The 56,629-nt window shown below is 55.4% G+C and carries 54 protein-coding genes and 5 pseudogenes (1 of these 59 only partly in view); 33 read left to right on the forward strand and 26 right to left on the reverse strand.

The genetic code is table 11. The features are described 5' to 3' along the window. Positions 1-51: 51 nt before the first annotated feature. The gene (locus tag ACR3FC_RS21525) at positions 52-456 is read right to left on the reverse strand and encodes a DUF3768 domain-containing protein (protein ID WP_480478562.1); all 405 of its coding nucleotides are present in this window, start codon (positions 454-456) and stop codon (positions 52-54) included. A gap of 526 nt (positions 457-982) precedes the next feature. Beyond that, the gene (locus ACR3FC_RS21530) at positions 983-1,234 is read right to left on the reverse strand and encodes a WGR domain-containing protein (protein WP_171722480.1); all 252 of its coding nucleotides are present in this window, start codon (positions 1,232-1,234) and stop codon (positions 983-985) included. A gap of 305 nt (positions 1,235-1,539) precedes the next feature. Here ACR3FC_RS21530 and ACR3FC_RS21535 point away from each other — a divergent pair, with 305 nt between their 5' ends. From ACR3FC_RS21535 to ACR3FC_RS21550, 4 genes are all read left to right on the forward strand, one after another. Continuing rightward, positions 1,540-1,932, forward strand: coding sequence for a GFA family protein (locus ACR3FC_RS21535; RefSeq protein WP_480478564.1), 393 nt, complete (start codon positions 1,540-1,542; stop codon positions 1,930-1,932). Between the two features lie 102 nt (positions 1,933-2,034). Then, a complete protein-coding gene (locus tag ACR3FC_RS21540) occupies positions 2,035-2,337 on the forward strand; it encodes an SH3 domain-containing protein (protein ID WP_480478566.1) in 303 nt (100 codons plus the stop codon). A gap of 492 nt (positions 2,338-2,829) precedes the next feature. Next, the gene (locus ACR3FC_RS21545) at positions 2,830-4,698 is read left to right on the forward strand and encodes an adenylate/guanylate cyclase domain-containing protein (RefSeq protein WP_480478568.1); all 1,869 of its coding nucleotides are present in this window, start codon (positions 2,830-2,832) and stop codon (positions 4,696-4,698) included. A 454-nt stretch (positions 4,699-5,152) separates the two neighbouring features. Continuing rightward, positions 5,153-6,502, forward strand: coding sequence for an IS1182 family transposase (locus tag ACR3FC_RS21550; RefSeq protein WP_480478661.1), 1,350 nt, complete (start codon positions 5,153-5,155; stop codon positions 6,500-6,502). Positions 6,503-6,712: 210 nt separating this feature from the next. On the opposite strand, the gene trpS is transcribed toward ACR3FC_RS21550, so the two are convergent. Further along, positions 6,713-7,714, reverse strand: a complete 1,002-nt coding sequence (gene trpS / locus ACR3FC_RS21555; protein WP_480478570.1) for a tryptophan--tRNA ligase — start codon at positions 7,712-7,714, stop codon at positions 6,713-6,715. A 1,045-nt stretch (positions 7,715-8,759) separates the two neighbouring features. On the opposite strand from trpS, the gene ACR3FC_RS21560 reads away from it, so the two are divergent. The 3 genes from ACR3FC_RS21560 to ACR3FC_RS21570 all read left to right on the forward strand — a co-directional run bounded on the left by ACR3FC_RS21560 (position 8,760) and on the right by ACR3FC_RS21570 (position 13,105). Further along, on the forward strand, positions 8,760-10,958 hold the full coding sequence (locus tag ACR3FC_RS21560; RefSeq protein ID WP_480478572.1) for an adenylate/guanylate cyclase domain-containing protein: 2,199 nt from the start codon (positions 8,760-8,762) through the stop codon (positions 10,956-10,958). A gap of 406 nt (positions 10,959-11,364) precedes the next feature. Then, a complete protein-coding gene (locus ACR3FC_RS21565) occupies positions 11,365-12,186 on the forward strand; it encodes a type IV toxin-antitoxin system AbiEi family antitoxin (RefSeq protein WP_171238900.1) in 822 nt (273 codons plus the stop codon). Further along, positions 12,176-13,105, forward strand: coding sequence for a nucleotidyl transferase AbiEii/AbiGii toxin family protein (locus tag ACR3FC_RS21570; RefSeq protein WP_171238899.1), 930 nt, complete (start codon positions 12,176-12,178; stop codon positions 13,103-13,105). Before ACR3FC_RS21565 ends, ACR3FC_RS21570 begins: the two co-directional genes overlap by 11 nt. 182 nt (positions 13,106-13,287) lie before the next feature. On the opposite strand, the gene ACR3FC_RS21575 is transcribed toward ACR3FC_RS21570, so the two are convergent. Then, a complete protein-coding gene (locus tag ACR3FC_RS21575) occupies positions 13,288-14,238 on the reverse strand; it encodes a RepB family plasmid replication initiator protein (protein ID WP_480478574.1) in 951 nt (316 codons plus the stop codon). A 687-nt stretch (positions 14,239-14,925) separates the two neighbouring features. Here ACR3FC_RS21575 and ACR3FC_RS21580 point away from each other — a divergent pair. After that, positions 14,926-16,128, forward strand: a complete 1,203-nt coding sequence (locus ACR3FC_RS21580) for an AAA family ATPase (RefSeq protein WP_171238898.1) — start codon at positions 14,926-14,928, stop codon at positions 16,126-16,128. Next, positions 16,125-17,099 (forward strand): ParB/RepB/Spo0J family partition protein, encoded by a 975-nt coding sequence (locus ACR3FC_RS21585; RefSeq protein ID WP_171238897.1) that lies wholly within the window; start codon positions 16,125-16,127, stop codon positions 17,097-17,099. Before ACR3FC_RS21580 ends, ACR3FC_RS21585 begins: the two co-directional genes overlap by 4 nt. Before the next feature lie 375 nt (positions 17,100-17,474). On the opposite strand, the gene ACR3FC_RS21590 is transcribed toward ACR3FC_RS21585, so the two are convergent. Beyond that, positions 17,475-18,530 carry a tyrosine-type recombinase/integrase gene (locus ACR3FC_RS21590; RefSeq protein WP_480478576.1) on the reverse strand — a complete coding sequence of 352 codons (1,056 nt, stop codon included), beginning with the start codon at positions 18,528-18,530 and terminating at the stop codon, positions 17,475-17,477. A 326-nt stretch (positions 18,531-18,856) separates the two neighbouring features. Continuing rightward, positions 18,857-19,564 carry an IS6 family transposase gene (locus ACR3FC_RS21595; protein WP_480478578.1) on the reverse strand — a complete coding sequence of 236 codons (708 nt, stop codon included), beginning with the start codon at positions 19,562-19,564 and terminating at the stop codon, positions 18,857-18,859. 194 nt (positions 19,565-19,758) lie between these two features. Here ACR3FC_RS21595 and ACR3FC_RS21600 point away from each other — a divergent pair, with 194 nt between their 5' ends. The 8 genes from ACR3FC_RS21600 (at position 19,759) to ACR3FC_RS21635 (ending at position 26,030) form a co-directional block, all read left to right on the forward strand. Further along, on the forward strand, positions 19,759-20,601 hold the full coding sequence (locus tag ACR3FC_RS21600; protein WP_480478580.1) for a MurR/RpiR family transcriptional regulator: 843 nt from the start codon (positions 19,759-19,761) through the stop codon (positions 20,599-20,601). Between the two features lie 31 nt (positions 20,602-20,632). Beyond that, a complete protein-coding gene (locus ACR3FC_RS21605; protein ID WP_480478582.1) occupies positions 20,633-21,409 on the forward strand; it encodes an ABC transporter substrate-binding protein in 777 nt (258 codons plus the stop codon). A gap of 33 nt (positions 21,410-21,442) precedes the next feature. Continuing rightward, positions 21,443-22,150, forward strand: a complete 708-nt coding sequence (locus ACR3FC_RS21610) for an ABC transporter permease (RefSeq protein WP_480478584.1) — start codon at positions 21,443-21,445, stop codon at positions 22,148-22,150. A gap of 1 nt (position 22,151) precedes the next feature. Continuing rightward, positions 22,152-22,886: an ABC transporter permease gene (locus ACR3FC_RS21615; RefSeq protein ID WP_480478586.1), complete on the forward strand. Its 735-nt coding sequence runs from the start codon at positions 22,152-22,154 to the stop codon at positions 22,884-22,886. Beyond that, positions 22,883-23,641 carry an ABC transporter ATP-binding protein gene (locus tag ACR3FC_RS21620; protein ID WP_480478588.1) on the forward strand — a complete coding sequence of 253 codons (759 nt, stop codon included), beginning with the start codon at positions 22,883-22,885 and terminating at the stop codon, positions 23,639-23,641. Before ACR3FC_RS21615 ends, ACR3FC_RS21620 begins: the two co-directional genes overlap by 4 nt. Before the next feature lie 24 nt (positions 23,642-23,665). Continuing rightward, positions 23,666-24,817, forward strand: a complete 1,152-nt coding sequence (gene menC, locus ACR3FC_RS21625) for an o-succinylbenzoate synthase (protein ID WP_480478591.1) — start codon at positions 23,666-23,668, stop codon at positions 24,815-24,817. After that, positions 24,814-25,536: a GNAT family N-acetyltransferase gene (locus ACR3FC_RS21630; protein WP_480478593.1), complete on the forward strand. Its 723-nt coding sequence runs from the start codon at positions 24,814-24,816 to the stop codon at positions 25,534-25,536. Before menC ends, ACR3FC_RS21630 begins: the two co-directional genes overlap by 4 nt. 83 nt (positions 25,537-25,619) lie before the next feature. After that, positions 25,620-26,030 (forward strand): transposase, encoded by a 411-nt coding sequence (locus ACR3FC_RS21635; RefSeq protein WP_480478595.1) that lies wholly within the window; start codon positions 25,620-25,622, stop codon positions 26,028-26,030. 207 nt (positions 26,031-26,237) lie between these two features. On the opposite strand, the pseudogene ACR3FC_RS21640 reads toward ACR3FC_RS21635, so the two are convergent. Further along, positions 26,238-26,945 (reverse strand): annotated as a pseudogene (locus ACR3FC_RS21640) (IS6 family transposase); the annotation flags it as partial. A 58-nt stretch (positions 26,946-27,003) separates the two neighbouring features. Next, positions 27,004-28,026: a helix-turn-helix transcriptional regulator gene (locus ACR3FC_RS21645; RefSeq protein WP_480478597.1), complete on the reverse strand. Its 1,023-nt coding sequence runs from the start codon at positions 28,024-28,026 to the stop codon at positions 27,004-27,006. Positions 28,027-28,216: 190 nt separating this feature from the next. Here ACR3FC_RS21645 and ACR3FC_RS21650 point away from each other — a divergent pair, with 190 nt between their 5' ends. The 5 genes from ACR3FC_RS21650 to ACR3FC_RS21670 all read left to right on the forward strand — a co-directional run bounded on the left by ACR3FC_RS21650 (position 28,217) and on the right by ACR3FC_RS21670 (position 33,587). After that, on the forward strand, positions 28,217-29,554 hold the full coding sequence (locus ACR3FC_RS21650) for a DUF1254 domain-containing protein (RefSeq protein WP_480478599.1): 1,338 nt from the start codon (positions 28,217-28,219) through the stop codon (positions 29,552-29,554). 98 nt (positions 29,555-29,652) lie between these two features. Beyond that, positions 29,653-31,161 (forward strand): DUF1254 domain-containing protein, encoded by a 1,509-nt coding sequence (locus ACR3FC_RS21655; RefSeq protein ID WP_480478601.1) that lies wholly within the window; start codon positions 29,653-29,655, stop codon positions 31,159-31,161. 70 nt (positions 31,162-31,231) lie between these two features. Next, complete coding sequence (locus ACR3FC_RS21660; RefSeq protein WP_480478603.1) at positions 31,232-31,969, forward strand: outer membrane protein; 738 nt, start codon at positions 31,232-31,234, stop codon at positions 31,967-31,969. A 36-nt stretch (positions 31,970-32,005) separates the two neighbouring features. Beyond that, the gene (locus ACR3FC_RS21665) at positions 32,006-32,362 is read left to right on the forward strand and encodes a hypothetical protein (protein WP_282153365.1); all 357 of its coding nucleotides are present in this window, start codon (positions 32,006-32,008) and stop codon (positions 32,360-32,362) included. Further along, on the forward strand, positions 32,355-33,587 hold the full coding sequence (locus ACR3FC_RS21670; RefSeq protein ID WP_480478605.1) for an HlyD family secretion protein: 1,233 nt from the start codon (positions 32,355-32,357) through the stop codon (positions 33,585-33,587). The genes ACR3FC_RS21665 and ACR3FC_RS21670 overlap by 8 nt, the downstream gene beginning before the upstream one ends. 152 nt (positions 33,588-33,739) lie before the next feature. Here the strand turns inward: ACR3FC_RS21670 and ACR3FC_RS21675 are convergent, their stop codons facing one another. Further along, positions 33,740-34,021 (reverse strand): hypothetical protein, encoded by a 282-nt coding sequence (locus tag ACR3FC_RS21675; protein WP_480478370.1) that lies wholly within the window; start codon positions 34,019-34,021, stop codon positions 33,740-33,742. A 249-nt stretch (positions 34,022-34,270) separates the two neighbouring features. On the opposite strand from ACR3FC_RS21675, the gene ACR3FC_RS21680 reads away from it, so the two are divergent. From ACR3FC_RS21680 to ACR3FC_RS21690, 3 genes are read left to right on the forward strand one after another with little or no spacing between them, the layout of a single operon-like run. Continuing rightward, positions 34,271-35,449, forward strand: a complete 1,179-nt coding sequence (locus ACR3FC_RS21680) for an efflux transporter outer membrane subunit (protein WP_480478607.1) — start codon at positions 34,271-34,273, stop codon at positions 35,447-35,449. Positions 35,450-35,466: 17 nt separating this feature from the next. After that, positions 35,467-35,676: a TolC family protein gene (locus ACR3FC_RS21685; RefSeq protein ID WP_480478609.1), complete on the forward strand. Its 210-nt coding sequence runs from the start codon at positions 35,467-35,469 to the stop codon at positions 35,674-35,676. A gap of 31 nt (positions 35,677-35,707) precedes the next feature. Then, positions 35,708-36,703 carry a helix-turn-helix domain-containing protein gene (locus ACR3FC_RS21690; RefSeq protein ID WP_480478611.1) on the forward strand — a complete coding sequence of 332 codons (996 nt, stop codon included), beginning with the start codon at positions 35,708-35,710 and terminating at the stop codon, positions 36,701-36,703. Between the two features lie 117 nt (positions 36,704-36,820). Here ACR3FC_RS21690 and ACR3FC_RS21695 read toward each other — a convergent pair whose 3' ends face one another. After that, a complete protein-coding gene (locus tag ACR3FC_RS21695) occupies positions 36,821-37,057 on the reverse strand; it encodes a glycine zipper domain-containing protein (RefSeq protein WP_480478382.1) in 237 nt (78 codons plus the stop codon). Between the two features lie 583 nt (positions 37,058-37,640). Between ACR3FC_RS21695 and ACR3FC_RS21700 the strand changes: the two genes are divergently transcribed. The 3 genes from ACR3FC_RS21700 to ACR3FC_RS21710 are packed head-to-tail and all read left to right on the forward strand — an operon-like array spanning position 37,641 to position 41,018. Continuing rightward, complete coding sequence (locus ACR3FC_RS21700; RefSeq protein ID WP_480478613.1) at positions 37,641-39,269, forward strand: Mu transposase C-terminal domain-containing protein; 1,629 nt, start codon at positions 37,641-37,643, stop codon at positions 39,267-39,269. Then, positions 39,247-40,104, forward strand: coding sequence for a TniB family NTP-binding protein (locus ACR3FC_RS21705; RefSeq protein WP_480478388.1), 858 nt, complete (start codon positions 39,247-39,249; stop codon positions 40,102-40,104). The genes ACR3FC_RS21700 and ACR3FC_RS21705 overlap by 23 nt, the downstream gene beginning before the upstream one ends. Then, complete coding sequence (locus ACR3FC_RS21710) at positions 40,101-41,018, forward strand: TniQ family protein (protein WP_480478390.1); 918 nt, start codon at positions 40,101-40,103, stop codon at positions 41,016-41,018. The genes ACR3FC_RS21705 and ACR3FC_RS21710 overlap by 4 nt, the downstream gene beginning before the upstream one ends. A 209-nt stretch (positions 41,019-41,227) precedes the next feature. Here ACR3FC_RS21710 and ACR3FC_RS21715 read toward each other — a convergent pair whose 3' ends face one another. The 4 genes from ACR3FC_RS21715 to ACR3FC_RS21730 form a co-directional block, all read right to left on the reverse strand. Beyond that, positions 41,228-41,572, reverse strand: coding sequence for a type II toxin-antitoxin system RelE/ParE family toxin (locus ACR3FC_RS21715; protein WP_480478392.1), 345 nt, complete (start codon positions 41,570-41,572; stop codon positions 41,228-41,230). Next, the gene (locus ACR3FC_RS21720) at positions 41,562-41,819 is read right to left on the reverse strand and encodes a ribbon-helix-helix domain-containing protein (protein ID WP_480478395.1); all 258 of its coding nucleotides are present in this window, start codon (positions 41,817-41,819) and stop codon (positions 41,562-41,564) included. Before ACR3FC_RS21720 ends, ACR3FC_RS21715 begins: the two co-directional genes overlap by 11 nt. Before the next feature lie 217 nt (positions 41,820-42,036). Further along, positions 42,037-42,513: a LuxR C-terminal-related transcriptional regulator gene (locus ACR3FC_RS21725; protein WP_480478615.1), complete on the reverse strand. Its 477-nt coding sequence runs from the start codon at positions 42,511-42,513 to the stop codon at positions 42,037-42,039. A 299-nt stretch (positions 42,514-42,812) separates the two neighbouring features. Next, entirely contained in the window at positions 42,813-43,166 is a 354-nt protein-coding gene (locus ACR3FC_RS21730; protein ID WP_480478399.1) for a hypothetical protein, read from the reverse strand. A gap of 182 nt (positions 43,167-43,348) precedes the next feature. On the opposite strand from ACR3FC_RS21730, the gene ACR3FC_RS21735 reads away from it, so the two are divergent. Continuing rightward, complete coding sequence (locus ACR3FC_RS21735) at positions 43,349-44,059, forward strand: IS6 family transposase (protein WP_480478401.1); 711 nt, start codon at positions 43,349-43,351, stop codon at positions 44,057-44,059. A gap of 51 nt (positions 44,060-44,110) precedes the next feature. Here the strand turns inward: ACR3FC_RS21735 and ACR3FC_RS21740 are convergent. Next, positions 44,111-44,662: pseudogene (locus tag ACR3FC_RS21740) on the reverse strand (IS6 family transposase); the annotation flags it as partial. A gap of 160 nt (positions 44,663-44,822) precedes the next feature. Here ACR3FC_RS21740 and ACR3FC_RS21745 point away from each other — a divergent pair. After that, a complete protein-coding gene (locus tag ACR3FC_RS21745) occupies positions 44,823-45,056 on the forward strand; it encodes a type II toxin-antitoxin system CcdA family antitoxin (RefSeq protein ID WP_480478403.1) in 234 nt (77 codons plus the stop codon). Then, positions 45,056-45,355 (forward strand): CcdB family protein, encoded by a 300-nt coding sequence (locus ACR3FC_RS21750; RefSeq protein ID WP_480478405.1) that lies wholly within the window; start codon positions 45,056-45,058, stop codon positions 45,353-45,355. The genes ACR3FC_RS21745 and ACR3FC_RS21750 overlap by 1 nt, the downstream gene beginning before the upstream one ends. Before the next feature lie 9 nt (positions 45,356-45,364). Here the strand turns inward: ACR3FC_RS21750 and ACR3FC_RS21755 are convergent, their stop codons facing one another. After that, positions 45,365-46,414, reverse strand: a complete 1,050-nt coding sequence (locus ACR3FC_RS21755) for a Fic family protein (RefSeq protein WP_480478407.1) — start codon at positions 46,412-46,414, stop codon at positions 45,365-45,367. A 238-nt stretch (positions 46,415-46,652) separates the two neighbouring features. On the opposite strand from ACR3FC_RS21755, the pseudogene ACR3FC_RS21760 reads away from it, so the two are divergent. Both ACR3FC_RS21760 and ACR3FC_RS21765 read left to right on the forward strand, forming a co-directional pair. Further along, positions 46,653-46,960, forward strand: a pseudogene (locus tag ACR3FC_RS21760) (ATP-binding protein); the annotation flags it as partial. Positions 46,961-47,304: 344 nt separating this feature from the next. Then, positions 47,305-49,113 carry a TPR end-of-group domain-containing protein gene (locus tag ACR3FC_RS21765; RefSeq protein WP_480478617.1) on the forward strand — a complete coding sequence of 603 codons (1,809 nt, stop codon included), beginning with the start codon at positions 47,305-47,307 and terminating at the stop codon, positions 49,111-49,113. A gap of 146 nt (positions 49,114-49,259) precedes the next feature. On the opposite strand, the pseudogene ACR3FC_RS21770 reads toward ACR3FC_RS21765, so the two are convergent. The 10 genes and pseudogenes from ACR3FC_RS21770 to ACR3FC_RS21815 all read right to left on the reverse strand — a co-directional run. Continuing rightward, positions 49,260-49,633: pseudogene (locus ACR3FC_RS21770) on the reverse strand (IS6 family transposase); the annotation flags it as partial. After that, positions 49,627-50,304 (reverse strand): pyridoxal phosphate-dependent decarboxylase family protein, encoded by a 678-nt coding sequence (locus ACR3FC_RS21775; protein WP_480478619.1) that lies wholly within the window; start codon positions 50,302-50,304, stop codon positions 49,627-49,629. The gene ACR3FC_RS21775 and the pseudogene ACR3FC_RS21770, both read right to left, overlap by 7 nt. Before the next feature lie 9 nt (positions 50,305-50,313). Next, complete coding sequence (locus ACR3FC_RS21780; protein ID WP_480478621.1) at positions 50,314-50,532, reverse strand: hypothetical protein; 219 nt, start codon at positions 50,530-50,532, stop codon at positions 50,314-50,316. A gap of 420 nt (positions 50,533-50,952) precedes the next feature. Further along, complete coding sequence (locus ACR3FC_RS21785) at positions 50,953-51,600, reverse strand: tyrosine-type recombinase/integrase (RefSeq protein WP_480478649.1); 648 nt, start codon at positions 51,598-51,600, stop codon at positions 50,953-50,955. A gap of 110 nt (positions 51,601-51,710) precedes the next feature. Continuing rightward, positions 51,711-53,315 (reverse strand): amidohydrolase, encoded by a 1,605-nt coding sequence (locus ACR3FC_RS21790; RefSeq protein WP_480478623.1) that lies wholly within the window; start codon positions 53,313-53,315, stop codon positions 51,711-51,713. A gap of 10 nt (positions 53,316-53,325) precedes the next feature. Continuing rightward, positions 53,326-54,249, reverse strand: a complete 924-nt coding sequence (locus tag ACR3FC_RS21795) for an ABC transporter ATP-binding protein (protein ID WP_480478625.1) — start codon at positions 54,247-54,249, stop codon at positions 53,326-53,328. After that, positions 54,246-55,226 (reverse strand): ABC transporter ATP-binding protein, encoded by a 981-nt coding sequence (locus tag ACR3FC_RS21800; RefSeq protein ID WP_480478419.1) that lies wholly within the window; start codon positions 55,224-55,226, stop codon positions 54,246-54,248. The genes ACR3FC_RS21795 and ACR3FC_RS21800 overlap by 4 nt, the downstream gene beginning before the upstream one ends. Next, positions 55,223-55,459: a hypothetical protein gene (locus ACR3FC_RS21805; RefSeq protein WP_480478627.1), complete on the reverse strand. Its 237-nt coding sequence runs from the start codon at positions 55,457-55,459 to the stop codon at positions 55,223-55,225. The genes ACR3FC_RS21800 and ACR3FC_RS21805 overlap by 4 nt, the downstream gene beginning before the upstream one ends. Beyond that, positions 55,441-56,094 (reverse strand): ABC transporter permease, encoded by a 654-nt coding sequence (locus ACR3FC_RS21810; RefSeq protein ID WP_480478629.1) that lies wholly within the window; start codon positions 56,092-56,094, stop codon positions 55,441-55,443. Before ACR3FC_RS21810 ends, ACR3FC_RS21805 begins: the two co-directional genes overlap by 19 nt. Then, positions 56,091-56,629 (reverse strand): annotated as a pseudogene (locus ACR3FC_RS21815) (ABC transporter permease) (it continues 398 nt past the right edge of the window). Before ACR3FC_RS21815 ends, ACR3FC_RS21810 begins: the two are co-directional and overlap by 4 nt.

The raw sequence follows: 56,629 nt of genomic DNA on the forward strand, positions 1-56,629 counted from the left end.
TCTTGCGCTGGTTGCGCATGCAGACCCTGCCCCGTTGGGACAGGGCTGGTCTCAGTATTCGCTGAAGCACATGATGGTCAGGACCCCGCGCGTCACTGCGGGATCAAACGGGCGGTCGGACCCGTATGTGTAGTCCGCGTCATAGAGGTCGATTTTCCAGAACAGCTTTTGGTCGCAGATTGTCACCGCTCCGAATGTGTGATCGCCATAAGGGTCATTGCCTTCGTCAAACTGATCATCCGACGCCACTGCAGCCAAAGCCGCAGCCTGAAACTCCACCCCTTCGCCGGACACGCCGGGCGTGACAAACACCTGACCCTGAATGCCCTTGGAGTGCATCTCAATCGTTGCGGAGGGATCGATCAGGGCTTTCCGAAACAGGTCATTCTGTGCTGCGATCTCTGCCGCCTGAAGGCTGGTGTCATTTTCGATGTCATTTGTTGCTTCACTGTTCAAAACCGTCTCTCCTATGTCATGCGATCTTCGGGGCTGATCCCCTTTTGGTGCTGGTTTTGAGCCAAGCCCTGAAAGGGCGTCGTCTCTAAAACCTGCCCCGTGGCGAACGCGGAGGGGGGCGAGACAGGACAAATCGACAAGAGTGGTGCGGCCCGCAGCGCCGCGCGCGAGGACACGGTCTTGTCTATTTGTCTTGTCCGAGGGGGGAGGCTGCGCCTTCCCCCTGACGTCGGGGGGCGTTTGGCTTGTCCAAATCCCGCCTGACCCACCAAAAAAAGCCAAAGGATCTTCGATCCTGCGGAGGCGCAAAAGGGATCGTCACCCGAATGGGCAGATCACCACGGCATGGAGCGACCATGACCCAAAGCCCCTGCCCCGGCTCACACGAGACGGGTCAGGGACTATTGCGTCAGGGAGATCATGCCGGGGTGTTCTGGGTGGAAGCCGGCATGCCGGCTGAAACCTAGAGCCCGCTCACGAGCCGACAGGCTCGGGATTTGCTACGAAAACAGATTGCAACCCGAAGTTACTCACCGACCGGAACATAGCCTCGGCGGCGCTTTTGCTTTTCGATTTTTTGGAGTGCATCAGTGGCCTGGGCTTCGCCTTCGTAAGTCACCATCATGGCTTGCCCATTTGTGCCTATACGTCCCCAGGTGCGAAGGACGGACACTTCGCCAAACAGCGTCGGCTGCAATTCTATTCCGTAAAACCGCGCCATGTTGACGTCTGGATCCACATGGATCAGGTGGACAGGTGTGGTTGCCGTCAGCTCCATGATCCGATTGTCGGTCAATTCAGACCGTCTGTCCAATGACTTTGCAAGATCCATTCGTCGGAATGGATTCTGATCCTCAATGGAACGGACCTACATTTACTGAGCGGACAGCCGCACAGTTTTCTCTCTTTAATGACCGTTCTCACGCAGAAGAGAATTTTTCACGGCCGGAAACTGCCGCATTTAGTCAGATGATGAAATTCCGCGTGAGATAGCCAGAAGCAATGTGGAAATGTTGCCGCCTCAGATTAGGGCGCATACGATGTTCACTACTCTTCCCAGTGGACATAGAGGGATGAACGAACATGGCGCAATCATTGGAAGGTGGGTGCTTCTGTGGTGAAGTGCGCTACCGGATCACCGGTGGAGCGGTACTGCAACTCATGTGTTTTTGCAGAGATTGCCTATCGATGACCGGTACAGATGGCTACGCCGGGTACATGATAAAGTCAGAAAATCTACAGCTACTGAAGGGCAAACCACGGACCTTTGAGAAGACCTCAAAGGAAGGCCGACCTGTTATCAAGCATTTCTGCGGTACCTGCGGGTCAGGCTTGTGGGGTGTGACAGCCTTCGGATTGACGAGCATTGCAGCTGGGACACTGGATGAACCAAACAACTTCAGCCCATCGAAAAAGGTTTTTGCGAAAGATGCCCCCAACTGGGCCAGAGTTCCCCACCACTTGGAAGATATGTAGGGGTTTAGGCTTTGGTATCACGTACATTTCTTTCTGGGAGTTGTTCCTTCTGGTGACCCGAATTGCTACGATTGTAGTTGAGGCAACAAGCAGGACATCAAGATGCGCAATGCAATCTTCTCACCCTTAGCGGCTTTGTTCCTAGGGGTCGTCATGGGCGTTGAGCCGGCTGCGGCGGCGTCACTGGGATCATATGAGGTTTTTGGAGTCGAAGACGGTGACATGCTAAAAATGCGCAGCGGACCTGGAACAGGGTTCAATGTGATCGTTGGTCTTCCAAATGGAACCGCACTACGAGTTCACAGCTGCGAGCAGACCGGTGGCACACGTTGGTGCCGCGTTTCATTGGAGCGTGCTCGTAGACTAAAGGGGTATGTCTCTTGGGCATACTTGCGGAAAATCTAATACGACGATGATCAGCGATGCCATCTTACTGTAATAATAGAATGCTGGCAGAAAAGGCCGCAGTGAAGCTTTCTTGTTGCCGGTGATGGGATCAAGCGGGAAACCACGATCGTGTTTCCGGCCCTGAGCCGACCTCGAACCAGGGATCGCGATGCTGCACTGCGGCCCGCCAGAGCCGCCGTTCGCTGCGAGCGCAGAATCTGAAAATGTGCGAACTCACACGTCGCGGGACGAAGCTGCCGTTTGCGAGTTCCCAAGCTATGGCGGTTATCAGCCCGTTCCGGAATTGGGGCTGCTGGCTTTTCCGCATAAGGCGACCTCCGGCGCACGGTCTGCGAACAGGAAAATAGCGTAAGAAGACAAAGTCTGCGACCCGCGCCTTACGTCAAACTCGCAACGTTTCCTTGTCGGAAACTTTGTGCTGATAGGCGACTTTAGAGAGTGTGGAGTTCAAAATCCCTACCTGTTATCATCTTCGTAGGAGGGATCGGCATGGAGCGACGTTTGAGCGCTATTTTTGCCGCCGACATGGTTGGATACAGTCGGCTGATGGAGGCTGATGAAGTCGGGACACTTCGACGCCAAAAGATTCATCGTGCTGAACTCATTGATCCTGGCTTCGACGAGTTTCATGGGCGCATCGTCAAGGAGATGGGCGACGGGGTTCTTGTCGAGTTCCCAAGTGTTGTTCAAGCCGTGCAATGCGCAGTCAATATCCAAAGGGAAATGTCCGACAGGGAAGCCGGTATTTCTCACGACAGACGCATCCAGTACCGGATAGGAATTAATCTTGGCGACATCATCATAGAAGGTGACGATATCTTCGGCGACGGGGTGAACATCGCCGCGCGCCTGGAACAAATGGCTGAACCGGGAGGCATCTGCATCTCGGGCAGCGCCTATGACCAGCTTAAATCCAACCTGGATGTCGGATATGAATCGCTGGGCGACGTTCAGGTCAAGAACATCCACCGTTCAGTACGGACATATCGAGTTCTGACCGATCCTGAACGTGCAGGCCAGGTTCTCGAGAGAAAGCTGTTTGGCAAGACCAACCTTAGAAAGCACGTTGTCATTGCTGCCGGGTTCATCTGTGCGCTGCTGGTCGGCGCGGGATTGTGGTGGTCGCAGAGGTCTGGCGTCGAACCTGTCGATCCGAGCCGAATGGCGTACACGCTTCCGGACAAACCATCAATCGCGATATTGCCGTTCAAGAATCTTTCCAACGACCCTGAGCAGGAGTATTTTGCGGACGGTTTCGTCGAAGATCTGATTACCAATCTCGCACAGTCCAAGGACCTCTTTGTCATCGACGGAAATTCTTCGTTCAGTTACAAGGAGCGCGTGGTCCCCATTGGGCAGGTCGCAGAAGAACTCGGCGTTCGCTATGTTCTCGAAGGATCCGTGCGGCGTATCAATGAGAAAATCCGGATCTCTGCACAGTTGATCGACGCTTCAGCCGGCGCTCACGCCTGGGCCAAACGTTACGACAGGGCAGCCGCCAACCTGTTCGATGTTCAGGACGAGCTGAGCCGGGAAATAGCCGGCACCCTGTTGGTGAACATAAAGATTTCGGATCTTGCGAAAGCGGTGCAGAAACGCCCCGCAGACCTGTCGGCGTATGATTATGTGTTGCGCGCACGCGCCGCGTATGATGCCGGAGGCAGAGAGATGTGGCTGAAAGCTCGTGAACTGGCCGAAAAGGCCATCGCCATCGATGCCAACTACGCGCCCGCTTATTCGATCCTCGGAAACACCTACAATGACGCCTACATTACGCAGAACGAAGGGCCGGCGGCACTCGACCGTGCCGAAGCTGCGGCCACCAAGGCGATAGAATTGGATCCATTGTTGTCGACAGGCCACAAGTTGCTTGGACGCGTCTTGTTGCGCAGAGGTCGGCACAGCGATGCAATTGCCGCTATCCAGAGGTCAATTGAACTCAACCCGAACCATTCACAGCTTTATGCAAGTCTTGCGGATGCGCTGACATTTGCCAATCGCCCGAAAGATGCTGTCCAATTGATGAAAAAGGCCATGCGCCTGAATCCACTCTACCCATCCCGATACAACATGTACCTTGGCAGGGCATATTACTTTGACAGGAACTTTGCTGAAGCCTTGCCCGAGCTTGAAGCCTGTGCTGTCCGGGCACCAAAACGTCGATCCTGCCGCATATATCTGGCTCCAACATACGCGGAGCTCGGGAGACTATCCGACGCAACACAAGCAGTAGCTGATCTGCTCGAGATTGCACCAAATTTTTCCATCAGCAGCTCGGTGGAAAACCAGTTGCCATTCGTGCCGACAGCAATGGATTTTTTGGTTAGAGGCCTTCGCAAGGCAGGTGTTCCTGAATGACCGATCTGGTCCGAAGTTGCTTGCTCCGATGTCTATTTACCCCTTTGCGCTGACATCTTACTTGTCAAGTATCTATGTCACGCCAAGAGCTCTACTCGTTCACTTTATGTTCGGACAGCAATTCATCTTATTGCAGAGCGGTCGGGTAGGTCGAAGTTAGCCGGGTCGCACCGGTCAAGTATAGGCCGAGACCTGCCGCTAGCCGCACTCCGCTTGAAAGACCGCTGTCGCGAAACGCTCCATGCTTTGCAGAGGCCTTTCTGAATGTCTCTGCCATTCGTGGCCGACGCCGCGTTGGTCAAGAAGGGCTCAATGTCGTCGTTCTCGGCTTCGCAGCATTAAATTGGCCATAGTCAAATCCGGCCTTCGCTCCGGCCTATTTTGTTGAAAAACTCTTCCTTGATCGATGGCTGAACTGCTGATTCAATTCTTCCAATGGGCGGGAGGATTGGCGATGATGGGACCGAGGCAGGAAGCGCAATCGTCGCTGTTCTATGAGTTCTCAATGGAGAACCACGTTCCCCAAGATCACTTGCTTCGGTCGATTGATCGCTTTGTTGATCTGAGCAGCATTCGAACGCATCTCGCGGATTTCTACAGCCACACCGGTCGGCCATCCGTCGATCCGGAACTGCTGATCCGGATGCTGCTGGTCGGCTATTGCTTTGGCATCCGCTCCGAGCGACGGCTGTGCGAAGAGGTGCATCTGAACCTGACATATCGATGGTTCTGCCGCCTCGATCTGAATGAGCGTATCCCGGATCACTCGACGTTCTCCAAGAACCGGCATGGATGCTTCCGCGAGAGCGAACTGCTGCGTCATCTGTTTGAAACGACTGTGGCGCGCTGCATCGCGGAAGGACTGGTCAGCGGCCAGCGCATGGCAATCGATGCCAGCTTGATCGAAGCCGATGCAAACAAACAGAACTCAACGCCAAAAGAAGAATGGGACGCATCAACCATCGATCCAGAAGATGCGCCTCGCGCGGTCCGCGAGTATCTCAACACTCTGGATGAGGCGGCTTTTGGAGCTGCTGGCGAGGTGCAGCCCAAGTTCACCTCGCATTCTGACCCTGCGAGCGAATGGACGGCAGCGCGCAAGGGGCCTGCTTTCTTCAGCTATTCTGACAATTACCTGATCGACACCGACCATGGCGTCATCGTTGATGTCGAGGCCACGAGGTCTATCCGACAAGCTGAGGTCGGATCAACGAAGGCGATGTTGAACCGCGTGAAGGCAAATTTCGATCTTAATCCTGAACGGCTGATCGCCGACACGGCTTATGGCACCGGGCCGCTCTTGGGTTGGCTTGTCGGCCGCAAGATCGCACCACATATCCCAGTCTTCAATAAGTCCGGCCGCAACGATGGCACCTGGACCCGCGCCGACTTTGAGTGGGACGCAGAAAACGATCAATATGTCTGTCCCGAAGGTCACGCCCTGAAGCAGTTCCGCCGTAACTACTCAGACCCGAACAGGGGGCCGACTGGCAAGGGCACTGCACGTTATCGCGCCTTGAAAGAGGTCTGTCAGATCTGTCCATCCAAAGCCAAATGCTGTCCAAACACCGAAGCTCGCAAGATCACCCGTGAGGAGAACGAAGACGCCCGTCAGGTCGCACGCGACATCGCCAAGACCAAGCAATACGACATCTCGATGAAACTCAGAAAGAAGGTCGAGATGCTTTTCGCCCACCTCAAACGCATCCTCGGGATGGGACGGCTCCGATTACGTGGCCCATGCGGTGCAAATGACGAATTTCTCCTCGCCGCCACCGCCCAAAACCTCCGCAAACTGGCCTAGATATTCCCTGCACCGCAGCAAATGCGCAAAGCCTGAATGGAAAGGCACTCGCGCTCTGTTCAAAGCACCACTTTCTGCGTCAGCAACACGTTGTTTTTCAACAGAATCAGCCCGTTCCTGCCGTTCGCTGCAAACGCAAAAACGAAGGCCCGTCGTACGCATGGTCGCGGGCGAAACAGACCTTCACCCGGCTCGCCCGCCACTGGTCACCTACAACTGGAACAGACCCAGGGCACTCACAACATCGCGCCTTGTCGCCTCGGTGCGCTCTCGCGCCCGTTCCGTGCCCTCTTTGATTACCTCAAGGACGTATCCCCGGTCCTGGGAGAGCTGTGCCCTACGCTCGCGAATTGGGGCGATGAGCTCCTGAAGGATAGCTTCCAGACGCGCCTTGATCTTGCTATCGCCAAGCCCGCCTCTCTGATACTTGGCCTTGAGCTCGGCAAGCCCGTCCTGGTCCGGATCGAAGGCGTCGAGATAGGTAAAGACGACATTGCCCTCGATGCAGCCGGGGTCTTCGACCCGCAAATGGTTCGGATCGGTAAACATCGCCCTGACAGCATTTCGGATCTCCTCGGACGACGCGGACAGCGCAATGGCGTTGCCACCGGATTTCGACATCTTGGTCTTGCCGTCGATACCGGGCAACCGGCCCGCCCTGGGGATGATCGCCCGCGCCTCGGGCAACACGGCGTGGCCTGAGGTTGCGTTGATGCGCCGCACGATCTCGTTCGTTTGCTCGATCAACGGGGCCTGATCCTCGCCGACCGGCACGACCGTCGCCTTGAAGGCTGTGATGTCCGCCGCCTGTGCCGCCGGATAACACAGAAATCCGGCGGGAATATCCCGTCCGAACCCGCGCACGCGAATTTCGTCCTTGATCGTCGGGTTCCGTTCGAGCCGCGCGACCGTGACGAAGTTCAGGTAGAACATCGACAGCTCCGCCAACGCCGGAAGATGCGATTGCAGGCAGATGGTGGTGCGACAGGGATCAATGCCCACGGCCAAATAGTCCAGCGCGACCTCCATCACGCTGCGCCGCACCTTCTCCGGGTCATGGGCGTTGTCGGTCAGGGCTTGGGTATCCGCCAGCAGCAGGAATTGTTCATGGCTGTCCTGATAGCGCAGTCGGTTTGCAAGCGAGCCTGCATAGTGTCCGATATGAAGCGGCCCCGTGGTGCGGTCGCCTGTCAGAATGGTTGGTCTGTTCATTTGCATCTTCCCAAGAAACGAGAGGCAGCGCATCGGGAAGCTCGGAAAACAAAAGGCCGCCCATGCGGCGGCCTCGGAATACGATTGGTCATCCAAGCCACCCTGTCAGGAGGCCAGCCACCAAGTCGTTGCGATCATCAAAGTGTTTTCCATGGAACACTGACTATCGGCTGCAAGATTACTGGTCAATCAAATGGTAGAATGAGCTCGAGACTGAAGTCGGATGCGGTGCAGAACGTTCGTGATAGGGGTCGCTATGCGACGCAAGGACGACCCATTGCTGACCTTGGCCGGTTTCACTGACGCTGCAGTGTGGATTCCCTAAAGCCGACACTTGCAAAATTCAATGTCACGCGACATTTGTTCATATCTGATTTTTTGAGGCAGACAGCGTTGTCGAGTGAACCAAAGATAACTGAGACAGCAGACATTGTGCTGAAGATCGCTGCACTGGTTGGCCTTTCCGCAGCTGTGCTGTCTTTTGGATATAATCACTACATTTGCACTAAAGAGTCTTGGCAGGTTGTCTTTTCGGTTCCAGTGTTCCTGCTCGCCTTGCTCATATTCGGTTTGGCGTTGGGACTGTCCGACAAAGCTTTTGGAAGCTTCCGAGAGTTGGAAATCTGGTCAGGACCAATTTCCACACGACTGCTTCGATTTTTCCTCTATTTGATTGGATACTTTTCTGAGGTGTCTTTTGGTGCTGTCGCAATATACACATTCTTAGCCGCTGGAAACGTACCAAATTGCGTTGGTCAGTAACCAGCTTCTCACCGTGCAACTGGTTCGGCCCGATCCGGACCTTCACCGACCAAGCAAGATGCTGCACTCGAAGCCCACCTAGCGGATTTTGGCCGCTCCTGCGCGGTTTTCACGCTGTCAGATGACAGAAGGGCGGGAAAAGCCAGCAGTTCGGCCTTCGCTTACCCATGACTTGTGTTTGCAGCTCGCGACCGGGATGTTTGCGAATATTCGAAAGGGATTGAACGACGCGAACAGCTAGGGCAACCTGAAAGGCATAGCTTGTATCACAGCGGAATTCTGGATGGAGCGGCGCCTAGCAGCCATTCTTGTTGCCGACCTGGTCGATTTTTCGCGCCTCATGCACGAGGACGAGGCTGGCATTCTTGCCCGGCTCGAGGCACTCGACACAGGCATCATCACGCCATTGGTCGAACGCCACGGGGGACGGATCGTTAAGCGGATGGGCGACGGCTATCTGATTGAGTTTGCCAGCGTCGTAGATACGGTGAACTGCGCTTTGGACTGGCAGGACCGGATCAGGCCTCGCGCGGACGAGCCGGACGCCCTGCAATTTCGGATCGGGATAAACCTGGGTGATATCGTTGTCAGGGACAATGATATTTTCGGAGACGGCATCAACGTAGCCGCGCGGCTGGAATCCATCGCTGAGCCGGGTTCGGTGCTGGTATCGCGCACGGTCGTCGATCATGCCAGCGGCAAGCTTGAGGCGGCGTTCGGCGATCTGGGCGACAAGACGCTGAAAAACATCCCCGAGCCTGTCCGTGTTTATCGTGCCACAAGACGCACCGAACCAACCGTCGTTCGGCCATCCCGCGGGCGCTACGGTAAAGCAAGCGCGGTCATAGCCGCGCTTTTTGGCCTTCTGGCCATCAGTGCTGGAGTGGCGTACTGGCTTCAACCCCGTCCGGTGAAGGTCGAACCGGCCTCCATCGAAGCGATGGCATTGCCGTTGCCCGACAAGGCCTCGGTTGCGGTTCTGCCGTTTGACAATCTCAGCGGCGAGTCCGAACAGGAACCTCTGGCCGACGGGATAACTGAGGATCTGATCACCGACCTGTCGAAAGTTTCGGGCTTGTTCGTCATCGCGCGCAATTCGACCTTCATTTACAAGCGCAAGTCAGTGAGCATCAAAGACGTCGCCGAAACCCTGGGCGTGCAATACGTGCTCGAAGGCAGCGTGCGGCGCTCGGGCACCACATTGCGCGTCAACGCTCAGTTGATTGACGCCACCACCGGCAACCACGTCTGGGCTGACCGCTTCGACGGCGACGCCTCGGATGTTTTTGCGGCACAGGACGCGTTTGTACTGAAGATCATCAACGCGCTGAAGGTTGAACTGACCGACGACGAACTCGAGGAGGTGAACCGGGCCGATACTAAAATCGTCGCCGCCCGCGAGGCATTTCAACGTGGCTGGGAGTTGATGTCGAACTTCAACGAACGCGACAATGCCCGAGCTGTGGATCATTTCGAAAGGGCGATTGAAATTGATCCCGACTATGGCCGTGCCCATGCCGCACTGGCGCTGGCCTTTCAACGAGATGGCGTGTTCCGGTGGAACCAGAAAATTCGCGGTAACTCCCGCGCCCACCTCTATACCGTTCTGATCCCCGATCATCTTGAAAAAGCCGGCGACAGAGGCGGGTCGATGGTGCACATTATTCGCGCCATGCGGCAGCTTAACTTCCGTGACCAGAACACTGGCGAAACTGGCGCCGCGCGCTCGGCAAAGGCCATCGAAGAAGCGGCCAGGGCGATCGAGCTTGGCCCAAATGACCCCGAGGCGCATGTCACTATGGCCTGGGCGCTAATCGCTTCGGGCAATCCCGAGCAGGGTCTAGACGAGATTGCGATTGCCAAGCGGCTTGACCCCAGTGTGCCCGCCAATGTCGTTATTGTCGAGGCAGCTGCGTATTATGCGTTAGGGCAGTTGTACAGGGCAGCCGAAATTCTGGACGAGGCGACTGCCAGAACGAAAAAGTCGCTGAACCTGATCATCACCGCGGCGTCGATTCACGCGCAGTTGGGCGACCGCCGGAAAGCCGACGACCTGATGTATGCCTGGGCGCGCGACAAGGATCGGCTGGCGCTTGCCGAAAACTATCTGCTGCCGATGCAATGGGACGGCGATCACGAGGAACTGAACCGAAAGATGGCCGACGGGTTGAAACTCGCAGCGCTCAGGCCGACCACTACCGTGACATCCCTACTGGAAGATCTCAAGACGCAGGAAGGACCAGCTCAGATCGAAACGCTGCGGATGTTGGGCTGGTTCGGTCCCCAGGCGGCCAACGCGGTCTCCGATCTGCTCGGTGTTCTAGAAACTGGCGGTAAGCGCGCACGCCGCGAGGTCGTAATCACGCTCGGAAAGATCGGCGCGCCAGCCAGTGCAGCTTTGCCAGCGCTGGAGGCCGTCACTGAGGAGCCCATAATAGGGCTTCGTGCCAAGAGGGCGATCACGCGCATCTCAGGCGAGTAGAAAGCTGACTCCTAGCCCTGCTGGGAAAGGCATGAACGGTCTGGCTCAGGCCGTCTATCCGCCCGCGATTGTCCGCTTGCCGCACTATTGATCAGTTCGAGCATGCCCCAGAAAATGTCAATGGGGCTCGGAGCCGACTTGCGTTGATGCAGAACTATGCCTGCATGCAGTCCAAATTGAGTGTCAGCTTTTGCTAATGCAGTCCGGTTGGTTCGCGCGTGCGGAGAATGACCGGAATCCGCCCTTGGCACCGGAATCTTCCATTTATCCCGGGTATTCCGATGGGTTTCCGCGTGGCGCTGTGTTTTTAATAATGTGCTATTTTCAGCGCTATAGACGCTTTAAAGATGTACTTTTCAAAGAGATCCTCTTGCCTTTTCTTTGAAATTATACGATTTAGGGCGTCATGAACGCTGGAAGATCGCAAAATCTGAAGAAAGTTCTCGACTCGGTGCCCGCTGGGTATCTCGTCGATGCCAACTGGCTCACCGCCCATGGCATAGCCTACGAAACCTTTCGCGACTATGTAAAACGGGGCTGGCTCGAACGCGTTCACCGCGGCGTTTTCCGCCGACCTGTTCCCAATCCGCCCGCATCAAACACCATTGACTGGAAGGCCTGCCTGATCTCGATGCACCATATCATGGGCTATGATATTCATGTCGGCGGCAAAACTGCTCTCTCTCAACAGGGCTACGACCACTACCTGCATTTGGGAGACAACGCCCCTATCTGGATCTATGGCTACAAAATACCCAACTGGCTCACGAAGCTGCCACTCAATGCACCTATAGAAACGCGCAATACGTCGTTGTTCACTGACCAGGCACTTGGCGTTACAAATGACGACCTAAAATCTGAAAACTCCCTCCCGTGGGACTGGCAACTGCGCATGTCGGCCCCCGAACGGGCGGTCATGGAAGCTATGGACGAATTGCCGGACCATGAGAGTTTTCACAACCTCGACATGGTGTTCGAGGGCTTGACGACGCTACGACCTAAGTTGCTCTCGGCGCTCTTGTTGAGCTGCAAGAAAATAAAAATCAGGCGCCTCTTCTTCGTTTTTGCGGATCGCCACAATCACCCCTGGCGCAAACGACTTGATGCTGACGCCTTCAACCTCGGGACGGGGGATCGAGCATTGGTCAAAGGTGGCCGGATACATCCGCGATATCGTATCATGGTACCGGAAGAGTTCGCCACGACAGAGGCAGAAAATGGCGCGTAGGAACTATGAATCCCAGGTCGCCCTTCTCGTGCGTGTATTGCCTTACGTAGCGAAGGAAGAGATATTCGCGCTCAAGGGCGGGACAGCAATCAACCTCTTCTATCGCGATCTACCGCGGCTCTCGGTTGATATCGACCTGACATATCTGCCGATAAAAGAGCGCGAACAGAGCCTCGCCGAGATCAACGAAGCCATGGATCGTATCGCTAAGTCGATCGAAAGGGGCATCAACGGGGCCAAGGCTCAAAGAATAAAAGGAGGTGGGGGCGGCGCCACCCGCGTGCTTGCGCGTCTGGAAGGTGCAGAAGTCAAAATCGAAACCTCGCCAGTCACGCGCGGCGTTGTTCACGACCCCGAAACCCGGGCGGTCTCCGACGCTGTAGCAGACGCGTTTGGCTATGCAGAAATTCAGATCGTCTCATTCGAAGATTTGTTCGGCGGTAAGCTCCACGCAGCCGTGGATCGCCAGCATCCACGCGATCTCTATGATGTAAAGCTTCTCTATGAACACGAAGGACTGACGGATGATCTGTTCCGGACTTTCCTGATCTACATCGCCTGTTCGGCACGTCCGGCACACGAATTGCTGAATCCCAACCTGATTGCCCTAGATCAACCTTATGTGCGTGAGTTCGAGGGCATGACTAAGTCAGTCGTCGGCCTGGATGACCTACTGACGACGCGCAACCAACTGATTGCGGATATCCAATCTCGCTTCGACAAACCCACCAGACAATTCTTGCTCAGTCTGCAGGATGGCGCGCCGGATTTCGCCGTAATAGATCGACCGCAGGCCGCCAATCTTCCCGCCGTGCGTTGGAAGCTTCTCAATCTGGAGCGCCTAATCCGGGACAACCCGAAAAAGCACGCCGAGCAGAGGGAAGAACTCGAAAAACTCCTAGGTCACCTCTTCGACTGATTGAAATTCAGGGTCCGACCTATTGAAAGTGCAGGCACATTTCCGCGCCGCTTATTGTCACTGCGTACAGTGCCGAGAAAATCGTACATCCGCTTACGATTCAGGGGCGCATTTTTCTCCGTCATGGGAGCCACCTGCCATCATGTCAAGAATCGTCAATCGTTAAGTAAGCCGTAAGGAAGTCAGATTGGGTTGGCTTCAGCGAATTTCCGAATGTACGCAAGAAATGCACGGTCAGGGTCTTTGGGTGGTTCCATTCCTGCTGACCAATCACGCCATTGGCCCTCAATGTAGTAGATGTCATACCCTGGATGCCGCAGACGAGCAGTTTCGTAGGTTTCGGTCTTTAAGGCGTCACCTCTTTTTTCTAGCCAGGCCGGACGCGGTTTGATGCTTGGAGCAACGGGCATTTGAACGTTTTCTTCCTGTTCTTGAGCTTTTGCCTTACGTCCAACGGACGAAAACTTAAGCGCGCGCTCCGCAGCCCCCTGCCCTTCTCCGTCCTTTTTCCACCAGCGCAATTCGACGTGAGTCACACGGCGCCCGGTCTTTATTGGATCGATCGCCACCATGTAATCCGACAGCGCATTGACTTCAGCAATTGCAGGTTCGATCGCGCGTAGTTTCAAGTTGCTCCAGTTGGTTAGCTTCCCCTTTGGTACACCTAGAATGCCGCGCAGATCATCGACGGAAAACTTCTCGGATGAGCGCCAGCGCAGATTGCCGCGCTTCTGTACGATCTCATACAACGTCAGCGCATATTTCGAACTCAGTGCGAACATGATCTCGCGCTGCAATCGGGCAAAAACTGTCGAATTGGAAATAATTTTGCGCAACCGCGCCGGGATCTCGTATTCAATTAGCCCATCGCTTCGCACTGTTTCCACGTTACCACCCAACAACTGGACCCGTTCGACCGCAGGTTCGCCATCCCATACAACTTCCACTTTCACAATGGCGGACATCAATCGCTCAATAGACTCCCCTACCCTGTCGTTCGAGTTATGCGACCCACGCAGCATGGATTTTTGGATAACATGGCTGACAGGCTTGTCGATGGCATCCCAAGCGTTTTCCAAAAGCTGATTGTAGATCCGCCGATCATTAAGCGTCAGCGGTGTGACCTCAATCACGTCTACAAGCTCACCAGGCTTGACCAAGCTTTCAGAATTTGGCCGTGCGTCCAAAGTGCGGTATGGTTTTTTTGACATGTACTGCCCAACACCTAATTATTACTTTTGTATGGCGTATGATGTAAGCATAGCCATCACCGTTGTCTCGGTCCAGCACCCAATCTGTAATTTTTCGAATCAACATCGAGGCTCGTGTGATTCGAAGGAAGGCTCACAAAACCCAATAAAACAAGGGTTTTTCGAATCACCTGATCCGTCCCCAAAAGTAGGATTTACGCCCGTCCCGAAATGTAAGCTTTAACCATCCGAAACGTAAGGCAAAGCACCCCAATCTGTAAGGATTTGCGCCCGATATGTAAGGGAAACATACGACAAAGCATTGATTTTAAAGCAATAACACTCGTATGAACATTTGAATCCAAGAATCTTGAACAAGATTGTTTTTTATATTTTGTTTTTTGGGGATTGGTACCAGGCAACATCGTCAGACATCAACTTCACCCGTATTAGATATTCTGAGTTAGAATGTTGTTACTAATGACCTCCGGTTACCCCCAATTTCCGCTCCTGTGGCCTTTGCCTTCGAATTTCCCATTTTTTACGTGATCTGCCTCAAAAACCACACTTGAGCCGATTCACCATTCCGGGCATGATTCACGAAAGGCAGATTTCTACAGGACAAAACCTATGACCACCTCCCCCTTGCCTCCTGTTGGGCTGGATGAGATTGAGCAACTATCTGATCGTGCAAGTACCGTGATGGAGCGATTGCGCGATCGAGTATTCTCCCCCGACACTGAGAAAACGCTAAACCTAAATTTTAATGTTCGCTCCGCTGCCGAGATGGTAGGTCGATCAGAGAAGTTAATCCGTGATGCTGAAGCGGACGGCCGCTTGCCTGAGCCGGAAAAAGACCCAGTCACTGGAAGAAGGACCGGGTACTCACTGTCTGACATAAACCGGATGCGGGAAGTGTTCGGTACACTACCTCATCGTGCAACAGATGATCCAACACTGGTATTGTCAGTTCAGTCATTCAAAGGTGGCGTTGGAAAGTCGACAGTAACGACCCATCTTGCCCAGTTCCTCGCGCTTAAAGGCTATAGAGTTTGCGTTATCGATTGCGACAGCCAAGCTTCAACGACTTCGATCTTTGGCCTGAATCCTGACATTGATGTGGATGAGACTGAAGATACGCTTTACCCATTCTTTCAGCATGGTGGGCCGCAGACGCTTCATTATGCTTTACGCGCTACGTATTGGCCTGGCATTGCGCTCATCCCTGCAAACCTCGGTCTCTATGACGCTGAGTATGAATTCGCAGCTCGGATGGCCAGGGATCAAGTTTTTGTGTTGGACCGTTTGCGGGATGGGATCAGCACCATAGCCGATCAATTCGACGTAATCCTTCTAGACCCGCCGCCTGCGCTGGGAATGATTTCTCTTTCAGTGCTTCGAGCAGCAAACGCGATGGTGATCCCTGCCCCGCCGAATAATATCGACTTTGGATCTACTGCCCATTTTTTGAAGATGATGGGCGCAACGTTGAATGAACTAGCTCAACATGGCGGAGCTCGTGATTATTCATTCGTCAAGATTCTGGCCACCAAGATGAACGACAACAAATCTGCGCATGCAGCCATCAAACGAATGATGGACGCGGTTTTTCCCCAAGACATGTTGGCCAGTGTTCTGAAAGACAGCGCCGAGATTGATAACGCCACAGCGAACTTGGGCACGGTGTACGAGATTACGGGACCAGCAGCTCGTACAGAAACCCACAAACGCTGTCGGGCATATCTGGACGCGGTGGGACGCGAGGTTGAAGTTTTGATGCGCAAAACCTGGCCCAGTCACCATACTGCATTGCGCAAGGAGGGAGTGTTATGAGCAAGAAACACGACGCAATATTCGATGACGTACTAAGCGGTCTCGATAGCGGCCCTGCCCCCAAAGCCGAACGCGCTGGCGCTCGCTTTCTAAACCGCTCTAACAGAGTTGCGGAACGGATGTCGGGGGATATCGAGGAGAAGTCCCTGAGGTGGGTTGATCCCGGAGAATGCCGTATGTGGGAGCGACATAACCGGGCGTATGACCTACTATCGGAGGACAACTGTCGAGATTTGATTGACGGAATCCGCAGTCAGGGTCGGCAAGAGTTTCCAGCTATCGTGCGCAAGACAAGCGATCCAAAGCAGCCGTATGAAGTGATTTGCGGTGCACGGCGGCATTTTGCAATCAACTGGCTACGCGCAAATAACTATCCACAGTTTCGCTACTTGGTGGATGTTCGAGAGTTGACCGATGAAGAAGCTTTTCGATTGGGCGATATCGAGAACCGCGACAGAGAAGATATCTCCGACTATGAGCGTGCTCGTGACTATGCAGACGCTGTGACTCGTTACTACGGTGGTAAGCAAAAGGCGATGGCCGTACGGCTAGAGGTCAGTGAGGCTTGGCTTTCACGTTACCTGCAACTCGCCAAGTTGCCGAACGAGATCGTTGAGGCATTCCCTTCGATCCGAGAGATCAAAGAACTGCACGCCCGTACGCTAAAGCCGTTTCTGGGTCGGCCCGAGGATCGTGAGAAACTGTTAGAAACTGCGAGGCAGATGGCAACGGATGGGGTCAGCCGTGACGGCGTGCAGGTCATGAATGTCTTCAAGGCAGCGTTGAAACCTCCTGCTTCGATAAAAGCAGATCCAGTTACTCTTCAATCGTCACCCGAAAAGCCTGCGATGACATACAAGCGCAAAGGCAAAAAGATCGTGTTGGAGTTTCCGACCGACGTACGCAAAGATGAACTGCAAGAGGTCTTTTCGATCTTCTTGGACAGGCATTTCGACACAGATCGAGACTGATCTACTGAAGCGAAGCTGGAAATTGCCAATTGGCAATTTCCCTGCAATGTCGGTCTTTCGAAAAAATTGCCAATTGGCAATTTTGGTAATCCCCTCACTCAGAGGTCGTTTTAACCACCCGAACTGGCTGCATATCTGCCGGCGCAACCGAAACATTTACTTCAGCCATTGAAGAGGCTTTCATCCGCGACAAGTCCAATAGCTGAAGATTGGAATTTGATCTGCGTAACTTGAATGGAATCCAGATGAGCGATCACGCTTCAGAAACGAATCCGACTAATGCGCAATCGAATTCTTGCCAGCGAATATTCGGGTTCGGAGCTGTTGGCTGGGAGTAGGGCGTCCTTATGGTGCGAGTTGGTTTTTGGCGAACGGTTACCCCAATAAGTCCGTCGCCGGGTTTTCGGCGATATCGACGTCGTCATAGTACTTCTGCGCCTGGGCCATGGAGCGGTGCAAAGACAGGCGCATCGCAGCCTGGATCGGGGCGCCGTCCAGTGCGGCTTGGGTTAGGAACCCAGAACGCAGACCGTGCGGCGAGGCGAAGTCCTCCGGCAACCCGGCCAACTGGAGGCGATGTTTGACGATCTGATAGATAGCGTCCGGCGTAAGCCGACGTTTCAGCACACGATCCGATTTTGAGACTGGTCTGAACAGTGGCCCGTTCTTAATCTGTCCAACCTCGATCCAATGGACCAGCGCCTGAGCTGCGCGGGTTTTCAGCACCAGCCGCGGCGTTTCACCTTTGGTTGTCGTCTTGGTCTCCAGCAGTGAAATCCAAACCAGGCTTTTCTCGTCGAACTCCTTCAGCGAGACGTCTTCAAACATCAACCCGGTGATCTCCGAGCGCCGTCGACCACCAGAAGCCCAACCCAACATCAGGATCGCCCGGTCGCGACAATCCCGCCGGGACCCCCGACAGGTGGCCAGCAACTGTTCCAGCACATCGCGGGTGATGGGATGGGCGGATTTCGGGGCAGGGGGCCGGGCTGCTGCCCGGCGCGCCTTGGCTCGGGCCTGCTTCACCTGCGGCGCACCGAATGGGCTGGTCAGGTTCTTCATTCGATGAAAGACAAGCCAGGAGGCGATGCGCCGGTCCAGCGTTGACGGGGCCGGGCAGGCGAGGGACTTGCGCAGCCCCTGCGCGATCAGCGCTTCTGCCACCTGTCGCGCTCGGTCTTCAGGCGGCGCGTCGTTGAGATCCCGGGCGTGATCGAGAATGAAGGCGAGGGCGGTGGCCTCAGATTCCGGCCAGTCCAGCGTCGCCGCGAACCGCGCGAACTTCCAGGCGGTGACATAAAGCAGATCCCGTTCATAGGCGCGCAGCGTGTTTTCCGGTGTGCCGCGCACATAAAGATCAGTGAGCGCCTCCTGATCTGTGTCCGAGAGGGCAGGGGAGGGGCTGGGGAGATAAGGCGCAAGAGGCTTCATGAGGCACATTCTGCGCGCATTTTCCGGCGAAATCAATCAATCATGATAAGGGAAACTTATCAGATATGATAGCGGGTTTTTCGCACTACTTAGATAATGATCACAATGGCTATATAATGATCGTTACTCTAACAAGCGGGCAATTTCTATACCGTTCTGCGGATGTGTCGCAAACTTTTGGGACGGACAGAGTTAGCGACTTACCGGACACACCTATCCTGGGTATCGCCAAGTTATTTTTGACCGATTGCGATGGGTCGGTTGGACGACCGGGGACTGTTGCGTTAATCTGCTCAGTCCGGTTTAAGCCGCACAAGGGTAGTTTATCACGCGGCCGCGAAAAGTTGGCTGATGAACTGGATCTCGCCTATGACCCCTGCTTGTTTGTGATGGACGTGGCCGCGTTTTATGGTCCGGATCGTCTCGATCCCGCTCAGGGTTGCCTTGGCCGATCGCAAGGATCGAAAGCTCTGACGATAGCCAAGGAGGCGTTTCATGGCCGCATGATCGCTCTCGATCAGATTGTTGCGCCACTTTCTGTCGATGTGCCGGATACTGTCGAAATGCGGATCGTAGCGATGGTTGATCTCGCGAATGACCCGGGTGTAGGTCGGGGCTTTGTCTGTCACAATGACGACCGGCCGATGCAGGCGCACCCGCTCAATCGCCTTGTTCAGAAAGGCCTTTGCCGCCTTCGCATCCCGTCGTGCGGTCAGACGGAAGTCGATCATTTGCCCGTTTGCGTCGATGGCTCGCCAGAGGTAGCGCCACTTGCCGCCGACGCGGACATAGGTTTCATCGACATGCCAGTCCACGCTGACCCGGCGCAAGTGTTTCTCGGCCCGTTTGGTAATCTCCGGACCAAACTTCTGAACCCAGCGATACACGGTCGACCGATCAATGGTGATCCCGCGCTCTGCGAGCAAATCAACGACATCCTGATAGGATAGCGGGTAGCGCAGATACCACCGCACCGCGCAAAGGATGATTTCGCTTGGAAAACGGTGATGCTTGAATGGTGATTTCCGGCGCATGATCGACCTCAAAAGATCGACCTTGGCCAGATTGGGCGATTAACGCAACAGTCCCCGCGAAACTGCTCTTGAGTCGATATCTGGCTCTTTTGGTTGACAGTTTGCAAGAAAACTTTTATCGATAACATGTTGTAGTAAAACTGTCGGGAAGTGGGATCTTGCAAACCTCTGTTAAGGCGATTGTGGCAGAATCTTTGACCACCGGTTCGAAGGCTGAGAAAGCCTTGGCAACTCACATTCTGAGCGCCGTTGAAAATATCCCCTTTGAAACTGCCGCCAGCCTTGGAGAACGGGTTGGCGTGAGCGAAGCGACGGTTGGGCGATATTGCCGGTCTATGGGCTTTAAAAGTTTCAAGGACCTCAAAGAAAAACTGAAAAGGGATCTAGGGGACACGCCCTGGATGGTCAGTGATCGCCTGCAGGAATTGCAGCTCTCCTTTCGAAAAGACAAACAACACCTGAACGCGGGAATGGAACTGGAAATTTCCGCGCTGGTTAAGATCTACGAGTATGCGCAGACACCCGAGTGGCAAAACGTAGTCAAGCGGCTTTGCGCCTGCGAGACCGTCTGTGTCGCAGGCTTCCAAACCGAGCGCGGGCTGGCGCAATATTTTGCCAACCAACTCCAATACCTACGTGATCGCGTTGTCCTAATGGACCTTGCCGGGGGTAATTTCGCGGAGCTTTTGGCCACGGACTCCGACACTTGCCTGATAATCTTTGAGGCCCGCCGTTATTCACGCCTTTCCAAAGTTCTAGCGCAAGAGGCCATTGCCGCAGATGTCCCGGTTACTCTAGTGACGGACACATTTTGCGACTGGGGGTCGGACGCATCCACGGAGGTGTTTGCCATTCCCACCCAGTTCAACCAGTTTTGGGACTCAACCGCGCATATGGCGAGTTTCAGCAACCTTCTGCTGAACGGCGTGTTCGTTGAATTGGGCATGGCGGTGGAGCCGCGCCTGAAGCGAACCGCAGAGCTTTATGGAAAGTTCATTGGTCACGTGGGTGATCCGGCAAGCCTGATTGAAACTTGAAGAATCCAACATCTGACAGGGAGAAACCTCAATGAAGCTCAAAACCAATTTGGCCGCTGTACTTGCGACAACCGCTCTGACAGCGGCGGCGGCTCAGGCCGAGGGCCTGCGTCTTGGCACCGAGGGCGCCTACCCTCCGTTCAACTATATCGAAGCGGATGGAAACATCGTCGGATTTGACGTCGAGATCGGCCTGGAGCTATGCGAGCGCATCGGCGAGGAATGTACGGTCGTTGCACAGGACTGGGACGGAATCATCCCGGGTCTTTTGGCCAACAAGTATGATTTCATCATTGCGTCTATGTTCATCACGGAAGAACGCAAGAAACAAGTGGACTTCACCGACCCTTACTATCTGGCCGCAATGACCCATGTGGTACCCAAAGGTTCGGACATCACCGAGTTTTCCAACGATGCCTTGGCCGACAAGGTGATTGGTGCCCAGTCAGGTACCACGCAGGCTGACTTCATTGGGGCCGTCTATCCCGACGCCGATATCCGCTTGTACCCGACACAGGACGAGGTGAATTTGGATATGGCCTCCGGTCGGATCGATATGCAGGTGGGTGATATGCTGCCCATGCTGGATTGGGTCTCCAAAACGGAGGACGGTTTGTGTTGCGAGCTCGCCGGCGAACCGATCACCGACCCCGCATTTGTCGGCGAAGGTGTTGGCATCGCCGTACGTCAGGAAGATGACGACTTGCGTGAAAAACTGAATGCGGCGTTGGCTGAAATGCGCGCGGATGGATCATACAAGGCAATCAATGACAAGTATTTCGACATTGATGTCTACACGATGAAGTAAGAACCCCCATCCCTCTGGCAGAAAGACGGATCATTGCTTGAACTTTTTTCATACGGCGATACGGGCTGGGGGGATGAAATCCTGCGGGGTCTGGCCGTCACGGTGCAGCTGGCAATTGTCACGCTGCCCGTAGGTTTGCTCCTTGGCTTTCTGGCCGCGTTCGCCTCGATGTCACGCTTGAGCGTTTTGAAGGCGATTGGTTTTGGTTACACGACATTGATGCGGGGGCTTCCCGAAATTCTGACGCTGTTTGTCGTCTACAACGGCGTTGGTCTGATGTGGAACCAGCTTGCGATGTGGTGGACCCCCGACGCGACACCGACCGATTTCAGCCCGTTCCTTGCCGGTGTTGTCGCGTTGGGGATGGTGTTCGGTGCATTTGCCGGAGAAGTGCTGCGTGGCGCGTTTCAGTCGTTGAGCCCAGGGCAAATGGAAGCCGGGAAGGCGATCGGCATGACTCAGGGCCAGATATTCCGGCGGATCGAATTGCCGCAGATCTGGCGTTTTGCGCTGCCAGGTCTTGGCAACCTGTGGATCAATCTGCTGAAAGACACCGCACTGGTTTCGGTGATCGCTCTGAACGATCTGATGCGGATGACCAAGGTGGCAGTCGGCGTCACCAAGCAACCCTTTACATTCTACCTTCTGGCCTGCCTGATCTATTGGTCCTTGTGCGTCCTGTCCGAACTTGTGCTGGCTAGAATGGAACGCCGGGCCAATAGCGGCATCCGGAGGGCCTGAGATGAACCCCTTCGACATCCTTATGCAGTACTGGCCGCGCCTGCTGGACGGGACCGTAATGACGATAAAGCTGACGCTGCTGGGGGCATTTATTGCCGCGCTATCAGCTCCGGGGTTAGCGTTGATACGCACCCAGGCTTCGCCTTGGGCACAGGCTCCGCTGCGACTGTACATTTCATTTATGCGCGGAACGCCTCTTTTGGCCCAATTATTTCTTGTCTTTTATGGATCGGGACAGTTCCGACCCATATTGCAGGAATGGGGCCTGTGGTGGTTTTTCCGCGACCCGTTCAATTGCGCGCTGCTGGCGTTCGCGTTGAATTCGACGGCCTACCAGACCGAAATTTTGCGTGGCGGTATCTTGGGTGTGCCGCAAGGTGAGATAGAGGCCGCAAAGGCAATTGGTATGAACCAGGTCCAGACTTTGCGTCGTGTGACATTCCCACATGCCTACCGCATTGCTTGGCCCGCACTCGGAAACGAAGTCATCTTGCTGATGAAAGCCAGCGCCCTGGCCAGCGTCATCACTGTCTTCGACCTGATGGGGCGTACCCGTCAGATCTTTTCCCGCAGTTTCGACTTCTCGGTCTACCTCTGGGCTGCGGTAATTTACCTGTGTTTGACGGCCGTCTTTGTTTTCCTATGGCGGCAGGCCGAACTGGGGCTCAGCAAGCATATCAATGCGCGTACGAAACCAGTTGCGCCAACACCAATTCCTAAGGACGCCACAGAATGACACATCCGGATATCATTTTGAAAGCCGACGACATTCACAAATCCTTTGGCAATCTCGAAGTGCTGAAAGGGGTATCGCTTGAAGCCCGCAAGCACGATGTTATCTCGATTTTGGGATCTTCAGGCTCGGGCAAAAGCACGTTCCTGCGCTGTCTCAATTTTCTCGAAACACCGACCTCCGGCAAAGTGACCGTGCATGGCGAGGAAATTCACGTCAAAAATGGACGCCCCCAGAACGTGCGCCATATCGAGCGCATCAGAGCATGTCTGGGAATGGTTTTTCAGCAGTTCAACCTGTGGTCTCACAGAACGGTGCTGGAAAATGTCATGGAAGGCCCGGTCCAGGTCAAACGGGAAAGCAAAGCCGAAGCTCGCGACCGGGCCGAAGCATTATTGCGCCGGGTCGGGCTGGAAGAGCGGATGCAGATGTATCCGTCGCAATTGTCGGGTGGTCAGCAGCAACGGGTGGCGATAGCCCGTGCGCTGGCGATGGAACCCGACGCGATCTTGTTCGATGAACCAACCTCGGCCTTGGATCCGGAGCTTGTGGGAGAAGTCCTAAAAGTGATGCAATCTCTGGCCGCCGAGGGAACCACCATGATCGTGGTCACACATGAGATGGGGTTTGCCCGCGAAGTGTCCTCGGAGGTGGTTTTTCTGCACCAGGGACGCATCGCAGAACAGGGTCCGCCCGAAGAGATGTTCACCAATCCCCGAACGGACGAGTTCCGACGTTTCATCGCCAAGGTGATGTGACCTTCCTTCAATAGGTTTTTGAAAATGACTGCTGTCTTGACCAACACCAATGCGGCCCTCCGACCCGGTATCCGTATCGAAAGTGCCCAGCTGCGTATCGTCAGCCTGCCACTGCTGACTCCATTTGTGATCTCAACCGGCACCATGACGGCCAAGACCTTCCCCTTGGTTGTTCTTAAAGGAGAGGGGATAGAAGGCGTGGCCGAAGCCGTGATGGATCCCCAGCCCGACTATCTGGAGGAAACCATTGCAGGTGCACTGGATTTCCTGCGCAATGTCTTGTTGCCTCAGATTGTGGGTAAACGCTTCTCTTCTCCTTTTGAATTGGAACCGATCCTCGCTCCCTGGCGCGGCCACCGCATGGCGAAAGCCGTGGTAGAGATGGCCTTTTGGGATCTGTGGGCCAAAAGCCTCGGTATCCCGTTGCAGGTCGCATTAGGTGGTATTGGAGATAGTGTGGATGTCGGCGTCAGTCTCGGCATTGCCCCGACTGAAACGACATTAGAGCGCGTTCAGGAAGCCGTTGAAAAGGGTTACAAAAGGACAAAACTCAAAATTGCCCAGGGTCATGATGTAAATATTGTCGAGGCAGTCCGGTCCCAATATCCCGATATCAGGCTGACGGTGGATGCCAACACCGACTACAAATTGGTCCATACTCCGGTCATGCAGGCACTGGATGAGTTCGAGCTGGACTATATCGAACAACCGCTTGCATATGATGACATTCGTGATCATGCAAAATTGCAGTCGCGGGTCAAAACGTCAATCTGTCTGGACGAAAGCATCCGCTCGGCCCGGGACGCACGGATCGCACTTGAAATGGACGCCGCGCGTGTCATTAACATCAAGGTTGGTCGCGTAGGCGGCTATATTTCTGCACGCGCCATTCACGACACCTGTGCCGCCTTTGATGTTCCGGTATGGTGCGGCGGCATGCTGGAAAGCGGTATCGGTCGGGCCCACAACATTCATCTTGCCACAATGTCTAACTTCTCCAAACCCGGGGATACGTCCTCTGCCAGCCGCTATTTCAACCGCGACATCATCAACGAACCTTTAGAGGCTTCGAATGGTCGAATGCCCGTTCCTAAAAACGGCCCGGGAATTGGCGTCACATTGGATTATGGCTTTTTAGATACGGTCACCGATGCTTCCGAAGAGATTTTGCCATGACTGAACAAAATGGGCTGGTTATTCGTGAACTGGCAGGTCTTGCCGAACTGAAATCTTCCGAGGACTTTCAGCGGCTGGTCTGGGGCGAGGACGATCCGGCGGACAATGCCGATCTGATGCTGTCGATTCAACACGAAGGCGGTCTGGTTGCAGGTGCATTCCTGGGTGTTCGGATGTTGGGTTTTCTGTTTGGATTTCCCAGCAGTGAAGCAGGTATTCAGCACTCGCACCGTCTGGCAGTTCACACCGACAGCCGAGGGATGGGTCTGGGTCAACGGTTGAAGTGGTTTCAACGCGAATGGTGCTTGGAGCGCGGCATAACAATGGTGCGCTGGACTTATGATCCGCTCAGACGGATTAATGCTGCTTTGAACATTGAGCGCCTGGGAGCAACGGCAGGCACTTATCGCGAGGACTACTACGGCAAGATGCAAGGTATCAACGCGGGCATCCCATCAGACCGACTTGTCGCGGAGTGGGATTTGGTATCACCTCACGTGTCTGCGTTGGCTACGACGGGTCAAAAACCTCTACAAACTGATCCCGAGGAAACGATTGCAATTCCGCGTGATCTGGATCGACTGCTGTCCGAGAACCCTCAAGCGGCGCTGGATGCGCGCCTGCGCGTGCGCAACTCGCTGAAATCGGCCTTCGAGCGTGGTTTATGGGTCACCGGATTTGACTCAGCGCACTGTTGCTACCGTTTGACCCGGCGTTGAATGGATAATTGGCAGCTGAAATTCGACGTCGGACAGAACGTACAGGTACGTATAGCTAAAGAATGTCATTTGGGCGCGAAATCATGCTTTTTTGGACGCAGGAAAAACACGGCACCCGGAAAGCCCGCAAAACTTGGCGCAAGCTCCACGTCGCCCTTAATCCGGAAACGGGCGATATCGCCGCAGCGGAGCAGACCACTGAACATGTGGGCGATGAAACGGCGCTGCCAGAATTGGTCACTGATGTTGATGCCGATGTGAGCCAGTTTCTGGCGGATGGAGCGTATGACGGTCAGGGTGTTGTTGATTTCTTGGAGGACAAATTCGGGACTGAGATAGAGATCGTTATCCCTCCGCCGAAGAACGCGGTTCGCGGTGAGAATGTACGGCGCAATCACCACATCAATGCCATCACTGAACATGGCAGATTGAATTGGCAAACTGAGACAGGATACAACCAGAGATCAAAGGTTGAAGCACAGATTGGCAGGTGAAAACAGGTTATCGGCGATCGCCTGCAAGCGCGTGACCTTTCCACTCAAATAGCTGAAGCGCGAATTGTATCAAAAGCACTCAACCGCATGACATCTCGGTCGTGCAGAATTTGAGCGCGTTTTCTGAAGTGTTGGGTCTGGGGTCAATTCGCCCCAGCTCTGATCCATGCAACAGGGTCCGTGTAAGCGAGTATCTGGGCCTGATTGTGCGGTCATTTCGAGAGCGTAGCTGTGCCACAGGTCAAATGCATCGGCTCTGGCATGACGATAGTGGTTTGAGCTCATTATGTAGCAGCGGGGTCGGAAGATTGTGTTGATCTGATCGAGAGCTACCAGAACCCTCTGAGCGTGCGCTGGTGACTTGAACCGGCCCATGATCTTCTCTCGTTTTCGCGTCGGTCGATGCGATCCTTCTGCACGGCTGTACAGTCCTTTATGTGCTCTGTGGTTGGCCGAAGGAGCCAAGCTCTTTATCGATTTGATATAGCTGCGCAACTTATCTGAGATGACAACACGCGGGTCACCATATGCGCTGATCAAACGCTGTAGAAATCGCCTGGCAGCCTTTGCATTGCGCTACCTCTGGACAAGGATATCAAGCGTATCGCCATCAGCATCTACCGCGCGCCAAAACCAGAACCGTTCACCCGCGATCATGATCACGACCTCATCCAGGTGCCACTTGTCATTTGGCCGAGGACGATCGCGTTTGATACAGGCTGCAAAATGGCGGCCAAACCGGTTAACCCGGAGCCGAACGGTTTTCCGGCTGACAATAACACCGCGTTCGGCAAGAAGATCTTCAACATCAGCCGTGCTCAAAGCAAAGTGGTGATACGCCCAGACCGCATACGCAACCACCGATCGTGGGAAACGGAAGCCTTTGAGGCGGGGCGTATCTGTAGGAAACTTCATCCAAAATGCCTAAGCCGCCGATTGCTGAAATTCAATTTGGCAATGCCACCCTGCTGCCTCAACCGGTTCCCTTCTGACAAGACCGGTTCAGATATTGCGTCGGTGACAGCCCAACCCTATCCTTGAATGCCCGGCTGAAATTGTTCTGGCTGGAATAGCCGAGCTCAAGCGAGATCGCCTTCACGGACATACCCCCGTGCCGAAGTAGCTCTTTCGCGCGAGTAACAACCACTTCGCTGGTCAGGGTGCGGAATGTAGTGTTTTCCTGTTCCAATTTCCGTTGCAAACTTCGAACAGATATATTCAGCGCCCATGCAGTTCGGTCGATACAGATATTCTGCTCCTTGAGCTGCATCAGTAATACTGATTCAACGACCTGATGAAAATCGCGCGGCGGGCCTCCTGCTCTTTCGCGCACGATGTCTTCGATCGTGGATACACAGACAGGGCTTGCGGGTGCGCTGGCCGTCAGAAGATGTCGTGGGAAACAGATTTCCAACGCCTTTTTGTTCCAATGAATCGGACACCCGAATGCGATTTCGGCATCGTCTGCCCTTCTAATCGGAGGCATATCGCAGTGAAGGCGTGTCGGGCGCCAGCGCGGACCGAGGAAATGCCGAAAGAGGCTGAGCATCGCACCAAGCGCCGAGAATGCAATCTGGGCGTAGGCAGGGTGGCTACGCAACTCAAATTCATAGCGGTAGACTGCATTGTTGCCGATCAGACGAAGCTGCGTTCTGTCACCAGATGAATGCAGGGGCATGACATTCCGAGCTCGGGATAACGCACCGCCCAGCGTTGCCGCGCCCAGAACGTAATCGCCCCATTTTCCATAATCCGCGACTGTCAGAACCGGGGCCCATAACAAACCGATATTATCTTCACCCAGCTGTTGGCCGACCTGCTGAACAAAGGATGCCAGTACGTATTCGGGGATATATCCCTCGCGCCGTTCGGTAAACTGATGTGGCAATCCGGCAGCTTCCATGGCGCGATCCAGAGCACGTGCGCCGAGATGTTCCAGCGTGAAACCCGGCATTTCGCCGAGTGATTTCGCGCTGATCATTGGGGGTAAATTCATCTGGCCTAACATTTTTCGCTATTTGTCGTGAAATGATACACCTCCTATTCAAAATTATGAAACTATTTAGAAAAGACTTTTTCCATGCCGCAACCTTTGGGAGATGATGGTGTCTAACTTGAAATCCATAACTTTCACAGCAGCAACAATATCCGGTCTGCTGCTTCAATCTGTGCCAAGTGCGGCAGAGATGTCCGACCTTCAACGCGACATTGTGGTGCGTCGGGCGTGTGAAGCAGCAATCTGGGCCATTCCCGCGGTCAGTGTCTATGATATCGAGTTGTCGCTTCAGCGAGATGCGGGCGCCGAGTTCGGTACGCTGGGCTATATGTCCGAGCCGATGGACAGCCGTCACGGTTTTTTGACCGCCAATGACGTGACACCGTATACGTTTGGCGGGTTGACGACCAAGGATGGTCCGATTGTGATCGACGTACCGCCTGCCGCAGAAAAGGCTGCGTTTTTCGGTACCATCACTGACGGATGGCAGGTTCCGTTGGCGGATGTGGGAACAACCGGATCGGATGAGGGCAAAGGCGGCAAATATCTGATCCTGCCTCCAGGCTATGACGGGGACGTGCCCGAGGATGGGTATTACGTTCTGAAATCCAACACCTTTGGTGTGCATTTTGCCTTCCGCCCAGTCGCTAAGAATGGTGGCACCCATGCAGATCAGGCGGCATACGCACAAACTCTGCAATGGTATCCGCTGGCGCAGGCAGACAACCCGCCTCCGACCAAATTCGTGGATGTCAAAGAGAACCCGGTGAACACTTTGCCAGTCTATGACATGACCTATTTCACTGACATGAATGAGGTGATTCAACGCGAGCCGGTGCTTGAACAGGATAAGGTCATGATGGCGATGCTGGCCTCGTTGGGGATGGTTCGCGGTCAACCTTTCGAGCCTGACGCTGAAATGCAGGAGGCATTGCTGGAAGGCCTGAAATGCGCCTATGACACCATGCAGGAACATTTCATCACCAAATCCGTGATCCCGATTTGGGAAGACAGACAGTGGGGCATCTGGGACTTCGCCGAAGGCCAGCCTGAGGCCGGGTTTCCCTATGTCTCGGATGAGATGGTGTTGATCGACGACCGGGCAGGAGGGTCTTATTCCTGGATCACCTATCTGCCCAAGAACCTTGGTGGTGGGACATTCTATCTGACCGGCCTGAACGATTCACAAGGGTCACCGCTGAATGGAACGGATACCTACAAACTGACGGTTCCCGCGGATACGCCCGCCGATGACTTCTGGTCTGTCATTGTTTACTCGATGCAGTCCAAAGGTTTTGTCACCGGGAACGAACGGGTTGGTCTGGCAACGCCGAACCTGCCGGATATGCAGGTGAACGAGGATGGCTCGGCTGATGTGTATTTCGCACCCGAGCCACCTGAGGGCTTGGAAAGCAACTGGATCCCGACGGGCGAAGATTTCTTTTTGTTGTTCCGTCTTTACGGGCCGTCGGACGGCTGGATCGAAAGCGGTTGGAAGCTGCCAGATGTCGAGAAAGTAACGCAATAAACAACTGTGAAGCGACGCAGACCTGACGGGTCTGCGCCAAATACTCTGACCAAATCAGGAGATTGCCAGTGTCATCACGAATCTTATTTGCAGCATTGATGGGTAGTACCGTCTTATTGTCCAATCATGTGCATGCCGAAAACGATCCTGTGTATCCTCCGCAATCGGACCGCAAATATGCGGCGCAAGTGCCTGAGGGGGTGATGACACCGGACCTTGTACAGACCGAGGCCTTGGGTGAGCTGCGGTTCTTTGACGGAATGCCCTTGGAGGATACCGTTGCCAAGATTTACGACAATCTGGACCTTACACGTGGCGTTACCGCCTTTCTGGACGGTATCCAGATCGCGTCGGTTCAGGGGTTGCTAAAAGGATACCGGGACCAGGGCGTCGAACCAAATGATGTGATCATTCACTCTGGCCTGATGGATGCGCGGTCGATCTGGCTGACCCCGAATACCACGACAATCTATATCGCATCGCAAGTTGATGTGTCCGATGGGCCGGTTGTGATAGAAGCCCCCGCTGGAATGCTTGGAATCTTGGATGACGCGGCGTTTGAATACGTTACCGATATCGGCGCGGTCGGCCCCGACAAAGGTGAAGGCGGCAAATATCTGATCGTTCCAAACGATTACGAAGGTGACCTGCCGGAGAACGAGTATTTCATCTTCCGAACCAAGACCTACGACCACTGGCTGATTTTACGCGCTTCACCGGACCCGGATGGCAGTACCGAAGGTCCGGTGGCACGTGTCAAGGAAGGGTTGAAGATTTACCTGCTGTCACAGGCAGATAGTCCACCCGACGAGGTTTTTCACGATCTGACGGGTGTGCAATACAATACTGTTCACGCCAATAATTTCGAATTCTACGACGAAATAAATCACGCTATCCAGAAGGAACCAGTGGGCGCTTTTGACCCGGAAATTGTCGGAAAATTCGCGTCCATCGGGATCAAGAAGGGTGAGCCTTTCGAGCCTGATGAAAGGATGCGGAAAATCCTTACCGAAGCCGCTGCCATCGGTAATGCCACAGCCCGGACGTTGAACTTCAGCCCGCGCGACCCTGCAACCTTTTTCTATGAGGACCGGCAGTGGAACTCTCCATTCCAGAGGCAGAGCTACACGTTCGAGGAAAGCGGCGCGCGGATGTTCGACGACCGGACGTTCTTTTTCTACTATGCCACCGGAATAACTCCGGCAATGACTTCCCCACCGGTCGGTAGCGGCTCGGTTTACGAAGTTGCGGCCAAGGATGTGAACGGCGATTATCTGGATGGCGGCAAAACCTACACCGTCACTCTTCCTGGGCCGGTGCCTGCGAAGAATTTCTGGTCCTTCATGGTTTACAGCGGTCAGACCCGGTCGATCCTAGAAACCGATCAAAAAAGCGGCGGAGTGGACAGCAACAGCCCGGACCTGCGGCCAAATGACGATGGCAGCTATACCGTTTGGTTCTCTCCCGAACCGCCGGAGGGGCACGAAGGCAACTGGGTTCAAACCTTGCCGGACCGTAGTTTCAATGTGCTGCTGCGCCTTTACGGCCCGTTAGAGCCCTGGTTCGACAAAAGCTGGAAACCAGGTGATTTCGAGCCAACAGAATGACGAAAACCGGATCGGGCTGCCCGATAGCGGCGGCCCTGATGGGCTTTGAGATTGTGAAGGGATATAGCCGTTGAATAGATTTGTCGCCGGATGCACCACCTGTGCCATTCTGCTGGCGGGGCCTGCTTTGGCGCAGAACTCCGAATGGGAGTACGAGGCCTCGTTTTATCTTTTCGTGGCCGAGACCGAAACCGAGATCGACACCTCTACGGGTACGGTCGAAGGGCGCCTGAGTTTTGATGATGCGCTCAGTAATCTGGACTTCGCGTTCATGGGCAGCTTCGTGGCAAGCAACGGGCAGTGGAGCTTGCTTGCCGACTACATGCACACGGACCTGTCCTTTGGACAGACCGGGTCCGGGCCTCTCGGGTCAGGTATCGACTCGTCATTTCGGACCCAGATATTCAGCGGTTATGTAGGGTATCGCGTACAGGAAACTCGGGATCTGTCCTTTGATCTGGTCGGCGGGTTTCGCTGGTTCGGTACGGATTCGGAAATCACAGTAACAACACCGGGTGCCACATCAAATCCAGCCGGGGCAGATGAAGACTGGGTTGATCCTGTCATCGGCCTGCGTGGCAGAGCACGCCTGTCGGACAAATGGGCAGCATCGGGATTTGTAGATTACGGCGGGTTCCGCAGTGATAGCGAGACCTGGCAGGTGCTGGTCACGGCGGATTATGCCATCAACGACAATTGGGTTTTGCGGGGTGGATACCGCTATATCTCAGTCGATCATGAAATTGACGGCAGTGATTTCTCGTTCAGTCAGTCGGGCCCGCTGATCGGCGCAACCTATCGTTTCTGACCGCTTGGTCGTTTCTATCTCAGAAGGACATGAAAAGTGACACCGGATAAACACCCACTGGCCCATGAGCATCTTCCCGGCTTTCTGGCGCAGGCGGACGGAACCGACACGTTGTTCACTATCGTGATTTGGCTGGTTGTCATCCTGACGCTTGTGGTTGGCAACTTCTATCTGCGTCTACACGCACTGCCTGAACAAATGGCACATGCACAGAATAACACGCAGTTTCAGTTGATTACGGTACTGGCACTGATCGCCCTGTTTACCCACAACAACATCTTCTGGATTGCCGCCCTGTTGCTGGCAGCGGTGCAATTGCCGGATTACGGCGGCGCGCTGCGGGATATATCGGATGCGATCCGATCGGACAGAAAGGAGAAACGGGATGCTTGAGTTTCTCCTGTGTTCTCTGGTCACAATCCTGCCGGATTACCTGTTCCGACGCTATGCGCAGGGCAAACGCTGGGGGCAGGAAATCACGTTTCAGTCGATGTGGTACGAGCTGCGCTGGGGCATCGTCTCCTGTTTTGTCCTGACTGTGTCGTTGATCACAATGATCTTCTACTACCACCCCTCCACAACCCATGTGTCCAGCTTCTACCGGACCCTGACCATTCTGCCCGAATCCGGTGGGCGTGTCAGCGAAATCTACGTAGATAACCGTCAGCATGTCGAACAGGGCCAGCCGTTGTTCAAGCTGGATGATTCCAGTCAGCAGGCCGCAGTCATTACGGCCAGAAAGGCTCTGGGTGAGATCGCGGCGGAAGAGGCCGTTCTGAGTGCTGAGCTTGAAGCCGCCGAAGGGCTTATGCGTCAGGCCGAAGGATCCTTGCAGCAGGCCATTGACGAGTTGGAGACCAACAAGGAACTAGCGGATCGCAATTCGGATATTGTCGGAGAGCGAGAGATTGAGCGGCTTGAGCTGTCCGTAGCCTCACGTCAGGGTGCATTGGATACTGCCGTCGCCAACCGTGATGCAGTGGCGGCCACGCTGCAACAACTGATCGAAGCCAAACGTGAAAGTGCGCAGGCCCGGTTGGATGAGGCGCTTATCGCGCTGGAAAAGACCACCATCTATGCCGGTGAATCCGGTCTTTTGCAGCAATTTGCGTTGAAAGTCGGCGACTACGTGAACCCTGTACTCAGACCGGCTGGATTGCTGGTGCCTGACACCTTGGGTCCGGCCGAGTTCCAGGCCGGGTTCGATCAGGTCAATGACCAGATTTTCGAAGTTGGAATGCCGGCGGAAATCTCCTGCATTTCGAAGCCCTTTACCGTGGTGCCCATGGTCGTAGCGGACATTCAGGAAGTCATTCCAGCCGGTCAGTTCCGGCCGACGGACCAACTGGCCGACATTCAGGATAGGGCACGTCCAGGAACGGTAACAATCATTCTGGAACCGCTCTATGCAGGCGGTGCGGATGGGATCAAGCCGGGCAGCAAGTGTATCGCCAATGCCTATACCAGCAATCATGATCGTATCGCACATGGTGATCTGGGGGGCGGGCAAAAACTGTTTCTGCACATGGTCGACACAGTCGGTGTCGTGCATGCCGTTATCCTGAGGATTCAAACCTTGCTATTGCCGGTTCAACGCCTCGTATTTTCCGGTCATTAGCAAAGGCTGGCGCCAACCACCAACGAACTGCCGGGGGTTGGCGTCTTTCTTTCATGGCAGCCTGATGTCGTCAGGAGCACAGCCATAGCAAAGAAAAATGCGCCGCAAGATTCCTGCGACGCACTGAGAGTGAGTAGTGGTGATGAAAAAGCCTAGCCTGCCTGGCGTTTGTCCATTTTGCAGTCGACCTTGTCGAGGCCCAGCCCTTCGCTCTGGCGGCAATCCTGGCGCATATCCTGACGCCCGTCACGCGTGTCCTGCCGATCGTCGCGGCGGTCCTGACGGTTGTCCATGCCAGCGGTATCCGCGACCTCATAGGATTCAGAGGCGAAAGCCTGAGGAGTGGAATCTGCGGAATTTGGGGCCACCGACGCAGAGGCCAGAGTGGCAGTCAGAACAAAAACGGCTGCGGCGGAGAGAGTTTTGTTGAACATTTGGATTTCCTTTCCTGTGAAACTGTTTCAAGGCCGGTGTCTGGTCTGGCCTCTGATGAACCCAAGATGGCAATTCCGGGGCTGTTCTGCTTGTATCGCTGGGACAGAGTTGTGCGAATTTGGGACATGAAGGCGTATTCTGGGAACAGCGCCGTCGTTCGACATGAGATATCCGACGTTCGAACTCAACAAGGCGTCAGCCAACAGCACCAGAAGTCCGACAAGCAATTGAGATAAATCGGGAAACAAATGAATAGACGAAGCTTCATTGGACTGTTCGGCGCCCAATTGATTACTCTGTCCGGATGTACGGTCGGTGATGATTTTGTTAATCCAGAAAAGGCGGTGCCGGATCAATTTCTTGGGACACAGAAAGAAGTCTCAATCACAAGAGCACAGACGAAATGGTGGCAGGCCTATGGCGACGCCAAACTCAACCGGCTTGTTGAATTGGGGCTAAAGCAAAACCTGGATATTCGTCGGGCGGTCGCGCGGATTGAACAGTCCCGGGCGATATTGGATGGTGCGGGCTATCCGGTTTCAGGAGCGACGCGAGTATCCGAAGTACAGGCTTCTGCAGGAGGGACCAACGGGCGGGTGAACAGCGGCTTTGTCCGAGCCGAAGCAAGTTGGCAGCTTGATCTTTTTGGCAAGTTGAAGCGTGAGAAAGAAGCGGCTTTCTACCGGTTGGAAGGGGCTTATGCGGATGCGAACGTGGCGCGTATCACGTTATTGGGCGAATTGACGACTGCCTATATCGATGCACGCTTTTTTCAGGAGCTGATCCGTATCAATCATCGAGTGGTTGCGTCGCGGGAAAAGACATTGGACGCGACGCTTCGCGCGCAACAACGCGCTGGGGTAGCGCAACCTGAGCCTGATGGCGGCGCTGAAATTCCGATTGTCACTGAACTTGATGTTGCCCAGGCCCGAACGCTGGTTGCTACGGCGCGCGCGGAACTGCCAGAAACCAAAATTCTGTTCTTCAAATCTGTTTCTCGTGTCGGAACGCTGTTAGGACAAGCTTGGGACCGACCGCGCGAAGGATTGGACCGGACTGCGCCTCAACCCGTTCCCTCAATCTCGAGCCTCAGGACCGGGGTACCCGCCGATTTGGTGCGAAGCAGGCCGGACGTTCTGCTTGCGGAAAGCCGATTGGCGGAATCTGTCGCACTTGCAGGTGTGGCAGAAGCAGATCTTTACCCCGAACTGCGTCTGACCGGGAACATCAACATCAACTATTCCGGAGACGATATTCTGCCAACAGCTGGCTTTGCCCGGCTCGGACTGGATGTCCCGCTGTTCGATCTGCCCGAGCGGAAATCGCGGGTCCGGTTTCAAAAAGCACGAAGTGAGGAATTGCTGGCCGCTTGGGAAGAAACGGTTGTCGAAGCCGTCGAAGAAGTTCAGGATTCCTGGTCAGTCTGAAGAACCATCAGGAAGCGGTGCAATTCACAACCGAAGCCATCCGCGAGCTCAATGAAGTGCTGAAACTGGCTCGCAAGGGTTACATCGAAGGTCGCAGCAGTTTCTTGCAGGTGCTGGATGCAGAACGCGCCTTGCTTGCTGCGGAGAATGCTCTGGCGTTGGACAGGCGCAATTTTGCCGTAGACTTTGTTGACCTGAATGTTGCTCTTGGGGGGTCTTACAGGTGACTTACATTTATATTTTTTTTCCGGTGCTTCCATGATCCCGAACAAGAACGAGCGGTTTCTTCATATCTGCAAACATGTCGAAGCTGAGCTTGGCAATGCCGCATATTCCAGATTGCTTGTGGGCGTCGGGCTTGTTTCGGGCAGGGTGGGCGAAATGCAGACCAGCGCCATGCAGGAAGCCACTTTGCTGCGCAACGCGTGTCAGGCCGCAGATGACATTACTCTGGCCGCCCGGATCGGGATTGCATTCAGACAGGCCAGCACATTGACGGCTTATATCGCCCGAAGTTCGGCCACACTACGTCAGGCAATTGAAAACGGTGCGCGTTTCTACAGTCTTTCAGACTCATCGACAGAGTTCGTCCTCAAACAGGACAGCGGCCACGATGTCATGGAGGTTGTAACCCCCGAAGGTGCATTGATGCGGCATCACCGGTTTCAGGAGTTTCGGGTCTTTGGGCTGTTGGCCCGTCTACGTGCGATAGCAGGGGCCGATTTTTTTCCGGAAGAACTTTGCCTGCGTCACGAGGGTGGTACGGATGCGAAAGCTTTTGAAAAAATAGCGAATTGCTCAGTAAGATTTGCCTGCCCGTTCAATGGCATCCGCTTCAAGCCAGGCGCGCTGGACCGGTCGATTCCCGGTTACGATCAGGACCTTGTCGCGTATCTGAATGAATTGGGGGCCGAACGCCTGCGCAAAGTGGGGAAGGTGAAACAGAGTTTCAGGGCACAGGTCGAGGCGCTGGTGATTGGCAGATTGCCGGGGCGGATCCTGACAGCAGATGAGATCGCGTCAGAATTGGGGATGAGCCGTCGCACACTGACCCGGCATCTGACGCAGGAAGGAACAAGTTTTCGGCAACTTGTCGAAGAGTTGCGTTTCGATCTTGCCAAGACCTATCTGAGGGACGGGCTCAATATTTCTGAAATCGCATTTATTCTGGGATATGGTGATCATGCTGCATTCTCGACGGCGTTCCGCCGCTGGGCTGGGCAAAGCCCCAGTGCTTTTCAGAAAAACCGCTGAATTGCTTTTGACAACAAACCCCGGCAGATCATGTCCCGACCCGGTTTGAGGCAACGGGCCGGAATTTTCCAGCCCGCCTGGAATGGTCCAGCGTGTCTAGGCGTTGTTGTATTGGGTTCAGTGGTCCTTGTGATGGCTTTTACCGCCTTTGTTATTGTCGAAATCGTCGTGACGATCTTCAAAGTCGTTCTTTTGCACCGCACCAGCTACTGCCCCGACAGTGGCACCAACAACAGCGCCTTCTGCGGCGTCACCGCCAGTGGCTTCGGCAACGACTGCACCTGCAACAGCACCTCGGACAGCTTTTTCCGCGACAAAGTCGGCTTGTGCCGACAAAGGAAGTACCAGAAGCATTGTGGCGGAGAGAGTGGAAAGAAGAGTGAATTTAGTAGCGTTTGTCATGGTTCCAACCTTTCTGACTGTGGCGTCCTTCGTGTCCGCCTTCTGACACTCAATTTGAGGAAAGTCCGGTGGAATTCCTTGTGATATTGGGGCATGAATGTGTGATTATGGGACATCCAAAAACACTGAGCGTGTTGCGCTGCGGGGCGATACTTCACCTCTAACCACTGCACCAACAACGAATACTATATCTCGAGTATCGCTTGACCAATTGCTCAGCGGGTCATCAAGTATCTGATGCGAACTCGTGAAGAAGAAAACTGAGTTGGTCTGTCCGTATTTGCTGTCCAGTTCTTGCCTTCGTGGTCGTGAGGCAAGCACGGTCATCGAGGTTGATCTGGTATCGAAGTTGTTTTGGCATTACCTGTCACTGTACCCTAATTAATCAGAATCTTGTCTGAAATTGTCCTGCAAAATCAATGATAGTTTGTACTCTTAATTTTCATATTGTACCGCTAATTACCACACTGTACCCTTAATTGCCGTACTGTCGGAATTGTGGATATGTTTCGGCCTATTGGGGCGGGGGATTTGCGTGGTAAATGAGCGTCTTGCGAAACACCGTGCAGCGGTTCTTCGGCCGATCCTGGAGCTTGAGAAGAGAGGTGAGCCGATCAGCACGGCGATCGGAGATGCCGCTTGGGAACTGGGCTTGGCGAAAAGCCACACATGGTCGCTTTACCGGCGTCTGAGAGAGAACGATGCGCGTGCCACGGCGTTGGAGTTGGACCGTCGCGGGCCGAAACCAGGGTCGAAACGGATTGCCAAAGGCGTCGAAATCATCATCTATGAGAGCTTGCGAAAATACTATCTGATCCGTGAGCGTTCGAGCTTTCTTCGCATCTGGCGCGAGATTCGTGCCGAATGCGTGGCGAAGGGGTTTCAGCCCCCGACCCGTAGAACGGTCAAAGCCCGTCTAGATGCTATGGATCAGCGAGAGGTCTTCCGGAAACGGCGCGGGGCAGAGGAGGCTGACAAGGTCTTTGCTGCGCGTCCGGGCCGCCTTGCAGTTTCAGCCCCGCTGGAAGTCGTTCAGATCGATCATACGACTTCGGACATCACGTTGGTCGATCACGTCAATCGACAGCCACTTGCGCGCCCCTATCTGACGGTGGCCATCGATGTCGCGAGCCGGATCGTCCTCGGGGTCTATGTCTCTTTCGATGAGCCGTCTGTCTTGTCGATCGCCCTGTGTCTCAATCACTGTGTGCGCCGGAAATCGGTGCACGTCCCTGGAACAATGGAAGAGGTGGTTTGGCCGACGGCCGGAATCCCGACGGCGATCCACGTCGACAATGCCCAGGAGTTCCACAGCGACGCCTTCAGAATGGCCTGCGAAGATTGGGGCATTGCTATCGAGTATCGTCCGCTTGGCGGCAAACACTACGGCGGTCATGTCGAACGGCTGATCGGAACAACTATGGGGGCCGTTCATGTGCTGCCCGGGACAACGCAATCCTCAATCGTTGAGAAGGGCGACTATGACAGCAAGAAGCACGCGGCCCTGACACTGACCGAGTTCGAGGATTGGCTTCATCTGGAAATCTGCCGATACCACAATACGGTTCACGAAGCTCTCGGACGAACCCCAATCGCGGCATGGGCGGACATGGGCGGGGATACTGCGGGACGGCAGGTTGTCGATGTCGATGCCTTTAGGACAAGCTTCATGCCCTTCGAGTGGCGCCAGCTCGGGCGCACCGGGATCACGCTCTTCGGGGTCCATTACTGGAGTGATGTCTTTGCCTCGTTGGTCGGACGAGGGCAGGGCAAGGTACAGGTGAAATACGATCCGCGAGACTTATCGCAGGTCTGGGTCTTCACCGGTGATGGCCGCGTGATCCCGGCGCGCTACCGGGATCTCAGCCACCCGCGGGTATCGCTTTGGGAAAGTCGGCGGGCGCGGAAAGATTGGCAGGAAAAGCATGGTGGCCGGATCAACGAGCGGGTCCTATTCCAATTGATTGACGCGCAACGGCAGCTGGCTGAGGCGGCGCGCCAAAAAACTCGGATTGCCCAGTTAGAGAATGAAAGAGACGCGCGGCTACCCCGGCACCAACCGAGCCGTGATCCGTCGCGCGAAATGTTCGCGATTGATACAGGCAACCCTGATCTGCCTACCTATGAGATTGATGAGATTAATGACCTCAGAAGAAAGAATTGACCGTATCCGCGGCGACCATTGGGTCGCGTTTGACCGTGCCACCGTCGTTCTCAACAGATTGACATCCCTGATGGAAATGCCACAGCAAAGCCGGATGCCAGGGCTGATGGTTTATGGAAGTTCCGGCATCGGAAAGACGATGATCGCCAAGCGGATGGCGAGCAAATTTCCAACGCAGTACAACGCTGAACTGGGTATCACGAAAACACCCATCCTGCTGGTTCAGGCCCCGCCGGCCCCGGACGAACGACGGTTCTATCAACACATCCTGGCGACGATCGGGGCGCCTATGTGGGGTCGGCATACCGTGTCCGAGCTCGAGGTGCGCGCGCTCAGTCATCTTCGGGACATGGACCTTAGGATGCTTATGATCGACGAAGTGCATAACCTGCTTGCTGGCAGCTACCGTGAGCAACGCCGTTTCCTGAACATGCTCCGGTTCCTCGCCAACGATCTCTGCGCCTCGCTCGTCGTCTTCGGTGTGAACGAAGCCCTGGAGGCGGTTCGAGGAGACGATCAATTGGCCCGACGTTTGGACGAACACTACCTGCCGCTCTGGGAAGACGATGTGGAGTTCTCTCGACTGATCCAGACGTTGATCGCGGCGATGGCGCTTGAGCAACGCTCAGGCCTTACGGTGGCGTCGCTTCGGACGATCCTGAAAGTGACCGGTGGCGTCACCTCGCGCGTGTTTATCATGATCAAATCCCTGGCTATCGATGCAATCGAGACCGGAGAAGAGCGGATCACGGACGAAGCGGTTCATGCCTGGCGACCGGTTTGGACGAAGCATGCCTGGAACATTCCTCGACAGCCCGCCGCTGCATTCGGGTGACCGTCAGACCGCTACCGTTTCGACCGCCACCTATGCGTGATGAGCTTCTGTCGAGCTGGATGGGTCGCTTGGCGAAGGCCAATCATTGTTCGGTTGAAGAGCTTTGTGGCTATCTGGGTTTGGGGCAGGGCAGGGTGCCGGAATGTGCAAGCGACCTGCGGATGGCGAACTGGGCCATGCTATGCGGGGCGGTTCAGCGGTCCCCGGATGAAATCGTCAGCATGGCTCTTCCGGATTCAATGCATCATGACGTGCAATACGTGTCCCGGCATGACTTCCAATATTGCCCGGGGTGTGTTGCTAAATCACCCGATTTGGTGCTTCGCCATTGGCGCTTGGCATGGTCGATGACCTGTGAAATCTGCGGCCAGGTCCTGGCAGCAAAGTATCCAGCCAATGATGTATCAAGCAGACTTCATGCCCGCGCTTTGCGCGGCGCGGAAGTTCTGAAGACGGCTGCTATAACGACCGATCTCGCGCGGTTGCGCCGGATCAGTCTGACCCTGCAAGTCATGTCGGTGCTGAAGATCGGGCGTCTTTGGTCGCTCACCTCCGGGAACAAGCGCGATAGGCTACTGGCGCTTGCTGCGGTCGGTATTGGCACGACCCGTCCCTTGTTGGGTGCCGCCATCATATTGCGAGGAAACGACCGGGTGGCCCTGGAGTTGAGCCGCGTCTTTCCTGAACATCGTCAGATGATCGAGCGGATCCGTGGATTGTCGCAGGACCTCAGTCGACCGCTTCCTGGTCTGGGTGAAACAGGGCATCCAACCGGGCATGAAACACATGGATTGTGCCGCCCAAGAGTGTCGGAGAGCGCTTTGCAGGCCGCTCGTCAGGCCATCTCAGAGCTCGGAGCAGACGCAAATCGTCAAGCGCTTCTGACGCGCGCCGATGCACTTTGGAAGCGCTAAAGTGGGGTCAAGTCATAAGCCCCTGAACCTGTGGATATATTGCAATTAAGGGTACAAAAACGCCCCATAACACCGTGAATCCGCTAATTCTGATTTATTAGGGTACAGTGACAACTATGGCCGAGGATTGCTGCACAAGAAGTTGTTATGTGGTGTTTTATGCTCAAGGCTTTCAAGATTCTCGTAGCCACCCCATGACCGGGTTCGTGTTAGGACAATAATCGCAGCAAAATATGTGCATCGTGGTTTTGGCCGCTATAGAAGACAGCGAGCACCCGAACGACCTGTTCATAATCGTCGACGTCAAAATAGATGATCGCTTTGTTCTTGGTTACATTCCGAATGCTATTGCCGAGATGTGGTCTTAAGGTGCCTTGATGTGGAACTTTGGCCAGGCCTTCGAGGCTCTCCTGAATCTCGATGACGCGATTTTCAGCGCGCAGAAATGCGGTCTCTGAGTTTTCACCAAAGTGCTCAGCTGCTTCAACAAGATAGTCAAATATGAGATCGAGATCTGCGGTGACTTCTTCGGCGCGAACGACTTTATAGACCACGCTCTGCTCGCTTGCGTGCGATCATGTCTGCGGTGCGCTTTTCGCCCTCTTCGAGAGTAATGAAGGTTCCGTTTCGACGCTGATCCAGCAGCTCTCGCAGTGCATCCGTGTTTTGCGATTGCTCGCGCATCAGTTCAAGCCCATGCTGAAGCACGGCGGACAGGCTAGCGTAATGACCCTGGGCGACCAGATTCCGTGCGTAGGCATCTTGTGACTCCGTCAGGGATATTGATGCTTTGACGCTCATATCAAACCTCATTACTACTACTGAGTAGTATAATCTGCTGCATACAACTGTCAATATTGGGCGTGCACGGACGTGTTTTATTGGCATATCTATGTGGAAAGAAACTTCCCTGCATATCCCGCTCTATCGAAGTGCCACGCCAACGCCGTTCAAAGGTATCTTATCCACACGCTCTGATCCCAGTTGAGCCCGAGTTTTTCAAAAATCTCTTCAGCGTTCAAATTGAAGTCCTTGGCACGGTTTTGGACCTGAACCGCCTGAAAGCTCTCAGGTTCCGCACAGTTCGGCCTTCTTCGAAGGTGATCAACTCGTGTGATCTGCCAGACCAACGGACGATCCCGCCACAAAGGATCTGTCGTTCGACATCAACCAGTTCAGCGACGGGATCCGCAAAGAAGTCGGTCCATTTGAGAAGACCCGCACTCACTGCCCGAGCGACTGCTTGTTCGATGGTGCGGCTTTTGAGCTTGGTTTCAATCGAAGCAATCAGCGCATCCACCGTTCGGGACGAAAAGCCCGTCTGACTGGCGATGACGGGTGGAATCAAGCCTGATGCAAGCATCTTCAGCACATCCATCTCCTGATCAGAGAGCGCATCCGAACGAAAGGTAAAACTCGTGCCAATGACATCGAGCGCGAGCAGATGCAGGATCTGTGCTTCATGACGCAGGGCAGGGAGGATTCTTGCTACCAAAGCGTCCCACTCGAAGCGGGTTCAAAACTTTGCAACAGAACCCAGAGATCGCGCGGCGAGGCTCAGATCGGGCGCTACAAACAGGTCATCGGGCTGGAACTTCGCAGCCGCAACATGGAGACCCAGACAACCGAAGCCCGCATCGCTGTCAAAGCCCTCAACCGCATGACCCGTCTAGGTCGTGCGACCTATGAACGTGTCGCATAACGAACCGGGGAAAGGGGCAAATGCGGCCCAAGCGCTATTCGTGCAACGCGGTCCCCCTCATCCACCTTTTCCTTTACTCTTTCCCATACCGGTCATTCTCCGGACGGTGGCACCTCGGCCCATACCAGATATCGGTACTCGCCGCCCTCGCTCAACGCGCGCTGCACGATGTCGCGGATATTTGCGGCAGATCGCTTCGGATCGATAAAGATCTGCCATTGCCTTTCGTAGCCTGGGGTCTCGTTCGCCAGGAAGTCGTACTCGAAAGCACGCCCTGGCCCTTGGCCCTCGAGCCGCACAACCTCCAGTCTGGCTACGCTATAGCCCCGAGATGCTATGTATTCGTTGAATTCAAGCATCTTGCTAGAAGGCTCGACGTACACGAAGGCCCCCGTTTCGAGCTTGTCCAGCATTTCGTCAAACTCATTTTGCATATTCACTTTCATTCCAACGGCCTGATGATCGGGTCAGGTTCATTTTCTCTGTCCCGAAGAGGACGGTTCCTATTGCTTACGGCGACGACGTGCCCTTCCGGACCCAAGAGTACCCAGTGCCCGTCCTGTCCAGTCAGCAAGGTCATGGGTATTGCCAAGTTGTCTGGCATTTCGACGACGACTAAATGCAATGAATGAACATTCCATCCAGCATGCCGCGCCTGAAGGGCTTTCGCTACCCTCGTGAGGTCATTGCCTACGCGGTTTGGGCATACCATCGGTTTGCCTTGAGCACTGCGGATGTCGAAGATCTCTTAGCGGAACGGGGTGTCATCGTGAGCCGAGAAACCATTCGGCTCTGGGTTAATCGGTTCGGCGCGCATTTTGCCGCCTGCATCCGGCGCGATCGCCCTAAGCCAAACGACAAATGGCACATGGACGTGGTTGTCATCACAATCCGCGGCAAGAAGCACTGGTTGTGGCGGGCCATCGACGCGAACGGCGACGTTCTCGATATCCTCGTGCAAACGCGGCGAAATGCAAAGGCGGCCAAGCGGTTTTTCAAAAGATTGGTCGCTCAGTTTGGTGAGCCAAGGGTCGTGATCACAGACAAGTTGCGCAGCTACATCAAGCCCGTCAGCACCTTGGCACCACAGGCCGACCACCGGGCCCACAAAGGGTTGAATAATGCGATCGAAGTTTCGCACAGAATGACCCGTAAGCGGGAGAAGTTGTTTGGTCGGTTCAAGTCACACCGACAAGCTCAGAGGTTTCTGTCCGCGCATGACCAGATCAACCTGATATACCGTCCCCGCCGCTATCAACTCACCGCCATCTCTTACCGCCATGCCCGCAACGATGCGTTCAGTCTCTGGGCCGCTTACACCGCCGAAATGGCAGCATAACCCTACTTTTTCCAATGCTTCACAATCGGCCGGCAACAACTTGGCAATACCGAACCGGCCCATAAGCTTCTCTCGCTTCCGGGTTGGTCGGTGCGAGCCCTCAATACGATTATTCAGGCCCTTGTGAGCCCGGTGATCTGCGTCAGGAGCCAGCTGACGGATCGGCTTGATGTAACTGCGTAATTTGTCTGTGACGATAACGCGGGGCTGGCCAAACCGGGCGGTCAACTGTTTCAGAAACCGCTTGGCCGCCTTGGCGTTTCGCCTTGGTTGGACCAGAATGTCGAGCACATCGCCGTTCCCGTCCACGGCCCGCCATAACCACATCTTGACGCCGTTGATCGGGACGACGACTTCATCGAGGTGCCATTTGTCTGCCGCTGCGGGCCGGTCACGCTTGATACAATGTGCGAAATGCCGACCAAACCGGTTGACCCATTTGCGTATGGTCTCACGGCTGACCATCACATTCCGCTCGGCGAGCAGATCTTCAACATCAGCGGCACTGAGTGCGAACCGATGGTATGCCCAAACGGCGTAGGCGACGACTTCACGGGGAAAACGGTAGCCCTTCAGGCGTGGCATCTCAGCTGGTATATTCATGGAGACCGGCTAAACAGCCTCAGGTACGACTGCAAGTTGGCAATCCCGGTGACATTTCTACTTTGCGCAGCCGGTGACATTTCTACTTGGTTGCAACAGACATGCGCATACTTGACGCACATTGATTCTATGCATAATCTCCTTACTTAAGGAGATCATCATGCCCCCTGCACCGGTCAGAAAACCTACAAACCTGACGCTCGACAGCGATCTGCTGTCGGATGCCAAGGCTCTGAATGTGAATCTGTCTCGCGCCGCGGAAGAAGGTGTGCGCGCAGCAGTTACCAAAGCACGTGAGGAACAATGGCGGGCGGCGAATGCAGCAGCACTCGAAAGCTCAAATGCGTTTGTCGACAAACACGGCTTGCCGCTTGATCGGAACCGCCAGTTCTGATGGCAAAGTTCGACGTCTATTCCGGCTCCGATAACGATACACTTCTGCTCGATGTCCAGGCAGATTTACTCGATGCCCTGAACACGCGCATGGTCGTACCCCTGATGGCTGTAAGTAAGGCGCCGATACCGGCAAAGCGGCTGAACCCGGTATTCGCGATCGATGGCGCCGAATATGTCATGGTGACGCAGTTCATGGCGGCTGTTCCCAGATCGATCCTGCGAGAACCCGTCACCAACCTGAACAGCAGTTTCGAGGACATCACGTCGGCGATCGATATGCTGACGCAGGGGTTCTGAGGCCGGTTGCTACCGAACCGAATACCAGGCGCCCCGAGCCTGGCCGTGAAGCTCCAGATGGCCGTCATGCACAAGCGCGCGAAAATGCTGTTTGAGCGTATTCCGGTTGGCGCCTGTAAGCTTTACAGCCTCCGCCATTGTCAGACGCCCGTGTTCCCGCGTCAGTTCGTAGAGTTTCGCTGCCAGTTCCGGCATGGCACCCATCATCAGCTTTTCTCGTTCAACGCGGATCCTGAGGCGCAACATTTGCTTTTGCAGGGCGTTCAGGAAAAACTCCAGCCACGGCGTCCAATCGGGCTCAGCGCTTCGGATTGTGCCCTGGGTTTGCCGCAGCGCCAGATAGTAACCTTCCTTGCTTTGCTCGATCACGCTTTCGAGGGAGCTATACGGCACATAGGCGTACCCTGCCCTGAGCAGCAACAGCGTGGTCAAGACCCGGCTGAGCCTGCCGTTCCCATCCTGGAACGGATGTATCTCCAGGAACACCACGACAAATATCCCGATCGCGATCAGAGGATGCATGTCCCGTTTCTGGACGGCATCACTGTACCAGCTGATGAGTTCCGTCATCAGCCGGGGTGTGTCAAACGGTGTCGCCGTTTCAAACACAATCCCGATCTGTGCGCCGGTGTCGTCAAACGCGGCGACACTGTTGGAGGAGGTTTTATAGGCCCCCCGATGGCGCTCATCCTTGTCGCTGTGCTTCAGGAGGTCCCGGTGAAGCTGAAAGATGTGGTTTTCGGATATGGTGATGTGGTCCCACGCCTCGAACACCGTTTCCATCACTTCTGAGTATCCGACGACTTCCTGTTCATCCCTTGTGTCGAAGGTTTTGATTTCCAGGTTGGACAGAAGCCGCTGGACTTCCTGATCGGAAAGCTTGCTGCCCTCAATCCGGGTGGACGAACCGATGCTCTCAATGGTTGCGACCCGTCTCAGCGCCGCCAGCCGTTCCGGCGCCAATGTGCCAAGGGCTTGCCAGGCGCCTTTGAACTCGTCGATTTCCGAGATTCTGGCAAGGATTGTTGAGGTGATAACCAGTGTGTCAGTTCTGAACATACCCAAAATAACACCCATTTACACCCATTTGTCAACCCACTTCTACACCCATTTACACCCAAAAAGCTTTCGCCGATTTTCTAAATCAATACTGCCTCTAGCAGGCATTCAATATTTCACCACCTCAGACCCATGGTTCCCCTCGTTATCGGTCCATTCTACACCAACTGCTCTCGTATAACTGCCTCGCTGGCATGCCCTGGAATGAATAACCCGGCTTGGCACTGAATCTGGACTAGATGACCGCCGCCTGCAACGCCTGCAAAAACAACTGGCAGCACAGGACCTGCTGATCATCGACGAACTTGGTTTTGTGTCGTTGTCAAAGACCGGGGCGGAATTGCTGTTCGAGGTCATCAGCCAACGCTATGAGCGCGGCTGGATCCTGACACCTCGAACCTGCCCTTCGATGAATGGACCAAAACATTCGGATCGGAGCGCCTCACTGGTGCCTTGCTCGACCGGTAGACCCACCACGTCAGCATTCTGGAGATGAACAGAGAAAGCTATCGCTTGGCACAGAGCAGGGCCCGGCAGAACTCCTAAGGCACAGAAGAGATTGGTCCTGACGGACCAAGACGCCTTGGCAACCGCCAGCTATTTGGGAGCGCGTTTGCCAAGGCGCCGGTCACCCAAACAGTGGACGACTTTTGCTCCGCCCAATGGCAGACTTTCTCACCGCCGTTGACACAGCGAATGTCTCCTCTGACGGGCTGCACCGCCACCGAGGTCGGCTTTTGAGCCCAATTGGGACCGTGCAAATAAGGTTTTCCTGACATTTTTCTTCTGGTTCTGGACCGATTGCGCTCTGCAATTTAGGCTCCGCTTTGTATGGATGCCAAGCATAGGAAATTGATCGGTCATAAGTGGAACGACGGCTGTCAGCAATCATGGTAACTGACGTGGTTGGCTTTAGCCGCCTGATGCGGGCCAATGAGATTGCCACGCTGCAGGCTTTGAAGAGTCACCTCGACGATGTAGTCGAAGGCCAAGTTAGGGAGCATGCCGGGCGGGTCGTCAAAAGTACCGGCGATGGCTTCATTGCCGAGTTTCCGAGCGTCGTCAACGCAGCAACCTGTGGTGCCGAAATACAATCTCGTATGCGCACCCGCAATCTCGACATTCCCATCGACAGGCGGATCGAGTTCCGGATTGGCATTAATGTCGGAGACATCATTCATGATGGCGATGATGTCTTCGGCGATGGCGTCAATATTGCAGCCAGGATCGAATCTTTGGCACGCCCCGGTGGCATAGCTGTGAGCGCGCCTACGCGTGCTCAGATCAGCGTGGATTCAGGGCTTCGCTTCGAAGATGGTGGGGAACATATCTTAAAGAACATCGATCAGCCTTTACAGGTGTTTCATCTAGCCAGCAGCGGCGCACAGGAACTTCCAGCAGATGCACCGCTGCAACGCAACAAATCAGTTGCGGTGCTGCCACTGATAAATCTGAGCGAAGACCGGGAACAGGACTATTTTGCCGACGGGATCACCGAAGACCTGATCGTGGATTTGTCAAAGATTTCCGCCTTGTTCGTGGTCGGGCGCAATGCTGTGTTTGCCTACAAGGGCAAATCGGGCAACTCCTCGCAGATAGCACGCGAACTGGGCGTACGATACCTGCTTGAAGGCAGTGTGAGACGCGCTGGCAAACGCGTGCGCGTGACGGCGCAGCTGATTGACGGCACGACGGGGGGGCATGTCTGGGCTGACCGTTACGACCGCGACCTGGAAGACATTTTCGAGGTGCAGGACGAAATCACGCGAACTATCGTCGATCAGTTGCGCATCGAGCTGAATGTGTCGGAAGAACGTTCCATCGCTGCGGCTCCAACTCGCGATGTCGACGCCTATAGCTACTACCTGAAGGGCAGACACTTCTACCATCTGCGGATGCATGACTACATGGCGCGCGCGCGCGCCATGTTTGAGGAAGCTGTAAAGCTCGACCCCACATTTGCGCGCGCCTATGCGGGCATCGCGGACTGCGACTCCTGGTCAACAAGTTGGTTGGGCGCAGGCATCGATCGCGACGCGATACTTGCCTCAGCCGAAAAGGCCATCGAACTTGAACCGAACCTAGCCGAAGCGCATGCTGCCAAGGGGCAGGCCCTGTTGGGAGCGGGACAGGAAAGCGCAGCGCGTGCTTCGATGGAACATGCGCTTACTGTCGATCCGTTGTGTTATGAGGCACATTACTACTACGCGCGTTACTGCTGGACATCCGGAGACACTGAGAAAGCCAAACTCCACTTCATCCGCGCGCTTGAAATTCGGCCAGATGATTACCGCTCACCACTACTCCTTAACATGATCCTGACTAGGTTAGGTGAAAAGAAGACAGGGAGGGATTATGTCGATCTAGGCTTGCGCAGGGCAGAAATTGCCGCCGATCTGTATCCTGACAATCCTGACCCGCTCGAACTTGGCGCGTCGATACTCGCCCAGCGAGGCGAGTTTGACCGCGCGCGGGAATGGTTGGACCGCGCATTGCGAATACGGGGCGGAAGTGACGGTGGTAGTTTCAACATTGCTTGTGTCTATTCGCTTTTGGGCGATACGGATCTGGCTCTGAATGTGCTCGAACGTACTGCCAAAGATGCAGGACCTGACGTGCTTCAATGGCTATCGGTCGATCCGGATCTTGATGCGATCCGCGACCATCCCCGCTTCAGGGAGTTGATAAAACAAGACTAGCCTACATGAGAAACTTACTCGTAGCTGTGCTAACATTGCTGCTCTAGATGCCTTCGATCAGTGGCGGAGCTACGCACTTGACATGACCGCGTGATCGTACCCGCATCAGACTTTTGCAATCAGTGCAGAATAAGTTGGCAATCCCGTTTCCTGAAAAAGCGCTTTGCGGCAGCTTTGTTCCGGCGGGATTGAATCAAAACGTCCAGAAGTCACCGTTGGCATCAACCGCGCGCCAGAGCCAGTGTTTACGCCCCAAGATTGGCACCACGACCTCATCGAGATGCCATTTGCCCGCAGGACGCGGTCGATCCCGTCGGACCTTTACGGCAAACTGAGCCCCAAAGCGTGCCACCCAGTCCCGGACAGTTTCGTAAGAAACCGCGATCCCGCGAGAGGCCAAAAGATCCTCAACATCACGCAGGATGAGTGCAAACCGATGGTACGCCCAGACCGCGTAGCCAATGACCGAGCGCGGGAAACGAAAACCTTTGAGGCGGGAAAGATCACACAGATTCAACATGGCAGCGCGCTACAACGACCAGACCGCTTCAACAACCTGGCAATGCCTCTTGCACGCCGGGATAGCTCCGGCGTTGAATCACTTGGTTCCCAATGCTCTGTTGTTTCCGGGAGATAGGCGCCGCGGGCAGACATTGACGCAACGAGCGGCGCCCGGTCGCGCACGATAACCATGCCTGCATCGAATGGAGCATTAAGCCACTTGTGCAGGTCAATCGCCCAACTGTCCGCTTCAGCAACCCGCTCCAACCGGTTTGCCAGTTCGGGTACAGCAGCGAGCCAGAGCCCGAAAGCACCATCCACATGAACCCAGCCGTTCCGCTCGCGCACCATTGGGATGAGCTCGGCAAACGGGTCGAAGGCGCCGGTGTTTATTTGACCTGCCTGCAGGATGACAAGCGGCGGGCTGCTGCAGCTGTCCAGGGCAGCCCGGAACGCATCCGGCTTTATCCTCCCTTCGCCGTCCGCCGCGACGATGTTTGTCCGGCCCGCGCCAAAGCCAGCATAACGCAGGGCAGCGAATGGGGCGGAATGCGCATCCTGCCCGATCAAAACGGGAATCTCGGGTGCCGAAAACAGCCCGTCAGCTTCAACATTCCACCCCTGGGCAGCCAGCAGCGCATTGCGTGCGGCCATGACGCCAACCATGTTTGCCACTGTGCCGCCGGTCACAAGACCGGCTCAGCTTTCGGGCGGCAGTGACAGCAACTCTATTACCCAGTTGCAAACAGCGCGCTCCATTCCGGTTATTGCGGGCGTTTCAAAAGATGAGCCCGCGTTCTGCCCCCAGGCTGATACCAGAATGTCGGCAGCTACACCGACGGGATGCGACGCGCCGAGGACATAGCCGAAGAAGGTCGGCCCCGCCATTTTGTGCAGACCGCCTTCAGAAAGTTGCACGATGTCCCCGATTACCTCACTTTCCGGCACCCCGTTTCAGGAAGAGGGCCCAAAAGCGGCTGGCAGCTTCACCAAGTCCCAAGACAGGCCGGGCCGGCCCATTTGGCAGTTCCTCGCGGTAGGTTTTGGCTGCCTTGAAGGCTGCCTCTAAAGCTTGCGCCTGCCCTTCACTCAAACCTCGCCGCACTCGTCCCATCTCAAATACCCGCTACCAGAATACTATCCGTGGGAAGGTAACATGGATTGCACCGGAATGCCTTTGTTTACATGTGGCCAAAGAGCGTTTCGTACCGGCCGAGGCATTGGTTGGATAGAAATGCTGCATCTGGTTGCTAATGGCCGCTTTGGCGACCGCTGCATGCGGCGGCGGGTTGTGAAGAATGTCGGCTAAGGGCCGCCAGCGAAGACGGCCCGAAGTTGTTAGATTTCAATGGCCTCAGCGATTGCTAGCGCGTCTTCAAGTTCGACGCCCAGGTACCGGACAGTGCTGTCCATCTTGGGGTGCCCAAGCAGAAGCTGAACCGCCCGCAAGTTGCCGGTCTTCTTGTAGATCTGGGTCACCTTTGTCCGCCTCATCGAATGCGTGCCGTAGGCACTCGCCTCTAATCCGATCGAAGTGACCCAATCGCGGACGATCCGTGCATACTGGCGAGTCGAGATATGAAGACGTTCATGGAAGCGGCCGGGCCAAAGGTACTCTGAGCCGATCATGAGTTCATCCTCCATCCACTTCTCGACCGAGGCTCTTGTGCCTTCCGAAATCTCGAAACGCACTGGTTTCTGCGTCTTGCTTTGCAAAACGGAAGCCCGTTCTTTGATCTGGCCAGATGCCATGACATCGACGACTTTCATCTTCACCAGGTCACAACCGCGCAGCTTGCTGTCGATCGCCATGTTGAACAATGCTAGGTCGCGATGGTTTTCGGCCAGTTCAAGCCGAACCCGGATCGCCCAGACATGCTTTGGCTTCAGCGGTCGTTTCTGACCGACGATGCGGCCCTTGTTCCAGGCAGGGCGCAGGGCGCGGATTGCAGGTAGATTTGGTGTTTCCGTGACTGATCCTCCGATCCGCCATGCCCTCCCACAACGACAACCCGACGTTGACGGGGGATTTAATCACGAGTGAATGCGGCACTCGAAGTTTGCTTTGGCAAGGCTGCCAGAATGCCGGCGAGTGATCATGGACCGTACACCACTTCGCCTCGGCGAACCGTCATCGCCACGCTTAGATCCACTAGGTTGTCTGGAACTGCAATGGGATTGTCCGACAGCACTGCAAGGTCGGCGGCTTTGCCCGGTTCGATCGAACCTCGACGGTCCTCTTGGAATACCTGCCAGGCAGCGTCGATTGTTTGTGCCCGTAAAGCAGAAAGGACGCTAATCTTCTGGTCCTCCCCTAATATCCGTCCGCTTGATGTGGTTCGGTTGACGGCGCAATGGGCTAGATGAAGCGGTCTTGTGGGGGTGACGGAGGCGTCGTTGTGAAGCGTGTAGCGGACGCCAAAACGCTCGGCCGACGCGGCCGGAGACAATCGGTCGGCGCGCTCTGGCCCCAGGAAAGTGCTGTGATGCCGGTCACCCCAGAAATGAATATGGGCGGAGAAGAAACTGACGGTTATACCAAGATCCGCCATGCGTTTCAGCTGATCGTCGCGCAGTGTTTGCCCGTGGATGATCGTGTGTCGGTGATCCGCGCGCGGGTTGTGATCCAGGGCGGCGGCCACGGCATCTATAAACATGTCGGCCCCTGCATCGCCGTTGCAATGGCAATGTATCTGGTGGCCGAGGTTGTGCAGTTTTCTGACTTCGCGGCGGTGATCCTCTTCTGCAACATAGGGCATGCCGCAGGGATTTCTCCGGTCGATTGGCCGATGATATGGCTGCGAAAGAAAGGCTGTTTGAAGCTGGAAGGCTCCATCGGTGAAGAGCTTGCGCGGCCCAAGCGTGAAATGGGGATTTCCTGGCCATTCCAGCGTCTCCGACAAGTCCGGTTCTAGCTCCCCGATGGGCAACAGCATCAAGCCGATACCGGGGTCTTGGTCTTTTGAGAGCGACGCAAAATGGTCCAACATAACGCGCGATGTCCATGCGTTCTGCGCGTAAGTCACACCATGCATAAGGTATTCATCGCGACAGGACGCAAATCCTTCCCAGAATCTCTTGCGGTCGATCAGGAAGTCGGTGTCGCCCATTTCCCCCATAGCGGAAAGACCCTCGATGAGACCGGTAAGTTCCCCGTCTTCAGCACGGCCAAAGCGCCCACCCAAAGGATCGGGCGTATCGCGGCTGATGCCCCTCCGGGCGAGGGCGACGGAATTCGCGACACCGTTATGGCCTGAAGCGTGCAGCACCCAGACCGGGTGTTCTGTCGACACGCTGTCCAATTCTGCCCGCGCCGGCATTCGGCCTTCCGCAACCGCCGTGTTGTCGAACAGCACGCCCATGACCCATTCACCTTTGGGCGTCTCACTGGCTTTGGCGCGCAGACGTTCCAGCGCTTCGCCCATGTCTGTGCAATTGCCACGCGGAGGCGCGGCGAGATCGACACGGAACAAGGCGATGAAGCCCGGGTCAGGAAAGTGCCCGTGTGGGTCGATGAAAGCAGGGATAAGTGTCTGACCTTGCAGGTCATGAAGCCGCGTGCCTTGGGGCATCTGCGCCCGCAAGGCAGCCTCAGCGCCGACGGATTTGATCGTTTCGCCAACTGTCAGCACCGCCTCTGGCTCCGAGTTGGTCGCATCCATCGTCAGGATGGTGCCGTTGAAGTAAAGCGTTGCCTGCATTGGAGCCCAGTCAGGTCAATGGTGCAAGGCAGCGGAGGCCGTGACCCTCTGATACCTCCCAGCTTGGTGTCTGAGTGCAGACCTCTTGCGCGAAAGGACAACGCTCGCGGAACTCGCAACCGGATGGACGACGCAGTAGGCTTGGCGGTTCCCCCTTAAGCGCAATCCGTTCCAGCCGCGCGTCGGGGTCAGGTTCGGGGTTCGCGCTGAGAAGACAGCGGGTGTAGGGGTGGCGCGGATTTTCGAAAATGGCTTCGGTCGTTCCTTCCTCGACCAGGCGCCCCAGATACATGATCCCCATACGGTCGGCGACGTGACGCACAACGCTGAGGTTGTGGGTGATGATCACCATCGCCAGCCCCAGCTGTTCGCGCAGGTCATTGAGAAGGTTCAAGAGTTCGCCCTGAACGGACACGTCCAAACCTGCTGTGGGTTCGTCGGCAAGGATCAACTTGGGTTCCAGTGCAAGAGCCCGCGCCACGCCGACCCGGCGCGCCTGACCGCCAGACAGTTGATAAGGATAGCGGTTCGCAAAATGTGCGGGCAGGTTGACCATCTTCAGCAGTCGTTTGGCCTCTGATTGCAGGTCCCGGTCTTTCATACCTTGAATGCGATAGGGTTCGGTTACCAGATTGCCGATGGTCAGACGCGGCGACAGACTGCCGACCGGGTCCTGAAACATCATTGCGATGTCCTTGCGCAGCGGGCGCAGACGCTTCTCGGGCAAGCCGCGAATTTCCTGACCGTCGTATTTGACCGAACCGCCCTGCGCCGGGGCCAGCCCGGCAATCGCGCGGATGACCGTGGTCTTGCCCGAGCCACTTTCGCCGACCAGCGCATAGGTTTCCCCCGGAGCCACATCGAAACTGACTCCCGCCAGAACATTAACCGGACCATAGCTGGTTTGAAGATTATCGACAGATAGAAGGCTCATGCTGTGACCTCCTCTTGGTTCAGCCAACAGGCGGCAAGATGACCTTCGCCAAGCTTCTCGAGCGGAGGGACGTCTGCTGCGCATTTCGACATCGCCTGATCGCAGCGATCGCGGAAAATGCAGCCGCCGGGGAGATTGGCGAGATCGGGAACCTCGCCCGGGATCGTCGGCAAGACACGGGCGCGGGTCTTGATATGGCCCGGGTCGCATTCGATCAGGCGGCGGGTATAGGGGTGCTTCGGGTTGTGGAAAATTTCGCGCACATCGCCGCTTTCGACAACGGCACCCGCATACATCACCACCACCCGATCACAGAGTTCGGCGATCACACCCAGATGGTGCGAAATGAACATAATGGCACAGTGCATCTCTCGCTGAAGTTCTTGCAACCGCTCGATGATCTGCACTTCAAGCGTCGCATCGAGCGCCGTTGTGGGTTCGTCGGCGATCAGGAGATCGGGTTCTGACATCAATGCCATGGCAATGGCGATCCGCTGGCGCATGCCGCCGGAAAATTCATGCGGGAACTGGTTCAGCCGGGCCTCCGGATCGGGAATGCCAACTGCACCCAGCATTTGCGCGGCCTTCGCGCGCTTCTCGGCCTTGCCTGCAGACGACCGGTGCTGAATATCCATCATTTGCTGACCCACCGACAGGACCGGATTGTGCGTCTGCATCGGGTCTTGGAACACGATAGATATATCGTCACCGCGCAGATCACGCATTTGGCGCTCGTTAGCTTTCAAAAGGTCCTGCCCTTTGAAGCGCACCGCGCCCTGACGGAACCGCGTATTGGGCGCGGTCAGCCGCAGGATCGAGGAAATCAGCGTGGATTTCCCGCAGCCACTTTCGCCGACGATTCCCACGATTTCGCCCTTGCGGACATCGAAAGTGATATCCCGCAGGGCCTTTAGATCGCCACGCTCGGTTTCATAGTCGACGCTGAGGTGGTCGATTTCCAGTAATGTCTCGGTCATCGGTTCTTCCTCAGTTTGGGATCAACAACGTCGCGCAGGGACTCACCCAGGAATGTGAAGCCAAGGGTTGCGATGATGATCGGCAGGCCGCCTCCGACGACCAGCCAGGGTGTTTGACGAATCAGTGCATAGCCGTCTTTCAACAGCGCCCCCCAACTTGGAGTTGGTGGCTTCACGCCAAGGCCGAGAAACGACAATCCAGCCTCAAGAGCGATCACTGTGGGGATGTCCATGGCAGCCAGAACAGCCAGTACACCAATGATGTTGGGCAGCATATGCACACCCAGAATGCGCGCCATGCTGGCCCCATGGAGCGTTCGGCCAGGATGAACTCGGAGTTGCGCAAGGTCAGCGTCTGTGTCCGCGCAACCCGGCCATAGGTCGGGATCGAGGTCGCCATGACCACAAAGACCACCGTTTGTAGGCTGGGGCCGACAAGCGCGACAACCGCCAGCGCGAACATCACGGTCGGGAATGACCGGATAGTGTCAAAGAGCAGCATTAACAGGTTGTCAAGCCATTTGGGCCCGTAGCCAGCGATCATGCCCAGTGTCAGGCCGATCACCATGGCACCAAAAACGGCTGGCAGGGCGACCTTGAGGGCCACTTGCCCCCCCATGATGACACGGCTGAAGGTGTCGCGGCCCAACTGATCGGTGCCCAGCCAATGGGCGGCTGACGGGCCCTGCATGCGGGCCTGAATGTCCATTGCAATCGGGTCGTAGGGAACGATCCATGCGGCGAAGATCGCGCTGAAGACGATGGCACCGACGATGATCAACCCCATCAGGCCAAGCGGGTTCTTGGCAACTCCAGTAAGGATGATCCCAAGTTCGGAGCGGGATTTTTCGATTGCAGCATCGGTCATGTCGAAGTCCTCGCACGTGGGTCCAGCCAGGCGTTGATCAGGTCAGCAAGGGAGGTCGAGACCACGAAAAGGCCCGTTGAAATCAGGACTGAGCCCATCACGATCGGGTAGTTGCGTGTTGTGATGCTGTCGATCACCAGCTTGCCAAGGCCCGGGCGGGCAAAGACGATTTCGGCAAAAACGGCGGCACTCAGCAGGAACCCCATCCCCACGCCGATGACGGTGACAACCGGCAGGATGGCGATCCGCAGGGCATAGACCATGACGATCCGCCGTTCGGCCAGTCCAAAGGCACGCGCTGTGCGGATGTGGTTTTCGCCCAGAACTTCAAGCATTGAGGCACGCACGAGCCGCGCGATATATCCAACCCAGCTAAGCCCGATGGCAAAAGCGGGCAGCACCAGATGGTCCAGCCTGTCCACGAATCCGTCGCCCACACCAATAGCCGGAAACCATTGAAGCTGAACCGCGAAAAGCAAAAGCGACAACAAGGCCACAACAAAGGCTGGAGCGGCCACAAAACTGACCGACAACA

It is taken from the genome of Ruegeria sp. AF3 (assembly GCF_056536285.1).

Bases quoted from the DNA above. Each gene is read 5' to 3' on its own strand.
- ACR3FC_RS21530 (WP_171722480.1), bottom strand. From the start codon at position 1,234: ATGGAGCTGACGGCAACCACACCTGTCCACCTGATCCATGTGGATCCA.
- ACR3FC_RS21535 (WP_480478564.1), top strand. From the start codon at position 1,540: ATGGCGCAATCATTGGAAGGTGGGTGCTTCTGTGGTGAAGTGCGCTAC.
- ACR3FC_RS21540 (WP_480478566.1), top strand. From the start codon at position 2,035: ATGCGCAATGCAATCTTCTCACCCTTAGCGGCTTTGTTCCTAGGGGTC.
- ACR3FC_RS21545 (WP_480478568.1), top strand. From the start codon at position 2,830: ATGGAGCGACGTTTGAGCGCTATTTTTGCCGCCGACATGGTTGGATAC.
- ACR3FC_RS21550 (WP_480478661.1), top strand. From the start codon at position 5,153: ATGATGGGACCGAGGCAGGAAGCGCAATCGTCGCTGTTCTATGAGTTC.
- trpS (WP_480478570.1), bottom strand. From the start codon at position 7,714: ATGAACAGACCAACCATTCTGACAGGCGACCGCACCACGGGGCCGCTT.
- ACR3FC_RS21560 (WP_480478572.1), top strand. From the start codon at position 8,760: ATGGAGCGGCGCCTAGCAGCCATTCTTGTTGCCGACCTGGTCGATTTT.
- ACR3FC_RS21565 (WP_171238900.1), top strand. From the start codon at position 11,365: ATGAACGCTGGAAGATCGCAAAATCTGAAGAAAGTTCTCGACTCGGTG.
- ACR3FC_RS21570 (WP_171238899.1), top strand. From the start codon at position 12,176: ATGGCGCGTAGGAACTATGAATCCCAGGTCGCCCTTCTCGTGCGTGTA.
- ACR3FC_RS21580 (WP_171238898.1), top strand. From the start codon at position 14,926: ATGACCACCTCCCCCTTGCCTCCTGTTGGGCTGGATGAGATTGAGCAA.
- ACR3FC_RS21585 (WP_171238897.1), top strand. From the start codon at position 16,125: ATGAGCAAGAAACACGACGCAATATTCGATGACGTACTAAGCGGTCTC.
- ACR3FC_RS21590 (WP_480478576.1), bottom strand. From the start codon at position 18,530: ATGAAGCCTCTTGCGCCTTATCTCCCCAGCCCCTCCCCTGCCCTCTCG.
- ACR3FC_RS21595 (WP_480478578.1), bottom strand. From the start codon at position 19,564: ATGCGCCGGAAATCACCATTCAAGCATCACCGTTTTCCAAGCGAAATC.
- ACR3FC_RS21605 (WP_480478582.1), top strand. From the start codon at position 20,633: ATGAAGCTCAAAACCAATTTGGCCGCTGTACTTGCGACAACCGCTCTG.
- ACR3FC_RS21615 (WP_480478586.1), top strand. From the start codon at position 22,152: ATGAACCCCTTCGACATCCTTATGCAGTACTGGCCGCGCCTGCTGGAC.
- ACR3FC_RS21620 (WP_480478588.1), top strand. From the start codon at position 22,883: ATGACACATCCGGATATCATTTTGAAAGCCGACGACATTCACAAATCC.
- menC (WP_480478591.1), top strand. From the start codon at position 23,666: ATGACTGCTGTCTTGACCAACACCAATGCGGCCCTCCGACCCGGTATC.
- ACR3FC_RS21630 (WP_480478593.1), top strand. From the start codon at position 24,814: ATGACTGAACAAAATGGGCTGGTTATTCGTGAACTGGCAGGTCTTGCC.
- ACR3FC_RS21635 (WP_480478595.1), top strand. From the start codon at position 25,620: ATGCTTTTTTGGACGCAGGAAAAACACGGCACCCGGAAAGCCCGCAAA.
- ACR3FC_RS21645 (WP_480478597.1), bottom strand. From the start codon at position 28,026: ATGAATTTACCCCCAATGATCAGCGCGAAATCACTCGGCGAAATGCCG.
- ACR3FC_RS21650 (WP_480478599.1), top strand. From the start codon at position 28,217: ATGTCCGACCTTCAACGCGACATTGTGGTGCGTCGGGCGTGTGAAGCA.
- ACR3FC_RS21655 (WP_480478601.1), top strand. From the start codon at position 29,653: ATGGGTAGTACCGTCTTATTGTCCAATCATGTGCATGCCGAAAACGAT.
- ACR3FC_RS21670 (WP_480478605.1), top strand. From the start codon at position 32,355: ATGCTTGAGTTTCTCCTGTGTTCTCTGGTCACAATCCTGCCGGATTAC.
- ACR3FC_RS21675 (WP_480478370.1), bottom strand. From the start codon at position 34,021: ATGTTCAACAAAACTCTCTCCGCCGCAGCCGTTTTTGTTCTGACTGCC.
- ACR3FC_RS21680 (WP_480478607.1), top strand. From the start codon at position 34,271: ATGAATAGACGAAGCTTCATTGGACTGTTCGGCGCCCAATTGATTACT.
- ACR3FC_RS21690 (WP_480478611.1), top strand. From the start codon at position 35,708: ATGATCCCGAACAAGAACGAGCGGTTTCTTCATATCTGCAAACATGTC.
- ACR3FC_RS21695 (WP_480478382.1), bottom strand. From the start codon at position 37,057: ATGCTTCTGGTACTTCCTTTGTCGGCACAAGCCGACTTTGTCGCGGAA.
- ACR3FC_RS21705 (WP_480478388.1), top strand. From the start codon at position 39,247: ATGACCTCAGAAGAAAGAATTGACCGTATCCGCGGCGACCATTGGGTC.
- ACR3FC_RS21720 (WP_480478395.1), bottom strand. From the start codon at position 41,819: ATGAGCGTCAAAGCATCAATATCCCTGACGGAGTCACAAGATGCCTAC.
- ACR3FC_RS21730 (WP_480478399.1), bottom strand. From the start codon at position 43,166: ATGAAAGTGAATATGCAAAATGAGTTTGACGAAATGCTGGACAAGCTC.
- ACR3FC_RS21735 (WP_480478401.1), top strand. From the start codon at position 43,349: ATGAACATTCCATCCAGCATGCCGCGCCTGAAGGGCTTTCGCTACCCT.
- ACR3FC_RS21745 (WP_480478403.1), top strand. From the start codon at position 44,823: ATGCCCCCTGCACCGGTCAGAAAACCTACAAACCTGACGCTCGACAGC.
- ACR3FC_RS21750 (WP_480478405.1), top strand. From the start codon at position 45,056: ATGGCAAAGTTCGACGTCTATTCCGGCTCCGATAACGATACACTTCTG.
- ACR3FC_RS21755 (WP_480478407.1), bottom strand. From the start codon at position 46,414: ATGTTCAGAACTGACACACTGGTTATCACCTCAACAATCCTTGCCAGA.
- ACR3FC_RS21765 (WP_480478617.1), top strand. From the start codon at position 47,305: ATGGTAACTGACGTGGTTGGCTTTAGCCGCCTGATGCGGGCCAATGAG.
- ACR3FC_RS21790 (WP_480478623.1), bottom strand. From the start codon at position 53,315: ATGCAGGCAACGCTTTACTTCAACGGCACCATCCTGACGATGGATGCG.
- ACR3FC_RS21795 (WP_480478625.1), bottom strand. From the start codon at position 54,249: ATGAGCCTTCTATCTGTCGATAATCTTCAAACCAGCTATGGTCCGGTT.
- ACR3FC_RS21800 (WP_480478419.1), bottom strand. From the start codon at position 55,226: ATGACCGAGACATTACTGGAAATCGACCACCTCAGCGTCGACTATGAA.
- ACR3FC_RS21805 (WP_480478627.1), bottom strand. From the start codon at position 55,459: ATGGACATCCCCACAGTGATCGCTCTTGAGGCTGGATTGTCGTTTCTC.
- ACR3FC_RS21810 (WP_480478629.1), bottom strand. From the start codon at position 56,094: ATGACCGATGCTGCAATCGAAAAATCCCGCTCCGAACTTGGGATCATC.